The sequence below is a fragment of the Pseudomonas sp. MYb541 genome (assembly GCF_037479595.1).
Classification (GTDB): domain Bacteria; phylum Pseudomonadota; class Gammaproteobacteria; order Pseudomonadales; family Pseudomonadaceae; genus Aquipseudomonas; species Aquipseudomonas canadensis.
On sequence record NZ_JBBGYS010000023.1, the window covers coordinates 1 to 57671 of the forward strand.

The following is a 57671-nucleotide window of genomic DNA, read 5'->3' on the forward strand; positions in this document are numbered from 1 at the left end:
AAAACCCCTGTTTGCTAACGCAAACAGGGGTTTTGTTTATGTAGAAGTCCATGAATTTCATCGGCACGTCGCTAGCGCAACGGTCCGATACACAGAATTTCTTGACGACCATAGAGCATTGGAACCACCTGATCCCATCCCGAACTCAGCAGTGAAACGATGCATCGCCGATGGTAGTGTGGGGTTTCCCCATGTGAGAGTAGGTCATCGTCAAGATTGAATTCCGAAACCCCTGTTTGCTAACGCAGACAGGGGTTTTGTCGTTTAGGACTATTAAGTCACTGTGCTTCGTAATCTCCTCGCAAATGCCTACCGCCAGTCGGTTTCCTACATAAAAAAAGGAAATACCTCATAAATTCCTAAGATTTACCAAGCCTTGGCCGAAAGCCTGACGAGCCATGCGTGCACCGAAATAGAGCGGCCCGAGAGTCCGCCTATACCGCAACATGGAATGTTCCACTCGGCACGCTCACCCCCCTTTGGCAAAAGAAGTCGATGAAATGAATCTCAAGTTCAGTCATAAAATTCTGTTGGCCGCGTCAGGCGTCGTGGTTCTGGCCTTCGCGTTATTCACCCTCTACAACGACTACCTGCAACGCAGCACCATCAAGCAGAACCTGGAGTCGTCCATTCAGCAATCCGGTGAGCTCACCGCTAGCAGCGTGCAAAACTGGCTTAGTGGGCGAATACTGGTACTCGAAAGTCTGGCGCAAAACGTAGCCCAGCAGGGCAATGGCGCAGACCTTCCGGGATTGGTCGATCAGCCCGCCTTCACTACCAACTTCCAGTTCACCTATGTCGGTCAAACCAACGGCGTATTCACGCAGCGCCCCGACGCGAAGATGCCCGATGGCTACGACCCACGCCAGCGCCCCTGGTACAAGCAAGCGGTGGCTGCTGACAAAACTATGCTGACTCCGCCTTACATGGCGGCGGTAGGCGGGCAGATCGTGACTATCGCTTTGCCGGTGAAAAAGAATGGTGAGCTACTGGGTGTCGTTGGTGGTGACCTGAGCCTGCAAACCCTGGTGAAGATCATCAACTCGGTGGACTTTGGTGGCATCGGTCATGCGTTCCTGGTCAGCGGCGATGGTCAGGTCATCGTCAGTCCCGACCAGGCTCAGGTGATGAAGAACCTCAAGGACATCTACCCTGGCACTCAGGTGCGTATCGAGAAGGTCAGTCAGGAAGTGGTCCTTAATGGCCAGGAACGTATCTTGTCGTTCACGCCTGTGAGCGGCCTGCCAGGTGCGGATTGGTATATCGGTCTTTCGATCGATAAAGGCAAGGCCTACGCACCGTTGGGTAAATTTCGTACCTCAGCGCTGATCGCCATGTTGATTGCCGTGGTGGCGATTGCAGTACTCTTGAGCCTGCTGATCCAAGTTTTGCTGCGTCCTCTGACCACCATGGGCGTAGCCATGCAGGATATTGCCCAGGGCGAAGGCGACCTGACCCGTCGTTTGGATGTCACCAGTAAAGACGAGTTTGGTGAGGTAGGGAGCGCGTTCAACCAGTTCGTAGAGCGTATCCACGCCTCCATCTCCGAGGTGTCTTCTGCAACACGCCAAGTGCATGATTTGTCTCAGCGTGTCATGGCATCTTCCAACGCCTCGATCATCGGCTCCGACGAGCAGAGCGCGCGCACCAACAGTGTGGCTGCCGCGATCAACGAATTGGGTGCCGCTACTCAGGAAATCGCACGTAACGCTGCCGACGCTTCGCAGCATGCCAGCGGTGCCAGCGAACAGGCTGATGATGGACGCAAAGTGGTAGAGCAAACCATCCTGGCAATGTCGGAACTGTCGCAAAAGATCAGCCTATCTTGCACCCAGATCGAGACCCTGAACGCTAGCACCGACAACATTGGTCATATCCTTGATGTGATCAAAGGCATCTCCCAGCAGACCAACCTGCTCGCGCTCAACGCTGCGATCGAGGCTGCCCGTGCGGGAGAAGCGGGTCGTGGGTTTGCCGTGGTCGCTGATGAAGTGCGCAACCTGGCACACCGTACGCAGGAGTCCGCCGAGGAGATCCACAAGATGATCACCTCACTGCAGGTGGGGTCGCGTGAAGCGGTGACCACCATGAACGCCAGCCAGGCCTCCAGCGAAGAAAGTGTCGAGGTGGCCAACCAGGCCGGTGAACGGCTTATCAGCGTGACGCAGCGGATCGTTGAAATCGATGGCATGAACCAATCCGTCGCTGCCGCCACCGAAGAGCAGACGGCTGTGGTGGAAACACTCAATGTCGACATCAACCAGATCAACCTGCTGAACCAGCAAGGCGTGACCAATCTCAACGAAACGTTGAAGGATTGTGATGCCTTGTCTCAACAGGCCAGCCGTTTGAAACAACTGGTCGACAGCTTCAAAATCTGAGTCTGAATGAACAGGAGCGAATGTCTCGCTCCTGTTCTTCAACCAAGCATCTGGCGCACATTCCCCAGTGCGCTTTCGGCGAACTCTCGCACAAACTGCTCAAACCCCGCCTGCGCCATTTCTATCGGCTCGCCGATCAGTGTCCAGGTTGCCCTGGAGCGGCTTGAGCCAAGTGCTTCAACGTGCATCGCTGCCCACAAACGCGCCAGGCCCAACGTGTTGTAAATCGTGGTCCAGGTCATACACATGGCCTGTTCGTCCCGACTGTTGAGTTGTTCCACGACGCAATGACCATTGTGGAAGAATTTGGTGCGTAAAGCGCCCACGCCCTGGCCTGTCATTTCAATGTGGGATAGGGCGGGAATGAAGGCATCAAAGCCTGCAAAGTGACCCACCACACTCCACAGTCGGGTGGCCTCGCAGTCGACCACGACAGAGGTCAGCACAGGCGTTCCACGTGGGTTGTGAATCAATGTATCGGGTTGCAGCGGTTTCATGGGGATGTCCTGAAGCGGTTCAAAGAAAGCCTATGGTTTTGAGGTGGTCGCAGCCCTTGCGTAGCAGCGACGGGGTCTTTTCGGGGTAGTGGGTACCCATTTCTTCCACGACCTTACGCGCGTTGGCGCAATCGATCATTGAGGTGTCGCCAATGTCTTCACCTAGCTCATCCAGATAAAAGCCCAATACACCAAACAGTGCATTTTCGCGGCTGACGGTGCGTAAGGCCTGTTGCCAGTGCGCGACACTGACCCGGTCGAATACGTAGCCCGCCTGGTTGAACGCATCAAGATACTGAGCCCAACTCAAAGGCTGCGGGTTATGCAGGTTGAATACGTATCGCGCAGCTTCAAAACGGCCGCAATGGAACGCAACAAAGCCAGCAAAAAAATCCACAGGCATCAGGTCGAAATTCACCTCGAAACGAGGCACCAGACCCAATTGCAGCGAGCCCTTGAGCATCAGCATCAGACGATTTTGCTGTGGCTGGCAAACACCGCTTCGGGTGTTGAAGCTGATGTTGCCCGGACGGTGAATGTTCACCCAGGAACCTTGCGTTACCGCGTGCGCCAGCCAGCGCTCGGCGACCCATTTGGACAAGTTGTAACCATTTTTGATGTAAATGGGAGGGGTCGACGCGGCAGGCGTTTCGAGGACGTGGCCATCCGCGTCGATGTTGCTGCATGCCGACAAGGTCGACACGTAATTGAGCACTTTTTTGCAGTGGGTCTCACACAGGCGCAGACACTCCAGCACGGGGTCTACGTTGTCTTTTACCAGCGAGGCATAATCCATCACGTGATTGACCTGCGCTGCGTTGTGCACAACCACACCGTAGTTGCGTGCAAGGTGTTCATACGTATCGTCAGCTAAACCCAGGCGTGGCTGGCTGATATCCGCGGCATAGACCTGCACCCGGTTCAAGTCCAAGTGTTCAAGGCGGTGCTCGCGCAATGCCTCGGTGAATCGCGCAGCTGCCGGTTGATCTGGATGCTCTCGCACCAGACACGCAACGTGCGTGGCACCCTTTGCCAGCAGCGCTTCGACAATATGCACACCAATAAAGCTGTTGGCGCCTGTCACGATGACTCTGCCGCGATCACCGGCGCGATCCTCAGGCAATACCTGAATAACGTTTTCACGCTGCGCATCCCTTACCGCAAGACCGGAAGACGTGTCGGGCAGCGCACCATTCTCCATCAACAACGCGAGGGTACGGATCGTCGGTGTTTCAAAGAATCGGTTCAAAGGCAGGCTGCGGCAAAATTGCTTTCGAATGCGCAGCAACAGCGTCGACAGCAATATGGAGTGGCCGCCAAGATTGAAGAAGCTGTCATCAATCGACAGCGCTTCCATGGGCAACCGCAGCAGCTCACGCCACAACGCCACCAGTTGCATTTGAAGGGGCGTTTGCGCAGTCTGTCCAGCGCCCGTCAACGTCGGTTGGGCCGGTAATGCGAGTAAGGCCGCGCGATCGATTTTGCCGTTACTTGAGCAAGGCAGGCTGGGTAGTTCGGTCCACACGCCAGGCTGCAAATAGTCTGGCAGCCACTGTTGTGCATGCTGCTTCAGGTCGCTCAGCGTGGCATCAGGTTCTGGTTGGGCGACGACACTGCGAATCCTGTATTTATCATCAATCACCACCGCCAGTTGGCGATACAGTCGACTGTCGCGCAGACACTGTTCGATTTCCTGAGGCTCGACCCGAATTCCGCGAATTTTCACCTGCGAGTCCCGCCGTCCGCCCAACTCGATACCTTCGGCAGTCCATTTCGCGAGGTCGCCACTACGATAGGCGCGCACGGTCTGGCCACCCGGCAGGGCCAGCTTTATGAAGGGGGAGACTGGCAACTGCACGGCATTCAAATACCCCAGGCTTACTCCGGGGCCGACGATGTAAAGTTCGCCTATTACCTGTTCATCCACGGGTTGCAGTTCATCGTCGAGGATCAACACCTGGCTGTTGGCGATGGGGCGGCCCACGTTGCGATTGCTGTCCCCGAGTTGCAGCGTTCGATGGGTGACCAGTACCGTCGCCTCGGTGGGGCCGTAGAGATTGTGAAGGTCGCATTGACCCGCCAAACGCTCGATCACGTAGGGCTCGCAGGCGTCGCCACCGGTGAACAGGTGCATCAAACCCAGGGGTTGATCCAGCGGCAGGATGCTGAGCAGCGCCGGAGGTAGGAACGCGTGGCTGATGTGTTGTTGGCGGATCAACTCGACCAATTGCAGCGGATCGCGCCGTTGCGTTTCGCTGGGGACGATCAATTGCGCGCCGGCGATCAGGGTGGGGAAAATGTCCATCAGTGATGCATCGAAATTCACCGAGGCAAACTGCAACACGCGACTCTGTTCGCTCAGCGCCATTTGGCTGCCAAACCAGGCGGTGAAGTGAGCGAGGTTGGCCTGGCTGAGCAGCACACCCTTGGGCCGTCCCGTGGAGCCCGAAGTGAAGAGCACCATGCACGGTGATTCAAGCTCCGTGGGATGCTGCGAGGGGCTTGCTGTGTGTGGTGTACCAAAAGTGCTCACATCCAGTGAAACGAAATGCTCACGCAACGGGTGGGCGCCGCCATCCAGCAACACGCGGGCCCGTGCGCTGTCCAGCATGGCCTGCTGGCGCTGTGGCGGGTCATCCGGAGCCAATGGCAGGTACACTGCGCCGCAGCCGAGCACTGCGAGAATGCTGGCGTATAATTCGGTGGACTTCTCCAGGCAAACACCGACCACGGCTGGGCGCTCAATGCCCTCCAGTAACGGTTCCAGCTGTTGCTGGATGGTCAGGGCCTGAGCCTGCAGTTGCCGGTAAGTTGTCACGTTGCCCGCAATGTACAGTGCGGGTCGCTCGGCGAAGGCAAGAAGGCTGGCCTGCAATCGTTCGATCATGGGTACTTGAGCCGCCTGCAACAGCGCTGGGTCTGCCGTACGATTGAACCGATGCTCAAACGCCAGCACGTCCAGCCGCAGGAGGTCTTGCTCAGGCCAGGCATTGGCATGTGCCTCTGGCGGCAAATACTCAGGGTCACGTGCGAAGCTGCTGACCTGCAACGCTACCCATTCAGTCAGCACCTGCGTTGCTTGCAAACGCAATCGCTGGCCATTTCCGCTGGGCTCTGCCGCCAGCTCCAGTACAGCTAGCAGGTGTCGGTTGCGGTCATACCCGCGCAATTGCAGTGCAGGCAGCCCGTGTTCGGTCAGAGGGCCGATGCCCAGGCGCAGGCTGATATGGGCGACTTCTGCCAAGTGCTTTGGCAATGGCTGGCTCCCGTCTTCGACCACCAAGTCGACGGCTTCCTCACCGGACCTATGGCCGTATTGCTCCAGGACTTGCTTTACGCGGTCCAGGGCTTGGCTGACACCGACCCATCCAATGGTCAGGCATCTCATGCTGCTCTCCCGGCCAGTGGTAAATAGTCGCTCAGGGCGTGTGCCACGCTTGGCGTCTGCAACAAACCGCTATGGTGCAGAAAACTTGTGATGTTGCCGATCATTGGGTGTTGTCGGGTGATGGGGAAATCCAGTGCGTCTATTTCCTCCCTTAGTGCCTGGCGGAGGCTGGCGCTGACGTCCAGGTGTTCGATCAGTTGCAGGTCAAAGGATTTCTGCAGGTCGTTGGTCAGATAGTGGGCCAGAAATGTTGGCAGGACATGGGCGATGATGTCGCGATCTTCCGGGCTCGCCGCCTCCCAGTACAGGCGAACCAGGCGTGTCCAGAATTGGGCATGACGTCCTTCGTCAAAGAGATGATCGGCCATCATGCCGCGGATCGACGACTTGACGCTGTCGTCCTTGGCGAAAGCTGCCACGTCATGAGTCACGGTGTTCTCGGCGATGGCCACACCAATCAACCCGACGGCATCACGCAGGTGCGAAGGCGCCAGCGCCTGGGCTGCGGGCAGGGCACGGCTGAGTTCGATTTGCGCGGGCAGGTCGAGTGGTTGTATGCCGGTGATTGCCACGGCCTGTTGCAGAAAGTCCAGCGCGACCAGAGCGTGATAATCCTCGTCCACCACGATGGTCATTGCATCGTAGCGACAGGCGAGGGGGAAGGGCACGGCGAAGCGGTTCTTGGCGATGCGGCGGGCGACGTCATCGACGATTTCGGTTTCGAAAATCACCACGTCATTGATGAATTTGTAGAAGCTTTGTACCAGTACAAAATCGCGCCATTGCGAACAGTGATCGAGAAACGTCGCGCCTAATACCAGGGGTTGACGGCTCAGTGGATAGATCAGGTTTTCGTCGTTCTCCAATACGCGCCGAGGCCGTGTACGAATGGTTGCACGGCGCTCCCAGTCGTCTGCGATGGAGCGGTAGTCAGCGCTATTCATGAGTGCACCGCCTGCAACGAGGCCCGTACGGTGTCCCAGAACGCTATGCGGTTTTCCACGGCATCGAGAGCCGCTTCATTGGCTTGTTCCTTGTGGTTCGCGTCGTTGCCGATCAGGCGTTGGAGCAACTGTTGCGCCCCGGGCTCATGGCCCTGGGTGTCCAGTTCGATGTGACGGTTCATATAATGGGCCAGGACGGGAGCCTGTCGATTGATGACTTCGCTACCCTGCAACAAGCGTTCAAACATCGCTGGGATGACGCTTTCACGGCCATGTAGGAACGCCGCTGCTACAGAATGGGTAGGGGCGTTCAAGGCGATGAGCAAGGTGCTTTCGACAAAGCGGGACACGCCCTGTGGCACATCGATCTGCTGCAACGCTGACCGCGCCTCGAGGCCTCGACGTTGTAGCGTGATAAAGGTATCGATGGCGGCGGTGCTGGCGCCCACTTCAATCATCGCCTCTCGGTACAGCTCGAAATGGCTGCAATAACCTCCCTCGGGACGCTCATCCGACTCTTCGCCCAGCACGATCTCGTTGATAAGGCGTGTGGCATGTGGGTCAATCGGTGGAAGCCAGGGTAGTCGCGTGCAAGTCAGATCTTGTTGCAGGCGTTTGGTAAGGGTCATGAAGTCCCATACTGCAAATACGTGGCTTTCCATAAAAAGTTGTAACTTGCTAAGTGAAGTTATTTCTTCAAATAACAGGTGATTGCATAACTGTTGTTTCTTTTGTTGAAGCAAAGTTGGGTGCATGGTTGATGCCTATAAGTTGTTGCGACTGCTCGTGGAGCAGTGATGGCTCTTGCAGCCGGAAGAAGACAGCTAACGTTTAACCAGGCTCAAGACAGGGTGCGCCATAGACTTGAGCTGGCAAGGTCAATTTAAGTACTTGACTATCAATGAGCGATAATAAGCTGATTAAGTGAAGGGGTGAGATTATAAGTGTATGAGATGTTTTTTCGAAAAGTTACATGTGGTGGGCAAATTGTTTTATAGCGGTGGGAAGTTTCCGGGGTGGAAGTAGACTTAATCTAATAAGGCTTATAAGTTGGAAGTGTCAGCGCGGAGCTCACCCCGGATGGGATAAACCCCGCAATGTCTGTGGGTCAAAGCGAGTGCTGGGAAAACTATCTGTCGGGTGCGCCGAGGCCATTGAGATAAGTGGCGATGACCTCCATGCCACGCGTCAGGTGATTGCGCAGTGTCAGGATGCTTTCTTCGATCTTTTTCTGCGCCACCAGGTTCAGCAATTCGCGGTGATCTTCCTGGGAGGTCTCGCCCAGTCCCATTGCCTCAAGGTTGAAGCGTAAAAAACGTTCCTCTTCATTCAATCCGTGCTCGACCAGCTTGAGCAATCGCTGATTGGGTGCCTTGCCATACAGGACCATGTGAAACAGGCGGTTCAGGCGGCCAATCTCGGTATAGTCCTTTTCCTGTTCCAGGGCAGTTATATAGGCCTCTGCCTCGGCAATATCGGCGGCGGTCAGCAATGGGGTCGACAAGCGCAACGCTTCGGACTCCAGCAGCATGCGCAGGGCGTAGGTCTCAGCCGAATTGTCTTCGATCAATGGCGCAACCACTGCACCCTTGTGCGTCACCACGTGCAGCAATGACTGTGCTTCAAGCTGTCGCAAGGCCTCGCGCACCGGCATGCGGCTGACCCCAAACAGGCTGGCCAACTCTTGCTGGCGCATGGCAGTCCCACACGGCAATCGACCATCGAGAATGGCGTTACGCAAGGTTTCTTCAATCACGGAACGAGCAAGATGGGCGGGAATAGAACCGCTGATCTTGATGCTGTTCAAAGGGTTCGGCTTCTGCGTCACGGCTACGCTATCCTACTACTTGAATGGGCATGGCTAATTGGATCCAATGAACACTAGAGACTGCCTACCAGCTTGTCAAACGGGCAAGGTTTTCGGCTTGTAAGCGGCTAAACATGGGGCTCTTGGTGCTCACACAGTATTTTTGCAACGTCTTACAGTCATGCTATGAACTGAACGCTTCGCGTCGCAGATTTATTCCAGAGTGAGTGCCGGCAATGGGCATTCACCGGAACATTCCAGTCTATAGATATTCACTAACGGTATTTAAAGTGCTGGTCTTATATCTATAAAGTCACGCTCCTGTCTGACCGGGAGTGAATTCATGTCCGCCGCCTCTACTGCTCCAACAGCGACCCTTAACGCCCAAGCCTTCGAGATTCGCCCGCTTCCCGGCAGCGTGGGGGCCGAGATCATAGGCCTGGATCTGACCCGCCCGATCGATGACCATGACTTTGCGCGGATTCATCGTGCGCACCTCGATCATCATGTCGTGGTCTTTCGTGACCAACGTATCACTCCCGAGCAACAAATTGCCTTTAGCCGTCGCTTCGGCGTGCTGCAGATCCATGTACTCAAACAATTCCTGTTGGCTAACCATCCGGAAATCCTGATCGTCTCCAATATCATCGAAAACGGCCAATCCATCGGCCTGGGGGATGCGGGGAAATTCTGGCATTCGGACCTGTCCTATAAAGAACTACCAAGCCTGGGTTCAATGCTGCATGCCCAGGAGCTGCCCTCTGAGGGCGGCGACACCTTATTCGCCGACATGCATAAAGCCTGGGACCATTTGCCCGAACATCTGCGCAAAGCTGTTGAAGGCCGCAGCGCGGCGCACTCCTACACCGCGCGCTACAGCGAAACCAAATTCGAAGGCAACTGGCGCCCCACGTTGACCCCTGAGCAGCTCGCCCAGGTTGCGGAAGTCGTACACCCGGTCGTGCGCACCCACCCGGAAAACGGCCGCAAAGCGCTGTTCGTCAGTGAGGGTTTCACCACGCGTATCGTCGGTCTGCCGGAAGACGAAAGCCGTGATCTGCTAGCCCAGCTTTACGCACACAGCGTATTGCCGCAAAACATCTATCGTCACCAATGGCAGCCCCACGACATGGTGTTCTGGGACAACCGCTCGCTGATTCACCTGGCCGCCGGCTGCCCCAGTCATTTGCGCCGCAAGCTGTACCGCACCACCATCCAGGGCGACGCGCCTTTTTGAAAGGGCTTGCACTCCTTCCCCCAATCGCACGAGAGTTGAAATGAACGCGCGCTTGCCAGGCCACGCGGCCAGCAACTTGAACGCTGTCGAACCGCTGCTGGCGGTAGACCATGTAAGCCTTGAATACCGCACCCCCGAACGCGTGGTGCGGGCCACTCACCAAGTGAGTTTCGAGATCGACCCTGCCGACCGCTTCGTGTTGCTTGGCCCCTCGGGCTGCGGCAAATCCACCTTGCTCAAGTCCATTGCCGGGTTTATCAGGCCCTGCGAAGGCGAGATCCGCCTGTTGGGGCAAAAGGTCGAACAACCGGGCCCGGACCGCATCGTGGTGTTTCAGGAATTCGACCAGTTACCACCGTGGAAAACCGTCAAACAGAACGTGATGTTCCCATTGCTGGCTTCGAAAACCTTGAAACGCGCCGAGGCCGAAGCGCGCGCGCTGCACTACCTCGACAAAGTCGGCCTCACGGCGTTTGCCGATGCCTATCCCCACACGCTTTCCGGCGGGATGAAGGCCCGTGTCGCCATCGCCCGTGCGTTGGCCATGCAGCCGAAAATCCTATTGATGGACGAACCCTTCGCTGCCCTCGATGCCCTGACCCGGCGCAAAATGCAGGAAGAACTGTTGCTGCTTTGGGAGGAGGTGCGCTTCACCCTGTTGTTCGTCACCCACTCCATCGAAGAAGCGCTGGTGGTGGGCAATCGCATCCTGTTGCTCTCGCCTCATCCAGGGCGCGTGCGTGCCGAAATCCACAGTCATCAATACGACCTGCACAGCCTCGGCGGTGTGGAATTCCAGGCGTCGGCGCGGCGGATTCATCGCTTGCTGTTCGATGAAGCGCCCGAGGCCGAACGTGAGTTGGGTTTCGCTGATATCCGCATCGCGTATTAAGGGGAACATCCATGCGCCAGGAATATGAAATTACCCTAGAACCGCTGCTCAGCGTCCCTGTCGAGCGCGAACTGCCCCTGCGCCAACGCCTGTGGCAACAAGGCTGGCTGCGCAAAGGCCTGATCCTGATCGTGCTCGCGATCCTCTGGGAAGCCGTCGCGCGCTACCAGAACAACGACCTGTTGTTGCCGAGCTTCCTGCAAACCTTTCACGCGCTGTACGACGGCCTGCTCAGCGGCGAATTGCTGAGCAAGGTGAGCATTTCACTGGTGGTGCTGATCAAGGGTTACCTGATCGGCATCGTGCTGGCGTTTGCCCTGACCACCTTGGCGGTGTCGACCCAATTGGGCCGCGATCTGCTGAGCACCTTGACCTCGATGTTCAACCCGCTGCCGGCCATCGCGTTGTTGCCGCTGGCGCTGCTGTGGTTTGGCCTGGGGCAGAACAGCCTGATCTTTGTACTGGTGCATTCGGTGTTGTGGGCGCTGGCGCTCAACACGTATTCCGGGTTCCTCGGCGTGTCCGAAACCCTGCGCATGGCCGGGCGTAATTATGGCCTCAAGGGCATGCGTTTTGTGCTGTTCATCTTGATCCCGGCGGCACTGCCGTCGATCCTCGCAGGCCTCAAGATCGGGTGGGCATTTGCCTGGCGCACGCTGATTGCCGCCGAGTTGGTGTTCGGTGCCACCAGTGGCAAGGGCGGCCTGGGTTGGTACATCTTCCAGAACCGTAACGAGCTGTACACAGACAAGGTGTTTGCCGGACTGGCGGTGGTGATCCTGATCGGACTGCTCGTGGAAAACCTGGTATTTGACACCTTTGAGCGCCTGACCGTGAAGCGTTGGGGTATGCAGCGCTAAACAGGAATGATTGCTCTTTGTCCACCGTGAAGCCGATAATGCTGACGGAATCTGACGCCCCCTTGGCGTCAGGCGTATCCGGTAAAAGGATTTACGACGATGCGGTTTTTTGTTTTGGCAGCGGCCTTGTTACTGTCGACCTCGGTCTTCGCGGAGTTTGTGCCCGAGGTGGTCAGCATGCCCAAGCCGCTTTATCCCAGTCACCTGACCTTCACCCAAGGGCATGCGCGCATCAGCTTGAATATTCACAACGACGGTACGGTCAGTGATGTCAAAGCGCTCAGCGCCACCAAGCCGGCGTTTGGTGAGGCTGCCGTGGCTGCGGCTACACTCTGGCGCTTCAAGCCGTGGACGGTCAGTGCCGATCGGCCGGCGGTGCTCGACGCGCAGAACGATATGATTTTCACGCCCGAACCGCCTAAGAAGGAAGCGACTCAGCTTACCTTCACCCAAACCACTTACCAATCCTGCAGTGCACTGACGGAAGAAGTCAGCCAGTTCCGTCGTGAGCATCCCACCCGGCCGTTGATTGCGATGAAGAGTTTTGCCATTACCCGGGTGGCGGTGATGTTCCCGGCGTTGAGCGGCAAAAGCGATTACAACGAAGGCCTGACGCGCGCCGACGAACTGGAAAACTCCCTGCCGGACATCGTGCGCAAATGCCAGGCTCATCCCAAGGCCGCCTACGCGGATTACCTGCCGCGCAATTTGAAGCGTTACCTGTAAAGCCTGCTACGATTGCGCCCAGTTCACTCTCGATGGGTCACGAGTGCTTGGCATGCAACTACCGGATATGAACCTGCTGGTCGCCCTCGACGCCTTGCTCGACGAGGGGAGTGTAGTGGGCGCCGCACGCCGCATGAATCTCAGCCCGGCGGCCATGAGCCGCACCCTCACGCGTATCCGCGAAGCCGTCGGCGACCCGATCCTGGTGCGCGCCGGTCGCGGCCTAGTGCCAACGCCTAAAGCCCTGCAGTTGCAAGGCCAGGTGCGCAACGTGGTGGAGCAGGCGGCGCTGCTGTTCCGGTCGGCGGACCAAGTGGATTTGAGTACATTGCGCCGTCGCTTCAGCGTGCGCGCCAATGACTTTTTCATCGGCGTGTATGGCGGTCGCCTGTTCGACACCATGGAGCGCATGGCACCGCTGTGCGAGTTGTGCTTCGTGCCCGAAGGTGACACCGATGACGAAGCCCTGCGCGAAGGCCGGTTGGATTTACGCGTGAGCAACACCCTGCCGGTCACCCCCGAAGTGAAGGTGCAGAACCTGTTCTCCACCACTTTTGTCGGCTTGGCGCGGGAAGACCATCCGTTGTTCGACGAAGAAATCACCGCTGCACGTTTTGCCAGCTATTCCCACATCAGCATCTCGCGGCGCGGCATTGCCCGTGGGCCGATCGACACCGCGTTGAACGCCCAGGGCCTGGAGCGCCGTGTCGCGATGATCGCCCCCGGTTTCCACGGCGCGATGTTCATGCTGCCCGATTCCGACCTGCTGCTGCCGGTGCCCAAGGAAGCGCTGTTGAGCGCCAACCGCCTGAAGCTGCCCCTGCGGTCGTTCGCCCTGCCAATCTCGTTGCCAACACTGGTACTCGCCCAATCCTGGCACCCGCGCTTCGATAAAGACCCCGCTCACAAATGGCTGCGCGAAACCATGCGCGAGAGTTGCCACGCCACCTGGCTCGAAGCCCAGCCCACCTGACACCCCAAGACCTCTGTAGGAGCCGGCAAGCCGGCTCCTACACACGTCAAGGATTGCGTCTGGCGCAGTTATATCCTGCCAATAAGTAACTTTTTGTCATGTGTGTGCCTGATTAAACTGCTCGGGTATTTAACATTCCGAGTTACCTGTTCATGACCTCCCTCGCTGCCCCCACCCTTGCGGCCGCAGCCAAACCCACTGCTATGACCCCACCCGTATTCGGCCCGCGCATCATCATCGGGCTGGTCGGCGTGTTGCTGGCGGTGCTGGTCTCCGGCCTCAACGAGATGGTCACCAAAGTGGCCCTCGCGGATATCCGTGGTGCGCTGTACATCGGCTTTGACGAAGGCACCTGGCTGGTCGCGGCTTACACCGCGACTTCCGTGGCGGCCATGGCGTTTGCGCCCTGGTGTTCGGTGACCTTTTCGCTACGTCGCTTCACGCTGTGCGCCATCGGCCTGTTCACTGTGCTGGGCATCCTGTGTCCGTTTGCGCCGAACTACGAAAGCCTGCTGGTGCTGCGCACCGTGCAAGGCCTGGCCGGCGGCGCGCTGCCGCCGATGCTGATGACCGTGGCCCTGCGTTTCCTGCCGGCCAACGTCAAGCTGTACGGCTTGGCCGGCTACGCGCTCACGGCCACCTTCGGCCCGAGCCTCGGCACGCCCCTGGCGGCGTTGTGGACCGAGTATGTCGGCTGGCAGTGGGCGTTCTGGCAGATCGTCGCGCCGTGCCTGCTGGCCATGGTCGCCGTGGCCTACGGGCTGCCGCAGGACCCGACGCGCCTGGAGCGCTTCAAGCAGTTCAACTGGCGCGGCCTGCTGCTGGGCTTTCCGGCGATCTGCATGCTGGTTATCGGCATCCTGCAAGGCAACCGGCTGGACTGGTTCGAGTCGGGCCTGATCACCTTCCTGCTGTGTGGCGGCAGCCTATTGCTGGTGCTGTTCATGGTGAATGAATGGTCGCAGCCGATACCGTTCTTCAAATTGCAGATGCTTGGCCTGCGCAACCTGTCGTTCGCGTTGATTGTGCTGGCGGGCGTGCTGATGGTGCTGACCTCGGTGATCATCATCCCGTCGAGCTTTCTCGCCCAGGTCCAGGGTTACCGCCCGCTGCAAACCGCGCCGGTGATGCTGCTGATGGCGATCCCTCAGTTGATCGCGCTGCCGCTGGTGGCGGCGCTGTGCAACCTGCGCTGGGTCGATTGCCGCTGGGTGTTGGGGATCGGCCTGGGCATGCTGGTGCTGTGTTGCGTGGGCAGTGCGCACCTGACATCGGAGTGGATTCGCGACGATTTCTACGGCCTGTACCTGCTGCAGATCTTCGGGCAACCGATGGCCGTGTTGCCGCTGCTGATGCTTTCCACCGGCAGCATCCAGCCCATGGATGGGCCGTTCGCGTCCGCCTGGTTCAACACCATCAAAGGCCTGGCCGCCGTGATTGCTACCGGCGTACTCGATACCTTGACCACCCAACGCCTGCACTTCCACTCGACCATGTTGGTCGATCGCTTGGGCAATTCGCCCCTGGCCGACGGTGACGCGCCGGGCCTGGCGCACCGCCTGCACGAGCAGGCCGTGGTGCTGACTTCTTCGGATCTGTACTACGTCATGGCTGCGGTCGCGGTGGCGTTGATCCTGCTGATTTTCTGGATGCCCACGCGGATCTTTCCGCCTCGCGCACCGACTTGATAGAAAGGACTGTTCATGAAACGCAAAGACAAAATCGCCGTCTCCGTCATCGCCGTATTTGCCGTCGGCGTGTTGGTGTACCTGGTCGCGCCGGGCGTGCTGGGCAGCAAGCGCCAGACCACCAACGACGCCTTCGTCGCTGCTGACTTCACCCTGGTGGCGCCGCGCGTGGCCGGCTTTATCAAAGAGGTGCTGGTGGAAGACAACCAGCGCGTCAAGGCCGGGCAACTGCTGGCACTGATCGACGACCGCGACTTCCGCGCTGCCGCGCAGGCGGCCGACGCCGATACCTTGGTGGCCCAGGCCCAACTGAAAAACGCCACGGCGACTCTGGAGCGGCAAAGTTCGGTCATCGCCCAGGCCCAGGCCACCGTCGCGGCAGATCGCGCCGAAATGGCCTTCGCCGAGCATGAGTTGAACCGCTACAACCACCTCGCCGGAGTCGGCGCCGGCACCGTGCAGAACGCTCAGCAAGCCAAGACCCGTATTGACCAGGCCACCGCGCGCCTGGCGAATGCCACAGCCGTGCTGGCGGCGGAACGCAAGCAAGTGGAAATCCTCACCGCCCAGCGCGATGCCGCCGAGGGTGGGCTCAAGCGCGCCCAAGCCGCGTTGGAACTGGCCAGTTTTCAACTGTCGTACACGCGCATCGTCGCGCCGGTGGATGGCATGGTCGGTGAGCGTGCAGTGCGGGTGGGTGCCTATGTGACGCCGGGCAGCAAGATCCTCGCGGTCGTGCCGTTGGAGGAGGCCTACGTGGTGGCCAACTTCCAGGAAACCCAGCTCTCCCATATGCACGCCGGCCAAGCCGTGCAGGTGCGCGTCGACAGCCTCGACGGTGAGTTGCTCAACGGTCATCTGGAGAGCCTCGCGCCCGCGACGGGCGTAACGTTTGCCTCGGTCAAACCCGACAACGCCACTGGCAACTTCACCAAGGTGGTGCAGCGCATTCCGGTGAAAATCGTCCTCGAACCCAACCAGGCGCACACCGAGCGCCTGCGGGTCGGCATGTCGGTGGAAGCCAGCGTCGACACCTCGCCGGCCGCGCAGCAGCGTGAGGTGGCCCAGCAATGAAGCGAGTTGCCTGGCTCACCTTGAGTCTCATCAGCCTGAGCGCCTGCACGGTCGGCCCGGACTTCCACACGCCCCAGAGCCCGCAAGTGACCCAATGGAGCGAACCCCAGGGCCGCCTGGCCGCCAGCCGTGCGGTCAGCGACCCATTGCAGGAACGCTGGTGGGATGTGTTCCACGATGAACAACTCTCGGCGCTTACACGCCGTGCGCTCACCGATAACCTCGACCTGAAACTCGCCAGCAGCCGCCTGCAACAAAGCCGCGCCGTGCGCCAGGTGACCACCGCCGAGCGTTATCCGAACGTCAATGCCAACGGTGATTACCTGCGCCAACGCAACAGCGGCAAAGGCTTGAGCGACCCGTCCGGCAACAATGGCCGTTCGGCGTTCAACCAGTGGGACATGGGCTTCTCGGCCTCCTGGGAGCTGGACTTCTGGGGCCGCGTCAAACGCGAAACCGAAGCCGCCGACGCCACCCTGCAAGTCGCCGAAAACGACCGCCGTGCCGTGCTGTTATCGGTACTCGCCGAGACCGCCCAGGACTATATCCAACTGCGCGGCGTACAGAACACCCGCGCCGTCACCGAGCAGAACCTCGATGTCGCCCGCCACAGCCTCAAGCTGTCACAGTTGCGCCTGGCTGACGGTGTGGCCACGGACCTGGACGTAGCGGAAGCCGCCGCTCAAGTCGCGGCCATCGAGGCACGGTTGCCAGATTTGCAACAGCGCCAAGACCAACTCATCAACGCCCTCAGCCTGTTGATGGGCGAGCCGCCGCAAGCCTTGCACGCGCAGTTGTCCAAAGACGCCGCCGTGCCGCAAACCCAACGCCAAGTTGCGATTGGCCTGCCTTCGGAGCTGGCTGAGCGCCGTCCGGATATCCGCCAGGCCGAGGCGCGCTTGCACGCCGCCACCGCGAGCATCGGTGTCGCCAAGGGCGACTTCTACCCGCGCATTACCTTGTCCGGCAGCCTCGGCTCCCAGGCTATGCAGCTCTCGGATTTCGGTTCCTGGGGATCCCGCGCCTTTGCTTTCGGCCCGCAATTCAGCTTGCCGCTGTTCAACGGCGGACGGTTGCAAGGTATGTTGAATCTGCGTGAAGCCCAGCAACAGGAAGCAGCGCTGGCGTACCAGCAAACCGTGCTGCGTGCCTGGCATGAGATCGATGACCAACTGACCCGCTATAACGCCAGCCAACTGCGCCGCGACAGCCTTGCCGAAGCCGTGCGCCAGAACCAGATTGCCCTGCGCACCGCGCAACAGCAGTACGTTGAAGGCGTGGTGGATTTCGTCAACGTGCTCACCGTGCAAAGCGCGCTGCTGGCCACGCAGGAGCAGTGGGTGGAAAGCTCGACGGGCGTGTCGCTGGCGATGGTTGGGTTGTACAAGGCGTTGGGCGGAGGCTGGGAATCGGTGTACCCGCTGCAAACCGCCGGGCGCTAAGTACAAAGAGTTTTTGTCAGTCGCTAAATAAACTGTAATGATAATTGCTCTCAATAGTGTATCTGAGCTTTTTCATGGACAGCGCGACTGACGGCCAGCAACAGCTTCACCTCCTGTACCGCGACCATCACGGCTGGCTGCAAGGCTGGCTGCGCAAGCGCCTGGGCGATCGCGAGCACGCGGCTGACGTGGCGCAGGACACCTTCCTGCGTCTGTTGGTGTCCGGGCGTTTCCCCGGCGACAAGGAAAGCCGCAGCTACCTGGCGCAGATTGCCCGCAACCTGGTGATCGACCAGTGGCGGCGCCTGCGCATCGAGCGCGCCTACCTGGAAAGCATCGCGCACCTGCCCGAGCCGGAGTCGCCTTCCCTGGAAACCCGCGCGCTGATCCTTGAAACCCTGATGCAGATCGACGCCATGCTCGACCGCATGCCCGATAACGTGCGCCAGGCGTTTTTGCTGTCGCAGTTCGAAGGCCTGAGTTATGCACAGGTCGCGGAGCGCTTGGGCGTCTCCGTCAGCTCGGTGCAGAAGTACATGACCCGCGCCATCGTCGCCTGCTACCAAGTGGCCTACGCCGAATGAGACACGACGCACCTATCGCCCCGGCGATTGTCGAGCAGGCCAGCGAATGGCTGATGCTGCAATGGGGCGGCGACCTGCAAGGCGAACAACGCCTGGCCTTTGCCCGTTGGCAGGCCGCCGACCCGGAGCATCGCCGTGCCTGGCAGCGCTTGCAGCAGCTGCAGCAAACCCTCGGCAGCGTGCCCGCCGACAGCGCCCGCACTGTGTTGCGCGACACACCGGACACGCAGCGCCGCGCTGCGCTCAAGCTGCTCGGCGTGCTGTTGGTGGCCGGTGGCAGCGGCTACCTGGTGCAACGCAGCGAACCTTGGCACGCCGCCTTCGCCGAATACCGCACCCGCACCGGCGAGATTCGCCACGTTACCCTCAGCGATGGCACGCGCCTGGACCTCAACAGCGACAGCGCGGTCGACCTGCGTTTCAGCGCCAACGAGCGACGTATCCGCCTCATCCGAGGCGAAATCCTATTGACCAGCGGCCACGACCCCGTCCGCCCATTGATCGTTGAAACCCCAGCTGGCGACGTGCAGGCGCTGGGCACCCGTTTTGCGGTGCGCGAACTGCCCGATGGCAGCCGTGTCGACCTGTACGAAGGCCGCGTTCGCGTGACGCCGTTACATGGCGCAGCCGTGCAGATGAACGCCGGTGACAGCCTGTGGTTCAACCAACGCCAAAGCTCGGCGTTGGCAGCGGTGAGCGCCAATGCCAGCAGTTGGACCGAGCACCGTCTGATTGCCGAGCGCCAGCCGTTGGGCGAATTCGTGGCACAGCTGAGTCGTTACCGTCCGGGGCTGCTGCGGTGTGATCAAGCGGTGGCGGGGCTGCTGTTGACTGGCGTGTTTCCGCTCAACGATACCGACGCCATCCTCGCCGCGCTGGAGCGCTCGTTGCCGGTACAGGTGCAAGCGGTCACGCGCTACTGGGTGACGATCAAGGCACGGGCCTGAAAATTTTTTCACCTGCGCTTGTCGGTTTTTGCGTCCCGTTCGGGATACCTCTTGAAAGCCATTCAAGAAGCGATCTCACGGGGAGTCCTGCAATGCCGCACCACCCAATCCAACCCTTGGCCCGCGCCCTGCGCCGTGGCTTGTTTGTCAGCCTGTTGGCGACGGTGCCGATGGTGCCGACGCTGGTCCATGCCGAAGAAAGTACCGAGGCGCTGCGCAGCTACAACATCCCGGCCGGTAGCCTCGACCAGGCACTGAACCGCTTTGCCAGCGCGTCGGGCATTTTGCTGTCGGTTGACGCGACGCTGACCGAAGGCAAGCGCAGTGCGGGCCTGCAAGGGCGCTATGGGGTCGGATCGGGTCTGGAGCGGCTGCTGGCGGGCAGCGGCCTAATGGCGATGCAATCCCAGGGCGGTTGGTCGTTGCAGGCGGCTTCCAACGGCGGGCCTTTGCAACTGGGCGCCACCCAGATCAGCGGCCAGCAAACCCAGGAAAATGCCTGGGGGCCGGTGGACGGTATTGTCGCCACGCGCAGTGCATCGGGCAGCAAGACCGATTCGGCACTGGTGGAAATTCCCCAGACCATCAACGTGATCACCGCCGCCGAGATCAAGGCGCGCGGCGCGCAAAGCGTGACCCAGGCGTTGCTCTACACCCCGGGCATGAGCGCGGGTGGTTTCGCCGATCGGGTGAAGCTGTTCGATGAGCCGACCTCTCGCGGCTTCTCGCCTACGCCCCTGTACCTCGACGGTCTGCACTTGCCTTATGGCGGCGGCAGTACCGGCGGCGCGTTGCAGATCGAGCCGTATTCCCTGGAACGCATCGAAGTGCTCAAGGGCCCGGCCTCCGTGCTGTACGGGCAGAACCAGCCCGGCGGCATCGTCAACATGGTCAGCAAGCGCCCCAGCGAAACGCCGATCCACCAAGTGGTACTGGAAGCGGGCACCTACGAGCACAAAAGCGCGGCCATCGACCTGAGCGGTCCACTGGATGAGCAAGGGCAATTTCTGTATCGCCTGACCGGCCTGGCCAATGACGGCCAGGACGAAATCAACTACGTCGAAAACAAACGCCAGTTCATCGCGCCGAGCCTCACCTGGCGGCCGAACGATGACACCAGCGTGACGGTGTTCGCGCAGTACCAGAAAGACAAAGGCGTGCCCGAAGCCCAGGGTTTACCGGCGTCCGGCACGCTGTGGGCAAACCCCAATGGCAAGATCAAGCGCGACCTGTTCATCGGCGAGCCTGGCGTCAACCAGTACAACCGCGAGCAATACGCACTGGGTTACGAGATTTCCCATCGCCTGAATGACACATGGACCCTCAAGCAAAACGCACGTTATGCCGAGGTCGACGACCGCTACACCGCGCCGTTGCACGGCTACCGTTTCGTCGCCAACCCGGCCACTGGCGTACAGGATCAACGCTACCTGCAACGCTTCGGTGTGGACTGGGCGCAGAACAACAAAGTGTTTGGCGTGGACAGCATTGCCCAGGCGGAATTTGATACCGGTGCCTTCTCTCATACGATGATCTTCGGCCTGGACTACTACCATTCCAATTCGCTGTTCCACGGCTTGTACGACCGCAACCCGCCGATCATCGACCTGTTCAAGCCGGTCTACGGCCAGCGCCTGAATTTCGGCCAACCGTACCGCTGGGACCGCACCATCACCCAGACCGGCCTGTACGTGCAGGACCAGATCAAGTGGGACAAATGGGCGCTGGTACTGGGCGGGCGCTACGACTGGGCTAACGTCGTCAATAAAGAGCCCCTGACCGACACCCGCTTCGCCAGCAAAGACCAGGCCTTCACGGGCCGTGCGGGCCTGGTGTACCTGTTTGATAACGGCCTGGCGCCGTTTGTCAGCTACACGGAGTCCTTCCTGCCACTGGCCGGCACTGACGCCAACCAGAAGCCATTCGAGCCGTCTACCGGCAACCAATACGAAGTCGGTGTGAAGTACCAACCGCCTGGGCAGAAGAGTTTCGTGCAGGTCTCGGTCTACCAACTGGACCAGGAAAATGTGCTCACCACCAACCCGGTCGACACCACCTTCAGCACCCAAAGCGGTGCCATGCGTTCACGCGGCGTGGAAGTGGAAGCCAAGGCCGTCCTCAGCGATGCCTGGGATATCGTCGCGTCGGCTTCGCGCAACGACATCAAATACACCAAGGACAACGATGGCCGCGAGGGTCGCCACCCGGCCGGCATCTCGCCGCTCACCGCGTCGATGTGGGTCAACTACAGCGTGCTCGGCGACACACCGCTGGCCGGTCTCGGCGCGGGCCTCGGCGTGCGTTACGCTCGCCAGAGCCTGGGTGACTACTACGAAGGCGCCTTTTCCGTGCCTTCCTACAGCGTCTACGACGCCAGCGTGAGCTATGACCTGAGTCGATCGCCGTTGAAACGCAAGGGCGTGAAACTGGCGATGAACGTGCAGAACCTCACCAACAAGACCTACGTGTCGCAGTGCACCAGTAACCTGGATTGCTATTACGGCGAAGGGCGCACGGTGGTGTCGAGCCTGACCTACGACTGGTAACAACCATAACCTGTAGGAGCCGGGGGGGACGCCTAGTCCTTGCCGGTTCCTACAGATTGCGTGCTTCAAGGGTTTTGCAAAAACACCACATAGCCTCGAAACCACTCGCTGTCCTTCAGATACCCCGGCTCTTCCCACTCCCCGGCCTGAATCAAGCCAATCTTGAACGGCAACCCCAACCGGTTCATCCGCGGCAAATACGCCGCGTAATCCGGGATGCTGTGCCGCCCCTGATACGTTTGTACTACCACTTCATCCACCACCCCTTTGAGTTGAGCGATGGCAGCCGGATCAGCGTTGCTGCTCCAGTCCATCAAGCCGGTGATGCTCAGGCGCAGGTCGGCGGGCAGGCGCTGGCGCAGGTCGCGCAGGAAGTCGGCGTATTCATGCAGGTACTGAGTGCGGGCGTCGAAGTCGATCTGGATGCCCACCACCGGATTGCCTGCGTCGCGCCAGCGTTGCACCTGGCCGAACAGTTGGCGGTAGACCTGCTCGGGCCAGTGCAGGGTGTGGGCGCGGTAGACGATCCAGATGTCGCCTTCGGTAAGGCGCGGCACGCTTATGCCTTGGGCAATCATCTGCACGCCGCGCTGGGGCGCGCGGCGCGTGGAGTTGATCTGGCCCTGGAGGATGTACAGGGTTTTCGCCTGCTTGAGCACCGGCTGTGGTGTAACCCCGCTCCACAGCCAGAAGGCGTCATAGTCACGGGCGTCGACGGCGCCGAAGGCCGGGCTTGCCAGCAACAGCAAGCCGAGCCACAGGTGCTTCACCAGTAGTACTGCAGCGATTTGCCCCACTGGGTGTCGGCGTAGCTGGTTTTCAGCTGGCGGAACCAGGCCTTGCGCACGGCCGGTTCCACATCGACGCCGCCGCAACTGTTGTAGCCCGAGGGCCCGTAGCAGTTGATGGCGCGGAACAGGGCGTAGGCCTTGTCATTCTTGGGTGCCTTGGCGTTGCCGATCACCTGTTTGTAGCCGTCCAGGCGCGAGAAGGTTTCACCCTTGAAGTCCGATGCACTGCTGCCCAGGCTGCCGGCGGCGCGCGCCTGTTCCAGTGGCATGCCGTCCAGGCCGTTACGCAGGATGAACTCACCCAGGCAGTTCAGGCCCTGTGGGTGTTTGGCATCGCTCTGCAAGGTCGCGGCGATTTGCGTGATGCTCGGACAGGCGTAGCCGGACTCGGCTTTGTCGCCGCTCCACTGGAACAGCTTCAAGGTCTGGCTGGCGCTGTAGACGTAGCCCAGGCTGGTGCCCAGTTTGTCTTCCGGGGCGGAGGCTGGCAGCTGCTTGAGGTCGTCGGCGAAGGTGGCGTACTGACCGCGCAGCAGGTCTTTGTAGAGCAGCACGAATTGCGCAGTCTGGCGTTCCAGCGGATCGCTGGCCTGGGCGATCTGCTGGCGCAGCAACTCGGGACCGGCGACGTTGCGCAGTAGGATGTAACGCACCTGCTTGGCGCTGATCGGCGAGTCGGCGGCAAACACCTTGGCCAACTGGCCGCTGCGTTCGTAGTTCATGGCCAACGCCAGCTCAAGCTGATCGCGTTGCAACGGCAACTTCGCCAGCGGCAGCAGTTGCAGCCAGAGCGCTTCGGCGCCTTTCCAATCTTGCTTGGCTTCCAGGGCCAGGGCACGCAGGGTTTGTTGGCTGAAGGCAAAGTAATTCAGGCTCGACGGCACGCTCTGGGGCAATTGTTTCAGCGCGGCGTCCGGCTGATGCTCGGTATACAGCGCAGACACCGCGAGCAAGTAGTCATACAGCTCCGGCGCGCTGGAAAACGCAGCTTTCTGCTTCTCCAGGTCGGTGCGGGAGAGGGCGGGCTGGTTGCCACCGCGCATCACCATCAGGTCGCTGACAAACTGGATCATCGGCGTGCTGACGGTTTCGCTGTTGACCATCAACAGCTTGAGGTCGGCTTCCTCCACCAGATCATCCACCGATACATTGCGCTGCGCGTCCGTTGCCTCGGTCATTGCCCAGCCGAAGGCCTCGGCGAGCTTGGTGTTGTCACCTGCCAACCAATAAACACGGCGCAACAGGCCACGGGCGGAGGCCAGGTAGTCGCCCTGTGGGTAAGTTTTCAGGTAACCGAGAAAGCCTTCCTCGGCATGGCTCAGGGCGGACTTATCCACATGCTCGAGCTGCGGCATGCCGTATTCGTCAAAGGCTTCGGCCTGGGCCTGGTTCAAAGACGTGCGCGCAGTCATATACAGCGCGGTTTCCTTCAGCCAAGGCACGTGGCTGGCGCTGGCGGCGGCAAAACCGCGCTCAGCGTCACCGAAGCGACCGCTGTAGAAGTCGGCGGCGGCTTGCAGGTAGGTACGGAACAGTTGGCCGTCGTTGGACTGGATCTGCTGGGCGTCCACCACCTGGCCTTCCCACGAACAGGCTGTGAGCAGTTGCAGGCGCGCTTTTATCAGCAGCTCACGCTCAGCAGCCGGCATGTCGGCCTTGATCACCTGGCTGATGAACGCCGTGGCGCTGTCATCATCGTTGCTGCGGCAACGGCTGCCCTCGCCAGTCAGGAACGCTTCGCCTGCGGTCTTGTACTCGTCGCGCTGGATGCCCAGGGGCTTGAGCAGGGTGTCGAGTTCGGCGGTGCGTGAATTGTCCGGCTTGTTGTCGGGCTCATCGTTTGTCGCGGGGATAGGCGCCAGGCGATAGACCGGGAACGGCACCGGGCCGAAGCCCTGGGACAGATCATCTTCGCTCAGAGCATTGGGCGTGAGCGGTTCGGCCTTTTTGTCCGCCAGCAGCAGGCGCAGGTTGACGCGACTGTCGTTGCCGGGGCTGAGGAAGGGCAGGTTACTGCAGGAATCGAGGCTGTCACGTGAGACGCGCCAATCGGGGTAACACGAGTCGTCAGAGCTGGCCTGGGCCTGTTGGGTGATGCCGGCAAGCAGTGCCAGTGCCAGGGGTGACAGAAAACCGATGCGCATGACGTGTCCTTGATCCTGAGTCCTTGGAGGGGGGCAATAATAGCGTGTTCCTACGGTTGCTTCGGAGAAGCCCTGCACAAATTACTGATTTGTCCGATTCCAGCAGCCAGCCTGGATCTTTTGTCCTAGAGTGGCGGTGTTTGCGCTTGGGTAATCGGGGGAATCGAGGTGCGTCGGTCTGTGGTAGAGCAAAACGAAAAGGTCGGGACGTTACCCGCGCTCAATCGCCTCAGTTGGGAAGGTGCTGGCTGGATCAGCCGTCTCTGGTGGGTGCCGATCCTGACGCTGGCCATGGCCCTGCGTTTTTACAACCTGACATCGGCGGCGATTTGGGGCGACGAGGGCTCTAGCCTGCTGCTCAGCGAATACGCCCTGGGCGACCTGTGGTTCCACGCGGCACACGACGTGCACCCGCCGTTGTATTTTTTCCTGCTGCGCGGCTGGATCGAACTGTTCGGCGACAGCATCTGGTCGATTCGCGGCATGAGTGCCATTCCCGGCGTGGTCGTCGTGGGCTTGGGCATCTGGCTGACGCGGCAACTGTCCACCCGCCGTGCGGCGGTGCTGGCGGGGATACTGCTGGCGCTGTTGCCGACGGCGGTGCGCTACAGCCAGGAAGTGCGCATGTATTCGCTGCTGGGTGTGTGGCTGCTGGGCGCCACGCTGGCGCTGGTTTACTGGGTACGCCAACCTGAGCGCACGCGGTATCTGGCGGTGTATGTCGTATTGATGACGGCCAGTTTCTACACCCATTACTTCACTGCGCTATGCGTGTTGGTGCATTGGGCTTACCTGGGCATGCTGAGTGTCACGATGCCGCGCGACCAACGCCTGATCACGCGCCCGGCCTGGTGGGTGGCCAACGCCACGATTGTGCTGTTGTACCTGCCTTGGCTGCCGAATCTGCTGGACTTGGTGCAGCATGTCGAACAGCTCAAGGTGGGCGGTGATATTGGCTGGGAAGAGCCGGTCAGCCTGTTCTCCCTGCCGTCGATGATCTGGCAATTCGTACTGCAGGATGAAGGTGTCGGTTTCTGGGCGCCGCTGTTCTGGCTGTTCCCGTTGCTGCTGGTGGCTGTCGCCGTTGCCACCGCTTGGCGCAACCACGACCGCTATCGGCCGGCCGGCCTGTTGGCGCTGTTTTTCCTGTTGCCACTGCTGTTGGTCTACGGGGTGTCGTTTATTTCCCCAGTGTTTATCGAGCGTTACCTGACGGTGTACGCCCTGGGCTTGCCGATCCTGCTGGCGATGGCCATCGATCGCCTGCCATCACGGTTTTCATTGCTGGGGGCAGCACTGTTCGTGCTGTTTGTCGGCGTGGAACTGGTGGGCTTGAAGAACAACTTCACCGTGGACGAACACGACCAATTCAACGTGCCGGTGGAGTTCGTCAACCGCAACTATCAGGAAGACGACCGCATCGTCCTCAGCGACATGATGTGGTATCTCAGCTACGTGTATTACGACCAGACCGACGCCCAGTTGCAGCTCTACACCCCGCCCAAACCCGACGGCACGCCCACCCGGCCGAATGCCTATGGCTTCGGCACCCTGGTAGACCAGGATGGCGGGCGCATCTACCTCGACCACCTGTCGGCACTGCCCGCCGAGACCCGCCGCGTGTGGCTGATCAGTAGCAACGAAGCCCCCGACGATTTCGCCCCGCTCCCCGAAGGCTGGCGCGAACTCAGTCGCCAGGATGGCGGCGGCGCGCGGGCGCGGTTGTTCGTGCTGTGCAACGTACCGTCGGCACAACCCGAGGGCTGCCGCTAGACTGGGTTGACACTTTTCTATCAGGAGCCCGCCATGGAATCGCCTGTGCATAGCTTGCCGTCACTGTTCAAACAGCTGGGTTTGCCGGATGACCCGGTGAGTATCGAGAAATTTGTGGCGGTGCATTCGCCGCTCAAGCCGGAGTTGAAACTGGCGGATGCGTTTTTCTGGACGGACAGCCAGAAGGCGTTTTTGCGCGAGGAGAATCTGGAGGATGCGGATTGGGCTGAGGTGGTGGATGAGCTGAATTTGATGTTGCGGGGTGGGCGAGGGGTGTAAAAAAAACTTTGCTGAAACACGATAATGTAAAAAAAAATGGTGAGAGGTAAAAAAAACTGGGCTTTAATCGCTCAAGTGAATTTTTTCTGGGGAAGCTCACCTTGGCGACAGTCGGATATGCCCATCTCTGCGAATCGCTGGATTTAAAGGTCATCCCGCCTCACCGCGTCGCGATGATTAAACCCGTGACCAGAATCACCTTGATCGGCAACTGCCTGGCGGTTCCGCATGCCGTCGCACCTGCGCAACATGCCCTGTTTGAGCACGTGCTGTTCGCACTCAAGCATGAGGGTGTGAATCTCGCCATACTTGCCCAGGTTTTTGAACGTCTTGGTCCGGAGCCATTTTTGGCGGGTTTGGCGGAGTCTCCCCATGGCGCCTTTATCCGTAAAGCCTGTTATTTGTGGGAAGGATTTACCGGGCGCGCGCTTGATTACGCACTACCTGTTCGGGGGCGTGTTGTTGCCTTGTTTGATCCCGAGCGCTATGTGACTGGCCCAAACATCCGCAACAGTCGTTGGCGAATTGATTTTAATGGCCTGGGCTCTCTGCATTACTGCGCGACTGTGGAGAGAACGCCTGAGTTAGAGACGTTGTTGGCGCTTGATGTGTTGGGTCGCGCCAGATCTTTCATGGCAACCCTGCCTCCAGAAATGATGGACCGCGCGATCCAGGGGGCCTATCTCCACGAAACCCGCGATTCATTTGCTATCGAAAAAGAACAGCCCAGTGAAGAAAAATCCCGACGCTTTGTCCAGCTTTTACGCCAGGCTCACGAAGGGCGGCTGCTGACAGAGGACTACTTGGTCGAGCTGCAAAACAGCACCGTCTCCAACCCGTTCGACAAAGCCGTCGCATTCCGTCATGAACAAAACCACCTGCACAACGGCCTGCGTGGTGCAGCGGGTGTCAGCTATGTACCACCTGCTGCGGCGCTCTGTCAGGACCTGATGGAAGAATTGATGGCGTTCGCCAACCAGCCTGTGAGAGAGGTTGATCCATTGGTGGCGGCTGCCGTCACTGCTTTCGGCTTTGTGTTCCTGCATCCATTCATGGACGGTAATGGGCGCCTGTCTCGCTTCCTGATCCACCAAACACTCTGCCACTACGGCGCGCTGGAGAACGGACTGCTGCTGCCTGTTTCCGTTGCGATGAAGCACGAAGAGGCGGCTTATCTGGAGGCGCTCAAGGCGTTCTCCCAACCCACGCGGGAATTCTGGAGCGTGACTTGGCTGGATGGCGATGAAATGGCCTTCGAGTTCATCGGCCACCCGTCGATTTACCGCTACTGGGACGCCACCCGCTGTGTCGAATTCACCCTGCAAATGGCTCGACGCGCATTGGAAGTGGAACTGCGTGAAGAAACCGAATTTCTCGACCGCTACGACCGCGTGATCAAGGCCGTGAACCAGCGTTATGACGTGCGCGGCAGTGATCTGTCGAAGCTGGTGATGATGTGCCTGGATAACGAGGGCAAGGTTTCGAAGCATCGGCGCAAGCAGTTTCAGTACAGCGTGGCGGAGGAGGTGTTTGAGTTTATCGAGGAGGAGACCCAGAGGTTAATCGGGGAGTAATAGGGCGCTTGGAAATGTTGGGCGAAATCCAACACCGCCTGGACGCCCAGGCGAACAGCAGTCCTGAAACCTAAATTGATCGAACTGTGGGAGCTGGCTGCTTGCGATTGCGAAGTGCCAGTCGGCCTCTATCTCGACTGGACGACAACCTCGCAGGCATTTTGCAGCGCCAGAAAATGCTGCATTCGCCCCCAAACCCGCTTTACTTACCCCTACCACCACCCATCCGCTAAATTGTTTCAAAACTTGACGCATTTGGATCCATCCACCATATTGATAGTTAGCAAACTAACTGTATGCGAACTATCCAGTGCCTCAATCCCTCGAACAACTCCAGATGAACCTCAGCAGCAGCATGGTGGTGGGCGCCCGTAACTGGCGCAAAATCTGCCAGACCACGCTGGTGAGCTATGGCATTTCCGAAGCCTGCGCCGTGCCGCTGTTGATGATCGGCCGCTTGGGCGATGGTGTGCATCAGGTCAAAGTCGCCCAGGCGTCGGGGATGGAAAGCCCGTCGCTGGTGCGCTTGCTCGATCGCCTGTGCACCGACGGTTATGTGTGCCGCACCGAAGACGTGCATGACCGTCGCGCCAAGGCCTTGAGTCTGACCGAGCGCGGCCGCGAGCTGGTGCAAGCGGTTGAAGTGCAGTTGGTGCGCCTGCGCAAGGAAGTGCTGGCAGACATGACCCCAGGTGATATGGAAGCCGCGCTGCGTGTACTGCGCGCCTTCGAGGCGGCGTCGCTTTGAACGGATTTTTTACCGGTTTCCCGCCTGCCCGTGATTGGTTCTACGGGGTGCGTACCTTTGCGGCCTCGATGATTGCTTTATATATCGCCATGCTCATGCAAATGCCGCGTCCGTACTGGGCGATGGCCACGGTGTACATCGTTTCCAGCCCGTTTGTCGGCCCTACCAGTTCCAAAGCGCTGTACCGCGCGATCGGCACTTTCATGGGCGCGGCGGCGGCGGTGATTTTTGTGCCGATGTTCGTGCAGTCGCCCTACATGCTGGTGGTGGTGATTGCCTTGTGGACGGGCACGTTGTTGTTTCTGTCCATGCACCTGCGCACTGCCAACAATTACGCGTTGATGCTGGCCGGCTATACCTTACCGTTGATCGCCTTGCCCGTTGTCGATAACCCGCTGGCGGTGTGGGATGTGGCCGAAGCGCGCACCGAAGAAATCTTCCTCGGCATCGCCGTCGCAGCGGTGGTGGGCGCGATGTTCTGGCCGCGCCGCCTGATGCCGGTGTTCGATGGCTCGGTGGCCAAGTGGTTTGCCGATGCCCAGGTCTACAGCCAACGCTTTCTGACGCGCCAGGTTGAGCCTGAAGAAATCAGCACCTTGCGCGGCGGCATGGTCGCCACCTTCAACACCCTGGAATTGATGATTGGCCAGTTGCCTCACGAAGGCGCGCGGCCGCAGACGGTGCGCAATACCAAGGAACTGCGCGGGCGCATGATTCACCTGTTGCCGGTCGTCGATGCACTGGATGATGCCGTGTACGCCATCGAGCATCGCGCACCGGAGTTTCTTGATCAGCTCAAGCCTTTGTTGGACGAAGCCAACGCCTGGCTGGAAGGCACCACCGAGCAAGCGCCCCTGGAACGCTGGCGCGTGCTGCGCGACAAAGTCGACGCCGCTCAACCCCAAGGCGAAGCGCTGGACGACCGGCACACGCTGCTGTTCTCCAACGCGCTCTACCGCCTCGCAGAGTGGATCGACCTGTGGCAAGACTGCCGCAGCCTGCAAGCCGCCATCCAGTGCGAAAGCCAGGACACCTGGCGTGCCGTCTATCGTCACTGGCGCCTGGGCCGCCTCACGCCGTTCCTCGACCGTGGCCTGATGTTCTACTCGGCGTTCTCCACCGTCACCGCAATCATCGTTGCCTCGGTGCTGTGGATCCTGCTCGGTTGGACCGACGGCGGCAGCGCGGTGATCCTGGCCGCCGTCGCCTGCAGCTTCTTTGCCTCGATGGACGACCCGGCGCCGCAGATCTACCGGTTCTTTTTCTGGACCGCCATGTCGGTGCTGTTCGCCAGTCTTTACCTGTTTTTGGTGCTGCCCAACCTGCACGACTTCCCGATGCTGGTGCTGGCGTTTGCCGTGCCGTTTATCTGCATCGGTACCCTCACCGTGCAGCCGCGTTTTTACCTGGGCATGCTGCTGACGTTGGTGAACACCTCGTCGTTCATCAGCATCCAGGGCGCCTATGACGCCGACTTCCTCAACTTCGCCAACGTCAACCTGGCGGGGCCGGTGGGGTTGCTGTTCGCCTTTGTGTGGACGCTGATCGCGCGGCCCTTCGGCGCCGAACTGGCGGCCAAGCGCCTGACCCGTTTCAGCTGGCGCGACATCGTCAGCCTCACCGAGCCCGCGACCCTGGCCGAACACCGGCACATGGCCGCGCAAATGCTCGACCGCCTGATGCAGCACCTGCCGCGCCTGGCCCTGATCAACCAGGACACCGGCACCGCCCTGCGCGATTTGCGCGTGGCGCTGAGCCTGCTCGATTTGCTGGCCTACTCGCCGCGCATCCTCGGTGTGCCACGGGTGCTGCTCAACCAAGTCGTCGAGGGCGTGGGCGGTTACTTCAAGGCGTGCCTCAAGGCCGGTGAACGCTTGCCTGCGCCGAGCGGTCTGCTGATGACCCTGGACCGCACGCGCCGCGCCCTCAACGGCCAAGGCCTGCAAGACGAAGACGACACCCGCCTGCATCTTTTGCATGCGCTGGCGGGCTTGCGCCTGTCACTGCTGCCGGGCGTGGAATTTATTGGCGGCACCGAGATGGAAGCGCCGCTGCCTGATGGAGCGCCTTTATGATCGGTGATCTGGATATCAGCGGGGTGTTCCTGCCCACGCTGCTGGTGCTGATGGGCATTACGTACGTGTTGTTCCTGGTGGTGCACGGGTTGTTGACCCGGCTCCACTTCTATCGCCTGGTCTGGCACCGGGCATTGTTCAATGTGGGGCTCTACGCGCTGTTGCTGGGCGCGGTGGACTCACTCAGTCGATACCTGATGACATGAAAAAACCTTTTTTGACCATCGGCCGTGTAGTCCTCACGTTGTTGATCGTGACGTTTGCGGTCGTCGTGGTGTGGCGCATGGTCATGTACTACATGTTTGCCCCCTGGACCCGTGACGGCCACATCCGTGCCGACATCGTGCAGATTGCTCCGGACGTGTCCGGTTTGATCCAGCGTGTGGACGTGCACGACAACCAACTGGTGACCAAGGGCCAAGTGCTCTTCGCCGTCGACCAGGACCGCTTCAAGCTGGCCCTGCGCCAAGCCCAGGCCGCCGTGGCCGACCGCCAGGAAACCCTCGCCCAGGCTCAGCGCGAGTACAAGCGTAACCGTGGTCTCGGCAACCTGGTGCCCAGCGAGCAGCTGGAAGAAAGCCAGTCCCGCGTCGCCCGTGCCCAGTCGGCCCTGGCCGAAGCCCAGGTAGCGGTGGATTCCGCCCAGCTCAACCTCGACCGCTCGGTGATCCGCAGCCCCGTGGACGGTTACGTCAACGACCGTGCGCCGCGCACCCAGGAATTCGTCACCGCCGGGCGTCCGGTGTTGTCGGTGGTGGACAGCAATTCTTTCCATATCGATGGTTATTTCGAAGAGACCAAGCTCGATGGCATCCACGTCGGCATGGCGGTGGACATCCGTGTGATCGGTGACAACGCCCGCCTGCGCGGCCATGTGCAAAGCATCGTTGCCGGTATCGAAGACCGCGACCGCAGCAGTGGCTCCAACCTGTTGCCCAACGTCAACCCGGCGTTCAGCTGGGTGCGCCTGGCCCAGCGGATTCCGGTGCGCATCGCCTTTGATGATGTGCCGGCGGACTTCCGCATGATCGCCGGGCGTACGGCCACCGTCTCGATCATCGGCGATAAGGTTAAAGACGGAGGCCAGCCATGAAGCAGCTGTTGGCCACCGCCGCGCTGGGTGTGTTGCTGTCGGCCTGCCAGGCGGTGGGCCCGGATTACTCGCTGCCGGATAAAGCCGCGGTCAATCGTGGCGACCTGCAAGGGCAAATCGCCGGTGAGGGCAACAACGTGGTGTCGACGCCGGTACCGGCCGACTGGTGGAAGTTGTACAAAGACCCCCGCCTGGATGAGCTGGTGCGCCAGGCCATGGCGTCGAACACTGACTTGCGCGTGGCGGCTGCGAACTTGCAGCGTGCGCGCTATCAGACCCAACAAGCTGAATCCGCAGGCGGCTGGAGCCTCGGCGCCAAGGCGGAGGCCCAGCGCCTGCAAGAGTCCGGCGAAGCGTTTTTGCTGGCCGACAAAGTCCCGGTGGGTAACATCGGCAGCGTGGGTATTACCACCTCGTATCAGTTCGATCTGTTCGGCACTTTGCAACGTGGCATCGAAAGCGCCCAGGCCAGTGCCGACGCAGCCCAGGCCGCTGCCGATATCGCGCGCATCACCCTGGTCGCCGATGTCGTGCGCTCCTACACCCAAGTGTGTGCAGCGAACGAAGAATTGGCGATTGCCAACGAGTCCCTAGACCTGCAAGCCCAAAGCACCCAGTTGACCCAGCGCTTGCGTGACGCCGGGCGCGGTGATGAAACCCAGGTGACGCGCTCGCAAACCCAATACAAATCCTTGCGCGCCGACATGCCGCGCTACGAAGCGGCGCGCCAGGCCGGTTTGTTCCGCCTGTCGATGTTGCTGGCCAAGCCAGTGGACCAACTGCCCGGGGGCACCGGTACCTGCGCCGAATTGCCCCATATCACCCAGCTGTTGCCGGTAGGCGACGGCGCCACGCTGCTCAAGCGCCGTCCCGATGTGCGCCAGGCCGAACGTCAACTGGCCGCTGCCACCGCGCGTATCGGCGTGGCCACTGGCGCGCTTTACCCGGATATCAGCATCGGCGCCACGGTGGGCACCGTTGGCCTGCTCGAAAACCTTGGTCAGCCTGCGACCAACCGTTGGGGCTTTGGCCCGATGATCAGTTGGACTGTCCCGACCAACGGCGCCCGCGCGCGCGTCCACGAGGCCGAGGCCGCCACCCAGGGCGCCCTGGCGCACTTTGACGGGGTGGTGCTCAACGCCATCCGTGAAACCCAGACCGGTCTTGCGCAGTACACCGCGCAACTGCAACGCCGCGACGCGTTGGCCGAAGCCGGCGAGTCGGCCAAGGAAGCGGCAGGGCAGACCCATCGCTTCTTCCAGGCCGGCCGCGCATCGTTCCTTGCCGACCTGCAAGCCACCCGCACCTATACCGATGTGCGAGCGCAACTGGCAGCGGCCAACACCCAAGTTGCCATGAGCCAGATCGATCTGTTCCTGGCCTTGGGCGGCGGCTGGGAAAGCGGACGAACGCAACCCGCGCCGGCCAGCAAACCCTGAGCAAATAGCTATGCTTTGACTGGCGGGCTCCCGTGATGGCCCGCCGGTCAACGTTCGCGTTTGCTCATGGGGATTCCAATAATGAAAAACCCTTATGCTCCCGCTTTCTGGTGCGTGTGTTTTGCACTGGTGTTGTTGTCGGCTACCTATTTCTACGGCGTCATGCTGGCTCACCAACTCGACAAGGCGATGGTGTTTCTCGACAGCGCCTGCCTGGTGATCGGCACCCTGTCCATCGGCGTCGTGGCGTGGGCCTCCTACCAGAATCAACGGGTGAAGAAAAAACTCCTCGAACAAGGCAAGACCCGCGTGGCGATCTGGGACACCAAGGTCGCGTTGCGCCGGGTCGAGACCGTGTTCGACCGCTACTTCTGGGGCAGCTACTGGCAACCGGGGCGCACCTTCCAGGAAGTCATGGGCGACCTGACTGGCACGCCCCTGGAAAAAAGCCTCGAAGTCCTGAAGAAACAGTGCGTGGCCCTCGATCAACAGGTCGCGGACGGTAGGCACTGGCTGAATAACGCGCGGGAATTGTCCGACGTGGCCACGCAAATGGCGCGTGAGCGCTACCAACTGGACTTCTGCGACCCCAAGGCCGACACGCCCGGCAATGCCGTGATACACCGTGAGTTTGAGGTGCTGGTGTACACCTGGACGGCGCGCTTGAAGAGTTTCGACCACCAGTTGGATGAAATTGAACTGGAGTATTCGTGAACTAGTACCGAACTGATCCCTCTGAAAAGCTGGGCCGTTCGCGGCCGCCAGTGCTAATCTTCCCCCGTTTTCGGCGGGCTTGAGCCAATCCCCTCGGGGTTCAAGGAAGACAGCCCACTTCTCACAGGATTTGATCAGGTCACTTCATGAATAAGCCAGCCGTTGTTCTTTTGGGTTTCGTTGTCGCCGTCGGCGTCGTCAGTGCAGGCGGTGCCTGGTACACCGGTAAGCAACTGGAGCCCGTGCTGCAAACGGCGGTGCAGGACGCCAACAAGGAACTGCAACGTTCCATGGCCGGTGTCGACGGTACCGTTAACCTGGAGCTGGTGTCCCTGGACCGTGGCCTGTTCAGCAGCACCGCGCACTACCGCCTCAAGGGGCAAGGCTCGTTCTTCGGCGAGCAGAACCCGAACCCTGAGCTGCTGTTTGTCGATCATATCGAACACGGTCCGCTGCCCTTCTCGCGTCTGGTGTCGCTGAAGTGGCTGCCGGTCATGGCCACCAGTCATTTCGAACTGGAAAAGAACGCCACCACCGAAAAATGGTTCGCCGCTGCCAAAGACGTGTCGCCGCTCAAAGGCGTGGCCAATATCGGCTACAGCCGTTCGGTCACCGGCAACCTCGAATTGCTGCCGTTGGAGTTCAAGGACGAGACCTCCTCGGTGAACTTCTCGGGCCTGAACCTGGACTTTGACAGCACCGCCGAGGGCAAGAAGGTCAAGGTGGATGGCTACATGAACAGCCTCAAGCTGGACGTAGTCGATGCCAATGGCGCGCCGTTCAACGCCGAGTTCGCTGGCCTGACCGTGGCCAGCAACCTGGAAAAATCCACCTTCGGCTTCTACACCGGGCAGAACACCGTTGAGCTGACCGATACCAAGCTCACGTTCGGCCCGCAGAAAGCGGTGATGACCCTCAAGGGCTTTGAGCAGAAAGACACCAGCGAAGTCAAAGACAACAACATGTCCGGCCGCGTCGACTACAAGATCGACGAGATCGGCTATCAGGGCAAACCGGTCGGCTCTGCCGCCATGGCCGTGAGCTTGAAAAACATCGACGTGCCGTCGGGCCTGGTGCTGACCAAGCTGTATCAGGACAAGATGCAGCCGGTGCAAGCCGCTGCCGCCGCCGGTCAACCGGTGCCTGAGCTGCAACTGACCGAAGCCGAGCAAGCCCTGGCCGAAGCCAATGTCAACCAGTTGCTCGCCGCCAAGCCGCATCTGGCATTGGAAAACCTGTCCCTGAAAACCACCCACGGTGAAAGCAAGTTCAACCTGGTGGTAGACCTGGCCAAGCCTACGTCCATGGAACTGCCGCCGGTTGAACTGGGCAAGCAGATGGTTGCGCTGCTGGACGCCAACCTGACCCTGTCCAAGCCGATGATCGCCGACGTTGCCGCTCTGCAAGCGCAGGTCGGTGGCGTGACCGACCCTAAAGCCATCGAGCAGCAATCCCAGATGGCCAGCGAAATGGTCAGCGGTATGGCGGTAGGCACACAGCTGGCAACCCTGGTCGGCAGCGACGTGGTGTCCAAGCTGCATTACGCCAACAATGAAGTGACCTTCAACGGCCAGAAAATGACCGTCGAGCAATTCATCGGTTTCGTGATGTCCAAAGTCGGTGCGGTTGGCGGCGCGCAGTAAAGATTTCGCCATCGCCCAGAAATAATTAATGGGGGAGCGGGGTTGTCCGTGATAAGGGTCAAAAGGTCGGCGTTCATGTCGATTAGCCACCCTTCATTGCAGGCAACTCCGCTCCCCCATTGGTTTTTCAGATTCGTAGGGCAATTCTGAACAATTGTTATGAATTGTCCTTTTTCATACAGGTGTCGGGGATAGTTCATACAGGAAAGCTAGGTCGGGTCACGAGACGCCGACACCCTGATGCAAACCGCTCAGGACCACCTATCGTTACAGCTTTCCGTGTGTAAGGAAGCTCACGATATGCTGCGAACACTCCCACTCAGTGCCTCAGGCCGGTTACGGCTGCTCATCGGGGTAACCTTGTGCAGCCAGTTGCTGATGCCCACCTTCGCCATGGCCGACCCGGCCTATGACGCCCTGATCATCCAGGCGCGCAATGGCAACTTCACACCCGCCCTGACTCAGTTGCGCCAATTGCCTGCCGAGCGCCAGACGCCAGGCCAGATCAGCGATCACCTGGTGATCGCCGGTTGGGCCGGCCAGGACGCCGAAGTGCTCAAGGTGTACGAGGCACAGGGACAGAATCGCAACTTGACCGCCCAGGCGCTGGCTACAGTCGCGCGGACTTATCGCAATCAGAAGCAGTGGGCACAGGCCGAGGCGGTTTACCGCAAGGCGCTGCTGCGTGAGCCGAACAATGTCGACCTGCAACTGGGCCTGGCCCTTACCCAGGCTGACGGCGGCAAAGCCAGCGAAGCGGTGCAACGCGCTCGCGCGCTGGTGGCCGCCAAACCGGATGATCCGAATCGTCGTATGGCACTGGGTTATGCGCTGACCCGCGCGGGCTTGCAGTACGACGCGCTGTTTGAATTCGACCAGGCGTTTACCCGCGCCGGTGACAAGCCGGAAGTGGCTCGCGAATACGTTGTTGCCTTGCAAAAAGCACGTCTGCCCGAGCCTGCGTTGCGCCTGTCGGCTCAGCGCCCTGGTCTTGTCGATCCGGTGACCCAGCGTCGCCTCGAAGGTGACCTGGCCGCTGAGCGCGTGCGCATGGCCGAGTTCGCCACGCGTACCGAGAAAGAGCGTTATGTCATCGCTGATCGCGCCTTGCAGGGGTACGACCAGCTCCTTGCCCGTTGGACCCCGGACCCCACGGCCAAAGACGACGTGGTGCGTTGGCGCATCGACCGCCTGGGTGCGCTCAAGGCACGGGCGCGCACTGCCGACGTGATCCGCGAGTACCAAACCCTCCAGGCCGAAGGTGTGCAGTTGCCCACCTATGCGGTGCGTTGGGTAGCCGCGTCCTACCTCGACCAGCGCCTGCCGGAAAAGGCTGCGCCGTTGTATCGCCAAGCGCTGAGCGCTCCCGATGCGGACGCGGGCGACCGCGTTGAAGACAGCACCGCCTTGTTCTACGCCTTGCTCGAAAACGACCAGGTGGATGAAGCGCGGGCGGTCGCCAAGAACTTGGCCGACAGCCAGAAACCGCGGGTTGAACTCAAGGGATTGCCCATCGGCAACCCCAACGACGAGTGGATGGACGCCCAGCAATTGGCCGCTCAGGCCGGCACCTATGGTTCCGACCTGCCGTCCAGCGAAAAGGCCCTGGAAGAACTGGTCGGCAAGGCGCCTGGCAGCATCGGCCTGCGCCTGGCGCAAGCCGAGATGTACCGCGCCCGCGACTGGCCACGGCGCGCCGAGCAATCGCTCAAGGAAACCGAAGCGCAAAGCCCGCGTGACATCGGCCTGGAGATGTCCCAAGGCTTCACGGCCCTGGACCTGCAGGAGTGGCGTCAACTCGACATCCTCACCGACGACGTGGTCGCCCGTAACCCCGACAACCGGCAGGTGCAGCGCCTCAAACGCCTGCGCGATGTACATGATATGGCCGAGCTGCGAGTCGAGGCCTACACCGGCAAAAGCTTCGGCGGCGGCAACAACGGCGACGCCGGTGCCGTCTCGGGTAGCCGTGACTGGGGCATTGAAAGCCGTATCTACACGCCGCCTATCGACGAAGACTGGCGCCTGTTCGCCGGTGCCGGTTATGCCACCGCCGACTTTGAGGAAGGTACCGGCCATCACCGTTGGCAAGTGGTCGGCGTAGAGCGTCGGACCCGCGACATGACTATTGAAGCCGAGGTTTCCAACCACTCCTACGGCGATGGCTCCAAACAAGGCGCTGCTGTGTCGATTGCCCGCGACATCAACGACAACTGGCAATACGGCGGTAGCCTCGGCTACCTCCTGTCCACCACGCCATTGCGGGCATTGAATGACGGAATTACGGCCAACGGTGGCAGCGGTTTCATCCGCTGGCGCGCCAATGAAAGCCGCGAGTGGAAGCTGACCCTCAGCCCCTCCCATTTCAGTGACGGCAACGATCGTTTCGAGGCCTTGCTCAGCGGCCGCGAAGGCCTTTACAGCTCGCCGAAAGTGCAAGTGGACCTGGGCCTGGAAGTCGGCGCCAGCCGCAACAGCAAGGAAGACACGGTCTACTTCAACCCGAAGTCAGACTTCACCGTGTTGCCTGTCCTCAACATCAACCATGTGCTCTATCACCGCTACGAGACCCAGTGGAGTCAGCAGTTCCAGGTCGGTGCGGGTACGTATAGCCAGCAGGATTATTCCACGGGTGGCATCGGGCTGGTGGGCTACGGCCAACGCTATCGCTGGAACGATGTCCTGGAAGCCGGCGCCAACCTGAGCCTGATCAGCCGACCTTACGACGGCGATCGCGAACGCGATCTGCGTCTGCTCGTCGACCTCACTTACCGTTTCTAGAAGAGCCTGACCATGACCGTCCTCAGCCGTTGCTTGTTGATTCTGGGCGTAATGCTGGCCAGTGCCTGTGCCCAGCAACCCGCGCCTTTCACTCCACCCGCCGAGCGGCCGACACCGGCCAACGAAGCGCCGTGGCCGAAAAACCATTTCCTGGGCATTGCCTACCACGACGTCGAGGATCGCGACCCCGATCAGGCGGTGGTGGCGGTGCGCACCGAGCGTTTGATCGAACAGTTGGCCTGGCTGCGCGAGAACGGCTACAAGGCGGTCAGCGTCGATCAGATCCTGGCGGCTCGCAACGGTGGGCCTGAGTTGCCGCCCAAAGCGATCATGCTCAGTTTCGACGATGGCTATTCCAGCTTCTATACCCGCGTAATGCCGATCCTGCGTGCCTACCGTTGGCCAGCATTGCTGGCGCCGGTGGGCTATTGGATCGACACGCCGATGAACCAGCCAGTGGACTTCGCAGGCCAGCCACGGCCGCGTGGCGAGTTCCTCACCTGGCAGCAGATCCGCGAAGTGTCTCAATCGGGCCTGGTGGAAATCGCTGCGCACACCGACAACAACCACAAAGGCATCCTGGCCAACCCCCAGGGCAACCTGGAGCCGGCGGCGACCTCGCTGCGTTTTGATCCGGCCACTGGGCGTTATGAAAGCCAGGCGCAGTTCGATGCGCGGATGCGTGCTGACGTTGCCGCGATCTCCAACAAGATCCAAAAGGTCACCGGCAAGAAACCGCGGGTGTGGGTATGGCCTTACGGTGCCGCCAAAGGCACCTCGCTGGCGATCATTGGCGAGCAGGGCTACCAGATGGCCCTGACCCTGGAAGATGGCCTCGACAGCTCCAGTGACCTGATGAACAGCCCACGCTTCCTGGTGGCCTCCGACCCGGACGGCGAGCATTTCGCCAACAGCATGGTCGCGGTACAAACCAAGGCGCCGATGCGCGTGTTACATGTGGACCTGGATAACGTCTACGACCCGGACCCGGCTCAACAGGCACGCAACCTCGACCAGTTGGTACAGCGCGTGGTGGACATGGGCGCCGGCACCGTGTTCCTGCAGGCCTTCGCCGATCCCAAGGGTGATGGCCTGGTGCATTCGGTGTACTTCCCCAACCGCCACTTGCCGGTACGCGCCGACCTGTTCAACCGCGTCTCCTGGCAGTTGCACACCCGTGCCCATGCTGCGGTGTACGCCTGGATGCCGGTGCTCAGTTTTGCCCTCGACCCCAAGCTGCCACGCGTAACGCGCTGGGACCCGGAAACTGGCAAGGTCGGCCTCGATCCAGACCAGTACAAACGCCTGTCGCCGTTTGACCCGCAGGTGCGCAAGATCATCGGGGAGATCTACGAGGACCTGGCGCGCAACAACGCGATCGACGGTGTGCTGTACCACGACGATGCGGTGTTCAACGATTTCGAAGATGCCAGCCCCGCCGCGCTCAAGGCCTACGCCGCTGCTGGCCTGCCGAACACCATTGAGGCGCTGCGTGCCGATCCGGCCGTGATGCAACGCTGGACCCGTTTCAAGAGCCGCTACCTGATCGACTTCACCAAGGAGCTGACCGCCAAGGTCCGCGCCATCGGTGGGCCGCAGATACAGACCGCGCGCAATATCTTCGCCGAGCCGATGCTCAACCCCGGCAGCGAAGCCTGGTTTGCGCAGAACCTGGATGATTTCCTGCAGACCTACGACTGGACCGCGCCCATGGCCATGCCGCTGATGGAAGGCCAGGAGTACAGCAACTCCAACGCCTGGCTGGAGAAGCTGGTCGCCACGATCAAGGCGCGCCCCGGCGCCATGGAACGCACGGTGTTCGAACTGCAAGCCAAAGACTGGCGCACCAAGGCCGCCCCGGACATCGACGCCAAACAGATGGCTGAATGGATGGGTGTACTCAAGCGCCAGGGTGTCACGAGTTTTGGCTACTACCCGGACAACTTCCTGGAAAACTCCCCGGACCTGAAGACGGTGCGTCCGGCCATTTCCAACCAATGGAACCCTTGACCATGTTCGACAGACTCTTGGCTTTATTCGTGCTGGCATTGGTATTGGGTGTGCCCCTGGGCCTGATCTTCCTGGTCACCGGGCAGTTCCTGATGGACTTCGTGTTTTTCTACCCGCTGTTCATGTCGGCGTTGTGGATCGCAGGCGGCCTGTATTTCTGGCTGCACTGGGAGCGCCATTGGCCGTGGGAAGAGGACACACCGGCACCTACCTTGGCCGGTAACCCGCTGATCTCGATCATCATCCCTTGCTACAACGAAGGGGATAACGCCGCCGATACCATCCATGCGGCACTGGGTCAGTTGTACCCGAACATCGAAGTGATCGCGGTGAATGACGGCTCCAAGGACAACACCGCCGCGGTACTCGACGCCCTGGCGCTGGAGAACCCGCGCCTGCGTGTGTTGCACTTGGCGCAGAACCAGGGCAAGGCAGTGGCCTTGCGCATGGGCGCCGTGGCGGCGCGTAGCGAGTACCTGGTGTGCATCGACGGCGACGCGTTGCTGGATAAAAACGCGGCAGCCTATATGGTAGCGCCGATGCTGGATAACCCGCGCCTTGGCGCAGTGACCGGCAACCCGCGCATCCGTACGCGCTCGACCTTGATCGGCCGCGTGCAAGTCGGCGAATTCTCTTCGATCATCGGTTTGATCAAGCGCACGCAACGGGTGTTCGGGCGGATCTTCACGGTATCGGGTGTGGTGGTCGCGTTCCGTAAAAAGGCGCTGGACCGCATCGACTACTGGAGCACCGACATGATCACCGAGGACATCGATGTCAGTTGGAAGCTGCAGCTCGATCACTGGAGCATCTTCTACGAGCCCCGCGCCCTGTGCTGGATCCTGATGCCCGAAACCGTCGGCGGCCTGTGGAAACAACGCCTGCGCTGGGCCCAGGGTGGTGCTGAGGTGCTGTTCAAGAATATCCGTGGCATCTGGCAATGGCGTCATCGCTACCTGTGGCCGCTGTTGTTCGAATACTGCCTGTCCACCGGTTGGGCGTTCACCTTTCTGTTGTCGGTGATCTTCTGGGGCGTGGGTAAATTCATCCCGCTGCCGCAAGCGATCGCGGTCGACTCCCTGATGCCGCCGGCGTTTACCGGCTTGGTATTGGCCATGGTGTGCCTGTTGCAGTTCGCCGTGAGCATCATCATCGACCGCCGCTACGAGAAGGACCTGTGGAAAACCCTGTTCTGGACCGTGTGGTACCCGATGGTGTTCTGGCTGGTCAGTTTGTTCACCACCCTGGTCAGTTTTCCCAAGGTGCTGTTCAACCAGCATCAGAAGCGTGCGCGCTGGGTCAGTCCCGATCGCGGCATCAAACCTACTGAAGAGGAGGCGTGATCATGAAATTGGTCAGAACTCGCCAACGTACGGTGATGTGGATCATCGACGTGTTGTTGACCCTGATGGCCTGGGCCGGCCTGATTTGGTTGCTGGCACGTGGGATCAGTTCGATGCTGGAGACCCATGATGGTCCGCGTATCGATGCGCCGATTTTTGCCGCGCTCAACACCCTGCAGATCTACCTGTGGATTGCGCTGTTCAACGCTGTGATCCTGATCAGCTGGGCGCGCTACCAGCAACGCCGGGGCCGCAAGTTCGCCCAGCGTCGCGCCGAGGCCAAGGCGTTGACCGACCAGAACCTGAGCGAGAGTTTCAGCCTGGCTGAAGGGGATCTGGAGCAGTTGCGTAAGCCTGGGGTGCTGGTGATCCATAACGACGAGGAGGGTGGTGTGGCGGAAGTGAAGTCCCATGTCTCCCGCGATGTCGAGAAGCCGGGGCTGACCCTGGTGCCGGCCAAGGATCAGAGCAAAGACGCCAGTTAAGGCGAACGCTGGAGGATCGTTCCCATGCAAGGTGGGAACGATTTGGTTTAATCCCGACAAATGGGATCCAATTCACAAAAATGCCGCGAACTTTTCTGCTTTTTCCGATACTAACCTAACTCGGCAAGAAGTTGATGGCTAAGTAATGGCAATCTTCAAGTTCTCCGATGAATCGCTATCAAGAGTGCTGCCGCCTGTCGGAATAAAAATCCCATGGCCAGTCAGCTTTTCTCTTTGGTAATTTTTAGTTGTTATAAATCAACATGTTGCATGACTGATTAGTACTAATGTCCAACTAGCTCAGCTTTTTGAGTTGTTGGAAGTTAGGTGTTAGTTTGCCGCCCCTTGATTTTCGATGGATCGAATATGTCTTTGTTATTGCCACGGACTCGGTTACTGCTATGCACTTTCATGCTCGCTTATTTGGGCCTGAACAGTGCCATGGCCGCCCCCACGCCCGGGGATCAGGACCTGATCCGCGATCGGCAGAACCGCCTGCTTGAAGAGCAGCGCCGGCGTCTCGAAGAACTCAAGGACCTGCCCGGTAAAGAATCCAGGCCCCAGGCCCCGGCGACGCCTGCCGACACACGTTGCTTCCCGATCAAAGACATCGAACTCAAGGGCGCTGACAGCCTGTCTGCCGACGACCGCGCACGCCTGCTCAAACCCTACACGGGCCAATGCCTGGGCGTGTCGCAGCTCAATGAACTGCTCAGGGTCATTACCGACTACTACATCGAAAAAGGCCGCGTTACCAGCCGTGCCTATCTGCCGCAGCAAGACCTTTCCAGCGGTCACCTGCAAGTGTTGGTGGTGGAAGGCAAGCTCGAAGGCTTGAAAGGCGCACAAGGCAGTACCGTTACCGACCGTGAGCTGGCGATGGCCTTTCCCGGCAAGGTTGGCGAGGCGCTCAACCTGCGTGAAGTCGAGCAACTGGTGGACCAGCTCAACCGGTTGCCCTCCAAGCAGGCTCAGATGGAGCTGACCCCCGGCACGCAGATCGGCGGCAGTGAAGTGGTGGTCAAGAACACCCCGCAAAAGCCCTGGCGCGCCAGCCTGTCACGCAATAACGATGGGCAGAAAAGTACCGGCGAGCAGCAGTGGGGAGCCGGCCTTGAGTGGGACAGCCCGCTGGGCCTGGCCGATCAACTGGTACTGCGCGGCGGCCACGACGCCGTGAGTGACCACCAGAAAACCTCAAAAAACAGCATGCTCTACTACAACGTGCCGTGGGGCTGGTGGAACTTCAGCTACACCTACAGCGAGAGCGACTACCGCACCTATGGCAGGGTCGACGACTTCAAATTCAAACAGAACGGTGACAACCAGAACCACCAACTGCGCGCTGAGCGGGTGATCCACCGTGACGACGTGAGCAAGACATCGGTAAACGTGGGCCTTGCGCACCTGCGCACCAACAACTACATCCTCGACATCCGTACAAAGCCGAGCAGCAACCGCCTCAGCGAATTGCAACTGGGCATCAACCACGGGCGGCGTATCGGCAATGCGTTCGTCAACGTCGACCTGGGCATGCAGAACGGCATCGGCTTGTTCGACGCGCAATCTCAAGATGAGCGCGACCCGTTCGGTAATCGCCAACCCAATGCGCGCTACCGCAAATACACCGCCACCGTCAGCTACCTGCAACCGTTCGCCTTGTGGGGCGAGTCGTTCAGTTTTTCCAGCCTGGCCACCGGCCAACGCAGTGAAGACATTCTGTTCAGCCCGCAGCGCATGAGCCTGGGTGGTTCGGCCTCGGTGCGTGGTTTCAAGGATCAGCAGTTGATTGGCGATAGCGGCGGCTACTGGCGCAACGAAGTGCGCTGGGCCCGTGCGGTGACCGTCGACTGGTTGCGCCCGGCTTTTGCTGAATACGGCGCCAGCGTCGGCTACGACCAAGGGGTGATCAGTAATGATCGCTATAACGGCGGTGTACACGGCCGGGTGTCGAGTAACTCCCTGGAGCTGTTCGCCCGCGGCAAGAACCTGAGCACCAGCGTGACCTTTGCGCATTCTTTGGAACGCCCGGCAGTGATGAGCGAGCGCGAAGCGCCGATCTACTTCCGTATGGATTTCTTCCTGTAATTAAACGCCCCGCAGCAACGAGAATCTGAAAATGGATGTTCGCCAATTTGCCTTCCTGGCCCGCCAACCTTCCGCTGCATTGATGCCGCGCAACTCGTTCTTCGGCCTGCCCAAGCGCGGGCTGGTGCTGGTCCTTGCCAACGCGCTGTTCTGGCAGCCGCTGCTGGCCCAGGCTGAGGGGATCGTAGTCAGTGCGCCGGGGACCACCGTTGGCGCGGCGGGCAATGGCGTGCCGGTGGTGAACATCGCAACGCCTAACGGCAGTGGGTTGTCCCACAACCAGTTCAAGGACTACAACGTCGGCCCCAACGGGGTGATTCTCAACAATGCCACGGGTGCCGTGACCAATACCCAGTTGGGCGGCTATATCGTCGGCAACCCCAACCTCAAGGGCGGTGCAGCCAGCGTCATCCTTAACGAAGTCAACGGCGGCAACCCCAGCCAGTTGCGCGGCTTTACCGAAGTGGCGGGGCAATCGGCCAAGGTCATCGTGGCCAACCCCCACGGCATCACCTGCAGCGGTTGTGGTTTCATCAACACGCCAAATGTCACCCTGACCACCGGTAAGCCGGTACTCGACGCGAACGGCCAGTTGCAGCGCTACCAGGTGGATGGCGGCGCCGTGACCATCGATGGCCAGGGTTTGAACGCGAGCAACGTCGATCGCTTCGAAATCATCACCCGCTCGGCCAAGATCAATGCGCAGATCAACGCACGCGAACTGACCGTGATCGCCGGTCGCAATGACGTGGACGCACGAACACTGAACGCGACTCCGCGCGCCGATGACGGCAGCACCAAGCCAGAGCTGGCGATTGATTCCTCGGCCTTGGGCGGCATGTATGCCGGTGCGATCAAGCTGGTGGGCACCGAAGCCGGTGTGGGGGTGAAGCTTGACGGCACGCTCGCGGCCAGCGGCGGCGATATCCAGATCGATGCCAATGGGCGTCTGAGCATGGCGCAAACGCAGGCCACCGGTAACGTCAAGGTCGCCGCGAAGAACGTCGACCTCACCGACAAGGTGTACGCCACCGGCACTGTGCAGGTGACCAGCGCCCAAGCCCTGGTCAACCAGAAGAGTGTGGCTGCCGGCCAACGTATCGAGATCAACGCGGCCACGGTCACCAACCCAGGCATCATCGAAGCGGGTGTCGCGCCCGACAACAGTCGAAACACCACCGGCGACCTGGTGATCAATGCGCAAACCGTCAACACCACTGGCAACTTGCTGGCCAGTCGCGCCCTGGCGATCACCGCCGCGCAAGCGCTGACCAACCAGGGTGCAATCATCCAAGCCAAGAGCGTCAACGTCAGTAGCGCCAAACTGACCAACCAGGGTGCCAACGCGCGCCTGTTCGGCGAACAAAACCTGGCGATCAACTCCCCGGCCATCGTCAACCTCGGCGGCCTGATCCGCTTCGGTGATGGCCAGGCAGCCACGCTCGACAGCGCGTCCCTGGACAACCGCCAGGGCCGTATCGAAATGGCTGGTGGCAGCTTGGTGCTGAGCAGTGCGGACCTGAACAACAGTGGCGGCCAAGTCATCGCCAACGACCTGACGGTCAACGCCGGCAAGCTGAACAACCAGAATGGCGTGCTGGTGGCCAAGACCGCCACAGTCAATGCCATCGATCTCGACAACAGCCTTAAGGGCCTGATCCAGGCCGACGGTGGCGCGCTCAACCTCACCGTCTCCAACGGCTTCAACAACAACCAGGGTTTTGCCCAGGCCAACACCGACCTCACCGTCAAAACCGGCAACCTCAGCAGCAACGCAGGCGGCGTACTGAGCGCCAACACTGGCAAGCTGACGCTGACCGCTGCGCAACAGCTCAACAACGCCCAGGGCCGCTTGCAAGCCGGGCAGGGCGATGTCGAGCTGCACGCCGCGAATCTGGACAACCAGAGCGGCGTGATCGTCGGTAAGCAACTGCTGCTTGACGTCAAAGCAGGGGACATCGACAACCGCGCCGGCCGCGTACTGGGCGACAAGCTGGACGTGCGCGCCTCCGGCCTGGATAACCGCAACGCCGGCCTGCTGGCCGGTGGCACCGAAGGCGTTAGCTTGCTGCTCAAAGGCCCGGGCCAGTTGCTCAACGCCCAAGGTCGCATTCAAAGCGAAGGCCTCTTGCACCTGCAAGGCGAGCGCCTCGACAACAGCGCCGGCACCCTGCTCGGTAAAACGGTCGAGGTGACCGCGCAAAGCCTTAACAACAGCAGCAAAGGCGCGTTGGTCAGCGATGGCGGTGACATCACCTTCAATGTCAGCGACCTGCTGACCAACGTCGACGGTGTGATCGACGCCGGCGAGCGCAGTATTCTGGTCAAGGCCCTCACCACGCTCAACAACGACAGCGGCACCCTGCGCGGCAAGCGGCTGGACATCGCGGCCCAGCATTTGAACAACGACAACGGCCAACTGCTGGCCGGCAACCTGGGCCTGGGCTACAGCGGCCAAAGTGTGACCAACCGTAAAGGCCTGATCCTCAGCGGCGGGGCGCACACCGAACTGAACACCGCAAGCCTGGATAACCAGGGCGGCACCGTGCAAGGCGATACCTTGACTGTCACCGCCGGCAAGGCCGACAACGGCAGCGGTGGCCTGATGGCGAGCTTGCTGGGCGACCTGCAACTGACAGTCGAGGCCCTGACCAACCGTGGCGGCAAATTGTTCGGCAAAGAACAGGTCACCGTCAGTGGTGCGACCCTCGACAACAGCGCCAGCGGTCAGATCAGCGGCAACCTGCTCAACCTGACCTCACGCGACACCCTCTCCAACCAGGGGGGCCTGATCGAAGCCAACCAAGGCCTGACCCTCGTCGGCGGTAATCTCGACAACAGCGCCGGCGGCCAGGTGCGCGCATTGGGTAGTACCAACAGCAGCCTCGACTTCAGCGGCCAGGTAAACAACCAGAACGGTACGTTGGAGTTCGCCAGCCAGGCTTTCAGCCTCGACGCCGCGAACCTCAATAACCAGGGCGGCATGTTGCAGCACGCCGGCAGTGGCCTGTTCCATATCAACACGGCCGGACTCACTGGCAGCCAAGGCAACATCCAGGGCATGGGCACCGCTGACTGGGCATTCGGTAAAGTCGAAAGCCTCGGTCGGGTACAACTCAACGAAGTTCTTACCTACAAAAGCGCCCAGGGCCTGACCCTCAAGGCTGGCGACCGCATGGCCAGCGGCAAGGGTTTGATCCTCGACGTCGCCAGCCTCGACAACGGCGGCGAACTGCTCAGCGATGGTGATTTGAGCATCACCACTGCTGGCGACATCACCAACAGTGGTCGTGTGTCGGCGTTGAAAAATCTCAGCGTGACGGCGAATAACCTCAGCCAGAACGGCGGGCGCCTGGCGGGCAGCCACACTCAACTGAACCTGGGCGGTACGCTGGATAACCTCGGCTTCCTGACCGCACGTCAGCAACTGGATATTGCGGCGACGCAGATCAATAACCGCGGAACCCTGGGCGCTCAGGGTGCGGTGAACCTGCTGGCGTCGAACGGCATCACCAATGCTGCCGATTCACTGTTGTTCAGTGGCGGCGAAATGATCTTGCGTGGCAACAGCTTCGGCAATACCTACGGTGACGTTTATAGCCAGGGCAACCTCAGCTTTGCCGCCATTAATGGCGGACCTGCTGCCGGTTTCAGCAACCTGTCCGGCACCGTAGAAAGTGCCGGCAATATCCGCATCAATGCGGCGTTTGTGGAAAACGCCAAGGCCGAATTCGAACTCGGGCAAACCCTGCAGGGTGGGCGTGTGGAGTGGCTATGTGGCCAGCATTGCGACGGGCATGATTCGTTCAAGCGCGGCCAAATCAACATCTACCAGACCTACCTCGAATCAGCGATCAAGGATTCGGCACCCGCTCGTCTTGTGGCGGGCAAGGATCTGCTGATCCAGGCAGACATGGTGCAAAACCGCTACAGCCTGCTGGCCGCCAATGGCAACCTGGGCATCGTCGCCAATGACCTGCTCAACCAGGGCGCGGGTACGCGCACGGGTCAAAACACCATCGTCATCGGTACGCCGGGCAGGATCAACCTTGGCTATTGGGACCAGACGGAGTACGTCGAAATTCCGGCGTTCAACGCCGCTGTCGCTGCGGGTAACTTTGACCTGGCACGTTTCGAAGCACTCAAGGCGCGGTCTTCGGATGCGCGTTTCGCTGAGGTGAGCAACGTTACCACCTGGACCGACAATGCTGGCCCGGGCTATGGCGCAACCCTGCAAGCCGGCGGCACCGTCAACCTCAACGTCGCCCGTACCCTGCAAAACGGCACACTGCACGAAAACACCCTGGCGCAACTCACCGGCACCCTGGGCGATGACCAGACTGGCATCCCTGTCGGGGGCATCAACATCAACCTGAGCAAGCACGCCAACGACGCCAGCGCCCAGGCGCCCGGCACCGTGCTGCCAGTGGCCGGTGTCGCGCCCGGCGGTGGATTCGTACCCGTGGACTACACGGGCACACCGTTCGCACCGGTCGACCCCACCACTGCGCCCAACTTCCAGCTGCCCAAGGGCGAATACGGTCTGTTCGTTAAAAACGCCGACCCCACCAGCCATTACTTGATCGAAACCAACCCCGAGTTCACCTCGTTAACGGGCTTCTTCAGCTCCGACTACATGCTCGGCAAGCTCGGTTTCAGCGCCGACAACGCCTGGCGTCGCCTCGGTGACGGCCAATACGAAACCCGCCTGATCCGCGACGCGGTGCTCGCCCAGACCGGCCAGCGCTTCCTCGCTGGCGGCCTGTACAGCGACGCCGACCAATTCCGCTACTTGATGGACAACGCCCTCGCGAGCAAAGACGCCCTGCGTCTGAGCCTCGGTGTGACGCTTACCAGCCAGCAGGTCGGCGCCCTGACCCACGACATTGTGTGGATGGAAAACCGCGTGGTCGACGGCCAGACAGTCCTCGTCCCAGTGCTGTACCTGGCCCAGGCCGAATCGCGCAATGTACGCGGCAACAGCCTGATCCAGGGGCGCGACCTCAACCTGGTCACCGGTGGCGACCTGGTCAACGTCGGCACCCTGCGCGCCAGCAACAACCTCTCTGCAGCCAGCACTGGCGGCAGCATCTACACCGGCGGACTGGTCGAAGCTGGCAACAACCTGAGCCTGCTGGCCGACGACAGTATCCGCAACGCCATGGCCGGCGAAATTCGCGGCAAGCAAGTCAGCCTCGCCACGCTCAAAGGCGATATCACCAACGACACCACCGCCATCCAGGTGCGTGACGGCGCCGGCATGCGCACCCTCACGGACACCAGCGCCGGCACCATCGTCGCCCGCGAAAACCTGGCCATGGACGCCCACCGCGATCTCACCAACCGCGGCGCCCTGGTCGCTGGCAACGACGCCAACCTCGTCGCCGGCCGCGACCTCAGCCTCATTGCCGCCAGCGATACCAGCGTGAAACATGAGTTCAGCGACGGCGGGCACAAGTCCACGATCACCACCGACGTCAAAAACCTTGCCGCCACCGTCACGGCGGGGGGCAACCTGAACATGAAGGCGGGTCAGGATGTAAACATCATCGGCAGCACCGCCACCGCTGGCAAAGATATCAATGTCGACGCCGGGCGCGATTTCAACGTGGCGTCGGTCAGCGATGTGCACAACGTCGAGGGCAAGGAGAAGGACGGCAAGAAACGCATCAAGACGGCGGACGAGCAGACCACGCAAGTGGCGAGCGTACTGACGGCGGGTGGGAACTTTGTCAGCCGGGCGGAGCGTGACACCACGATCGTGGCGAGCAAGATCAGTGCGGGGAATGAGGCTTATCTGTATAGCGGGGATAAGTTGAGTGTGTTGGCGGCGCAGAACAGCACCCATACGTTGTATGACATGAAGGAGAACGGTGGCTGGGGCGCCAAAAAAGCCAAGCGTGATGAAGTCACCCAGGTCACCAACGTAGGCACCGAAATCAGGACCGCGGGTAACCTGACTATGGTCAGCAAAGGCGACCAGCTTTATCAAGTCGCCAAGCTCAACAGCGGCAACGACCTGATTCTGAAAAGCGGCGGCGCCATCACTTTTGAAGGCGTGAAGGACTATCACGACGAGAGCCATACCAAGAGCAAGAGCAACATGGCTTGGTTCTCGATGAAGGGCAAAGGCAATACCGACGAAACCCTGCGTCAAAGCGAACTGGTTTCTCAGGGGCAGACCGTCATACAGGCCGTGAACGGTCTGAAAATCGACATCAAGCAAGTTGACCAGCAAACCGTGAGCCAGACCATCGACACGATGGTCAAGGCCGACCCGCAATTGGCTTGGCTTAAGGAGGCCGAGAAGCGCGGGGATGTCGATTGGCGGCAAGTGAAGGAGATTCACGAGTCGTTCAAGTACAGCAACTCGGGCATGGGCCAGGCGGCCATGTTGGCGATCATCATCATCGTCACTGTGTTGACGGCAGGGGGGGCGAGTGCTCTGGCGGGAGGTGCCGCAGGAGCGACAGCAGGCTCAGGGACCGCCATGGCCGCCGGCACCGCAGCGACTGCTGCTACAGCGACGACTGCGGGAACAGCAGCCACTGCAGCAGGTTTTGGAAACATGATGGCGACCGCTGCATTGACCTCAATGGCCAGCACCGGTGCTGTCAGCGTCATCAACAATAAGGGCAACCTGGGTACGGCACTCAAGGACACCTTTAGCAGCGACAGCTTGAAAAACGCTGCCATCGGTGCGATGACAACGGGTGTGTTGAATTACGCAGACAGCAATTGGTTCCAGGGCGCGAGTCCGGCTAACGGTGCCGGTCCGCAAGTCACCACCGCAGGCTCTGTGCAAAATCCGGGTTACAGCAGTGAATGGCTCAACTGGTCGAAAGCGCAAGATACGGTCCTGCGCAGCGGCACGCACGCAGTCATCAAAAGTGGCATTTCTACGGCCGTTAACGGTGGTAGCTTTAAAGACAACCTGGGTAATAGCCTGGTATCAGAAGGCTTTGACCTCGCCGCCGCTGTCGGCAACAAGAACCTTGGGGACTTCGCGGATTACATGAAACTGAGCAATGGCTCGGCAGAGAAAGTGTTTCTACACGCTATTTTGGGTGGCGCGCTGTCTGCCGCCAGGGGCGGCGACTTCAAAACTGGAGCGCTAGCCGGTGCCGCAGCGGAGGGCCTGACGGCTGGAGCAACTGAAAATTTGAGCAAGTATCTGGATTCCCAGTTTGCAACCAATGATCAGTTCAAGGTGGGTACGGCCCAGATCATAGGGATTTTGGCGGGTGCGGCAGTCGATGGTGATCCTGAGACTGCCAGCTGGGTCGCAGGTAATGCTCAGCGTTATAACGACATGATGCACATTGATGGAGGCTGGGGGGCAGCGTCGGCAAGTTTGGGCGAAAAAATGGTTCAAGATGGCGCCGATGCAAATCAGGTATCTACAGCAATAAGATCGCAAAATCACGGTGATGGATATGATGGGTGGATGCCCGCCAACGCACTTGTTCAAGCGTGGACAATGATGGTTGGCCTGCCACTAGCCGCCATCGAGGCTCCTGCGATAGGTGCCGGGAGTCTAGCAATGGGTGGTTTGATTTCTGGCGGTGCTAACTTTAGTTATCAATTGTCTACGGGGAAACCCATTAACTATACCGATGTATCCATTGCCAGCGGTGTAGGTGCCCTGACCCAAGGGAAAGGCTTTCTCTTAACGCAAGGATACGGCCTGAGCGGAGCTTATCTGGGTAGTCTGATTAAAGGGGAGGATCCGACATATTCTCTTTTGGGCGCGGCAGTGGGTGGATCTGCCGGTTTTGCAGGTGGGAAAGTCATAACGGGGCAATTGAAACCCTATATAGGTGGCTCGTCAGAAGTTCTTGGAAGCAGTCTGGGTGCCTACGGTTCTGAAGTTATTAACGGCGTTATAACCACTGCTGGAGAGAAGAAGTGATCAAGCCGAGATCAAGGGTGCAGGCATTTATATTGTTATTGATTTATGTGTTTTTGTTGTTTTTGTTGATGGGGGTTATTGCAAAATTTTTGGGGGCGTTGATTAATTATTCAAAGAGTGATGTATGGCGCTTTGGTTGGGCTGATATTGTTGATCTCTTTCCGGGTGTTTTCGCTTACGCACTTCCTGTTGGCGCAGGCATTTTGGTGCAGTCATGGTTGAAAGATCGTAAGAGAAGTAAGTCTGACAGTGGGGAGGGGTAAACGACTGAATGGGGTAATCGTTGTTCTGGTGTTCCTGGCCGGCTGTGCGCTGGGTCTCCAGCAACGATGGAACGACCGTTGAGTCGCCTGTTTACAGTCTTTGCTCGCGCGTGCCCCGTACCTCCAGTTGCTACCTGTTTTAGAAAAAAGTCGGACCACGGGTGTGATGTGATGGCGACGCGGGTAGATCTTGATTTCTGTGCTCAACTACGCATCTTGCCGATACAGCCCCGAACCTTTTCGTAGATCCCAATGTCTTTACCCCGCCCAACCACATCCGGTTGGGCTGCATGGACTGCAACGTTTTCAACAGCATTAAGGATTAATGTGAGCCTTTCCCCCTTATTCCCTGCCTCGTCACTGCCTTTCGCGGTGCGAAGGGTTGCACCTGCGCATCCGGCACGCGCGACAAGGGTATGCACTCGGATCCTTTGATCCTTCGCTTAGTACCTCTACGGCCGCCGGGCCTATTGGCGGCTTTGATCTGTAGTTCATGGAGTTAGAAATGAAGCGCAAGCAGTTCCAGAAAAGCCTGTTGGCAGTCATGGTCGGCGCAATCAGCACCCAAGTGCTGGCGGTGGATGTTGACCTTGGAGCGGGCAAAACGATGTTCATCAACGAAAACTACACTGAGTCGTTGGTGCTCACCGGGCAAACCACCCAGGTGGTCGATCAGAACAGCACGGCCGCTGCAGGGCTGGGGGTCGCCAATACCCACATCCAGGGTTCGCTGATCAACCGCGCGGACATTACGCTGAATGCCGATGGCCGTACCATCCGTGGCATTGCGCTGGACCCGATGTACTGGACCGGTCCTCAGAACCTGAGCCCCGGTTCTGTCACGGGTAACGTAGAGCAGGCCGGTATCATTTCGATGAACAATGGCGGCGACGAAGGCATGGAGATCGGCAAGACGGTCATTGGCGGCAGTGTGATCAACTCCGGCACGATCCGTTCGACACCACCTTCGACACCGGCACCGTTTCCCTCCTTCATCGGTGGGGGCGAGGGTATTTACCTGCATGGCACCACCATCGCCGGGGATGTTTCCAACACTGGCCTGATCGACATGGCGGGTGAAGGCGCGATCGGCATCATACTGGACCGTGACAACAACACCCCGACCACCATCGGCGGCAAGATCCTCAACTCCGGCACCATCAAGGCGACAGGCGAAGGCGCCTGGGGCATCGAAGTTGAAACCGATACCAGCCCGCTGCGAATCGAAAACAGTGGCTTGATCTCGGCCAATGGCTTGGGCGCTCGTGGCATGTTGGTGTACCAGGGCACCTTCGATTACATCCTCAATACCGGCACCATCGAAGGCCTGGGCACCGATGCTGGGGCTTTCGAATTCTCCGGCGCCGACTTCGCGCAAAACAGCGCGGCGGGCTCACGCGGTATCGTCAACCGCGGGATCATCCGCGCGGATGGCACCGCCATCAGCGTCAACCCGGCCGATCAGGTCTCGACCTTTGAAATCAACCAGCAGGCCGGTGAAATCCGCAGTAATTCCGGCACCGCGATTGATGCAGCCAACCTTGCGACGCTGAATTGGACGGGTGGCAACATCATCGGTGATGTGCTGAACCTGAACGCGGTGAACATTGACGGCCAGGCAGGCTTCACTGGCAGCCGCATCATCGCGCCGGTGTCGATCAACTCAGGTTCCCTGAACCTCTCCGCGCCAGGCACTGCCATTACCGGCAACCTCAACGTAGCCAGTGGCGCCGGTATTGATATGCACCTTTCCGACAGCGTAGTGCCGACCACGCCGTACCTGACCGTCAACGGCGCAGCCAACTTTGCCCAAGCCTCGAAGCTGACGGTAAGCGCCAACCCAGGTGATTTCGCCAGCACCAACAGCGGCACCCAATACACCCTGCTGCAAGCCACCAGCGTGCAAGATGGCGGGCTGTCCGTGGCCAGTTCTTCGTCGCTGCTGGACGTGCTCAGCTATTCGGCCGACGCACAGACGGTCAAGGCCGTGGTGGCGGTCAAAGACAACCAGCAAGTGCAGCAGGAACTGGCTGGCGTAGGCGCGAGCGCGGCTTCGGCCACGGCGGTCAACACCTTCAAGAACGACGTATTGAGCCGACTCGGCCAAAACGATCAGGTGTTCCAGGCCCTGGCCAACGCCGGTACGGCGCAGCAACTGGCGCAGATCGGCGACCAGCTCAAGCCTGACGTCAACCGTGGCGCCCTGGATGTGGCGTTGTCCGGGCAAACCGTCATCAACGGCGCGATCTTCAATCGCCTCACTGACCAACGCGAAAGCCGCCAGGCCGGTGGCGTGTGGGTGCAGGGTCTGAGCAGCAACATGGACCAGGACGGCCGTGGGGGTGACAACGGCTACTCGGCCAACAGCAGCGGCATGGCAGTGGGTGTGGACAGCCGTGTGAACGACACCACCACGTTGGGTGTGGCGTACAGCTACCTCAATTCCAACATCCATTCCGACCTTGGCAACAAAACCGATGTCGAGGGCCACGCGCTGTCGCTGTACGGCAACTGGGCGCTGCAGAACTGGTTTGTCGACGGCAGCCTCAGCTACGGTCATAACGACAACGACAGCAAGCGCCACATTGCTGGCACCACGGCCAAGGGCAGTTACGACAGCAACGTGTTGTCGGCCAGCGTGATCGGCGGCTACAGCTTCAAGCCGTCCGAGACGGTCGTGATCGAGCCTCGTGTGGCTGCGCGTTACGCCAACGTACGCATGGATGGCTACGACGAGAAAGGGTCCTCGGCCGCCCTGAGCACACGTTCGCAGCGTTATGAAGTGGGCGAGTTGGGCGCCGGTGTGCGTCTGGCTGGCAACCTGCCGATGGGCGCAGGCAGCCTGCAGCCGGAAGCGACGTTGATGGCGTATCACGACTTGATGGGCGATCGCGTGGCGCAAACCTCGAGCTACATGCTCGGTGGTTCGGCATTTACCGTGACCGGCGCGTCAGTGGCACGTGATAGCTATGAGGCCAGTGTGGGTGTGAACTACCAGGTTTCAGACTTCACCGTAGGCGCCAGCTACACCCGTCAGGCGCGCAGTGGGTTTGATGCCGATGGTGTGATGCTCAAGGCGCGGTATGCGTTTTAAGCTCGGTTAAGGCATTACGCTGTACCGGTGGCGAGGGAGCCCGCTCCGTCGCCACCGGTTTCATCAGAACAACTTACGCTGCACCGCCTCATCCAGCGTACTGCGCGTCAACGCTTCGACCACTTCCCGCGTGTCGGTCTGGAACGGCAGGCCCACGATCAACACCAGGTGCACCCAGGTGCGTACCGACTCACTCTTTTTGACCCGGCCCAATTCCTTGCCGTCCTTGTCCTTGAACACCGTTTCAAGGGTGAAGATGTTCTTTGCGGTGGTGGGGATGATGCAGAACGTGAAGCCGGTGATGAACGCCGACACCGGGCTGTACTCTTCATTGTTGTGCAGCGTGGCATCCACATAGAGGTCCGAGTCGACCTTGTCGGTGCTGACCCGCGAAAAGCGATTGGACTGTTGGAAAGTGTCGGACACCGCCTTTTCCCACAGTACGACCGGGGCCCCGACCGCCGCATTGCCTGGGCCGCCGTTGACGTGGTTTTGCGCCGTGGTGCGCACATACACCGTCGGTTTTTGCGCCGGCGCGTTAGCCGTCGGAGGCCAGGTCTGGACCGCTGGCAGTTCGTGTTGTGAATAGGACACACAGCCGGTCAGCAAGACGGCCGCGAGTACCAGGCAGTGTTTGATCAATCCTTTCATGTGTTGCTCCTGAAACTAAGGTTTCGCCAGGTTGGCGGTAGCGGTGTCGAGCAGTTGCGTGACCAGTTTGGTCAGTTGCTGGCCGCCCATCGACGGCGCCCAATACTGGCCGCTGTACAACCCGACGTTGTGTTCGAACTTGATCGACTCCTTCGCCGACGCCAGTTCCTTGCCATCGCGATCGACGATGACCAGGTCGCCGGCGACGTCAAAGCTGTCGACGTAGATCGGTCCGTTGACCCAGATCCAAATGGTCAGCGTCAGCAGCGCGCCAGGTACATAGGCCGGGTGCGGGGCGCGATGCCCCTTGAGGGAAGTCATATTGAATTTGAGGGTGACGTCGTGTTCGCCAAGGCGTACCGGATACTCGGTCACCTGCTTGAAATAGCCCGCCGAGCGTACGTACTGATTGATCTGGGCCGTCAGGGAGCGGCTGATGGCCGTTTTGTTGGCCTCGTTGACGTCGCTGGCATTCACCGTCACATCGGCGACTTGGGCATTGCGCGCGCTGCTGACGGATGCTGGGTGGAGTGGGGCGCCGATAGGGCCGGTGACGGTGTAGGAGACACAGCCGGTCATCGACAACGCCGTAAGCAGGGCCGCAGCCCGAAGCAGTACTTTAAACACGCAATATCCCTATAAGTGAGCAGGCCAAGTCAGTGTCTCGACTGGGCGGCGGATAACTTGAGGCGTATTCGTCACTGCACGAAACCTGTCGAAACACCTTGAGAACCGCTCTCAACCCCGTAAAATGCCGCGATTGTTTAAAGCACGATACTTTTCAG

The 57671-nt window shown here is 60.2% G+C and carries 39 protein-coding genes and 1 rRNA gene; 31 read left to right on the forward strand and 9 right to left on the reverse strand.

What is annotated here, in order from left to right; translation table 11 throughout:
• Positions 1-100 precede the first annotated feature (100 nt).
• Positions 101-216, forward strand: a 5S ribosomal RNA gene (rrf, locus tag WH299_RS15725).
• Between the two features lie 284 nt (positions 217-500).
• Entirely contained in the window at positions 501-2381 is a 1881-nt protein-coding gene (locus WH299_RS15730) for a methyl-accepting chemotaxis protein (protein ID WP_339550738.1), read from the forward strand.
• A 38-nt stretch (positions 2382-2419) separates the two neighbouring features.
• On the opposite strand, the gene WH299_RS15735 is transcribed toward WH299_RS15730, so the two are convergent.
• The 5 genes from WH299_RS15735 to WH299_RS15755 all read right to left on the reverse strand — a co-directional run bounded on the left by WH299_RS15735 (position 2420) and on the right by WH299_RS15755 (position 9038).
• A complete protein-coding gene (locus WH299_RS15735) occupies positions 2420-2878 on the reverse strand; it encodes an SRPBCC family protein (protein ID WP_339550739.1) in 459 nt (152 codons plus the stop codon).
• Between the two features lie 19 nt (positions 2879-2897).
• Entirely contained in the window at positions 2898-6266 is a 3369-nt protein-coding gene (locus WH299_RS15740; protein WP_339550740.1) for an amino acid adenylation domain-containing protein, read from the reverse strand.
• On the reverse strand, positions 6263-7210 hold the full coding sequence (locus tag WH299_RS15745; protein WP_339550741.1) for a diiron oxygenase: 948 nt from the start codon (positions 7208-7210) through the stop codon (positions 6263-6265). The genes WH299_RS15740 and WH299_RS15745 overlap by 4 nt, the downstream gene beginning before the upstream one ends.
• Positions 7207-7965 carry a DUF3050 domain-containing protein gene (locus tag WH299_RS15750; protein WP_339550742.1) on the reverse strand — a complete coding sequence of 253 codons (759 nt, stop codon included), beginning with the start codon at positions 7963-7965 and terminating at the stop codon, positions 7207-7209. The genes WH299_RS15745 and WH299_RS15750 overlap by 4 nt, the downstream gene beginning before the upstream one ends.
• A gap of 374 nt (positions 7966-8339) precedes the next feature.
• Positions 8340-9038 (reverse strand): GntR family transcriptional regulator, encoded by a 699-nt coding sequence (locus tag WH299_RS15755; RefSeq protein WP_122730181.1) that lies wholly within the window; start codon positions 9036-9038, stop codon positions 8340-8342.
• Positions 9039-9360: 322 nt separating this feature from the next.
• Here WH299_RS15755 and WH299_RS15760 point away from each other — a divergent pair, with 322 nt between their 5' ends.
• From WH299_RS15760 to WH299_RS15810, 11 genes are all read left to right on the forward strand, one after another.
• A complete protein-coding gene (locus WH299_RS15760; protein WP_339550743.1) occupies positions 9361-10254 on the forward strand; it encodes a TauD/TfdA dioxygenase family protein in 894 nt (297 codons plus the stop codon).
• A 40-nt stretch (positions 10255-10294) separates the two neighbouring features.
• Entirely contained in the window at positions 10295-11146 is an 852-nt protein-coding gene (locus WH299_RS15765) for an ABC transporter ATP-binding protein (RefSeq protein ID WP_126569829.1), read from the forward strand.
• A gap of 11 nt (positions 11147-11157) precedes the next feature.
• Complete coding sequence (locus tag WH299_RS15770) at positions 11158-12006, forward strand: ABC transporter permease (RefSeq protein ID WP_012721565.1); 849 nt, start codon at positions 11158-11160, stop codon at positions 12004-12006.
• 99 nt (positions 12007-12105) lie between these two features.
• A complete protein-coding gene (locus WH299_RS15775; protein ID WP_122685610.1) occupies positions 12106-12732 on the forward strand; it encodes a TonB family protein in 627 nt (208 codons plus the stop codon).
• Between the two features lie 52 nt (positions 12733-12784).
• Entirely contained in the window at positions 12785-13705 is a 921-nt protein-coding gene (locus tag WH299_RS15780) for a LysR family transcriptional regulator (protein WP_028615213.1), read from the forward strand.
• A 152-nt stretch (positions 13706-13857) separates the two neighbouring features.
• Positions 13858-15393 (forward strand): MFS transporter, encoded by a 1536-nt coding sequence (locus WH299_RS15785; RefSeq protein WP_122730189.1) that lies wholly within the window; start codon positions 13858-13860, stop codon positions 15391-15393.
• 15 nt (positions 15394-15408) lie between these two features.
• Positions 15409-16467: an HlyD family secretion protein gene (locus WH299_RS15790; RefSeq protein WP_122730191.1), complete on the forward strand. Its 1059-nt coding sequence runs from the start codon at positions 15409-15411 to the stop codon at positions 16465-16467.
• Complete coding sequence (locus WH299_RS15795; RefSeq protein ID WP_122730192.1) at positions 16464-17909, forward strand: efflux transporter outer membrane subunit; 1446 nt, start codon at positions 16464-16466, stop codon at positions 17907-17909. The genes WH299_RS15790 and WH299_RS15795 overlap by 4 nt, the downstream gene beginning before the upstream one ends.
• Before the next feature lie 74 nt (positions 17910-17983).
• Positions 17984-18493: a sigma-70 family RNA polymerase sigma factor gene (locus WH299_RS15800; RefSeq protein ID WP_095014173.1), complete on the forward strand. Its 510-nt coding sequence runs from the start codon at positions 17984-17986 to the stop codon at positions 18491-18493.
• Entirely contained in the window at positions 18490-19440 is a 951-nt protein-coding gene (locus tag WH299_RS15805; RefSeq protein ID WP_339550745.1) for a FecR domain-containing protein, read from the forward strand. Before WH299_RS15800 ends, WH299_RS15805 begins: the two co-directional genes overlap by 4 nt.
• 92 nt (positions 19441-19532) lie before the next feature.
• On the forward strand, positions 19533-21986 hold the full coding sequence (locus WH299_RS15810) for a TonB-dependent siderophore receptor (RefSeq protein WP_339550746.1): 2454 nt from the start codon (positions 19533-19535) through the stop codon (positions 21984-21986).
• A 65-nt stretch (positions 21987-22051) separates the two neighbouring features.
• Here WH299_RS15810 and WH299_RS15815 read toward each other — a convergent pair whose 3' ends face one another.
• Entirely contained in the window at positions 22052-22756 is a 705-nt protein-coding gene (locus WH299_RS15815) for a DUF3142 domain-containing protein (protein WP_123475445.1), read from the reverse strand.
• The gene (locus WH299_RS15820; protein WP_339550748.1) at positions 22753-24921 is read right to left on the reverse strand and encodes an outer membrane assembly lipoprotein YfiO; all 2169 of its coding nucleotides are present in this window, start codon (positions 24919-24921) and stop codon (positions 22753-22755) included. The genes WH299_RS15815 and WH299_RS15820 overlap by 4 nt, the downstream gene beginning before the upstream one ends.
• A 168-nt stretch (positions 24922-25089) precedes the next feature.
• Here WH299_RS15820 and WH299_RS15825 point away from each other — a divergent pair, with 168 nt between their 5' ends.
• The 18 genes from WH299_RS15825 to WH299_RS15910 all read left to right on the forward strand — a co-directional run bounded on the left by WH299_RS15825 (position 25090) and on the right by WH299_RS15910 (position 56235).
• A complete protein-coding gene (locus WH299_RS15825) occupies positions 25090-26694 on the forward strand; it encodes a glycosyltransferase family 39 protein (protein ID WP_323623313.1) in 1605 nt (534 codons plus the stop codon).
• Positions 26695-26727: 33 nt separating this feature from the next.
• Entirely contained in the window at positions 26728-26973 is a 246-nt protein-coding gene (locus WH299_RS15830; RefSeq protein ID WP_122730205.1) for a DUF2789 domain-containing protein, read from the forward strand.
• A 101-nt stretch (positions 26974-27074) separates the two neighbouring features.
• A complete protein-coding gene (locus WH299_RS15835) occupies positions 27075-28547 on the forward strand; it encodes a Fic family protein (protein ID WP_339550750.1) in 1473 nt (490 codons plus the stop codon).
• 337 nt (positions 28548-28884) lie between these two features.
• The gene (locus WH299_RS15840) at positions 28885-29295 is read left to right on the forward strand and encodes a MarR family winged helix-turn-helix transcriptional regulator (protein ID WP_028615224.1); all 411 of its coding nucleotides are present in this window, start codon (positions 28885-28887) and stop codon (positions 29293-29295) included.
• Positions 29292-31370 (forward strand): FUSC family protein, encoded by a 2079-nt coding sequence (locus tag WH299_RS15845; RefSeq protein WP_339550751.1) that lies wholly within the window; start codon positions 29292-29294, stop codon positions 31368-31370. The genes WH299_RS15840 and WH299_RS15845 overlap by 4 nt, the downstream gene beginning before the upstream one ends.
• Positions 31367-31576, forward strand: a complete 210-nt coding sequence (locus tag WH299_RS15850; protein ID WP_010214247.1) for a DUF1656 domain-containing protein — start codon at positions 31367-31369, stop codon at positions 31574-31576. Before WH299_RS15845 ends, WH299_RS15850 begins: the two co-directional genes overlap by 4 nt.
• Positions 31573-32463, forward strand: coding sequence for an efflux RND transporter periplasmic adaptor subunit (locus tag WH299_RS15855; protein WP_122730210.1), 891 nt, complete (start codon positions 31573-31575; stop codon positions 32461-32463). Before WH299_RS15850 ends, WH299_RS15855 begins: the two co-directional genes overlap by 4 nt.
• Positions 32460-33902, forward strand: a complete 1443-nt coding sequence (locus tag WH299_RS15860; RefSeq protein WP_339550753.1) for an efflux transporter outer membrane subunit — start codon at positions 32460-32462, stop codon at positions 33900-33902. The genes WH299_RS15855 and WH299_RS15860 overlap by 4 nt, the downstream gene beginning before the upstream one ends.
• Before the next feature lie 81 nt (positions 33903-33983).
• Positions 33984-34616, forward strand: a complete 633-nt coding sequence (locus WH299_RS15865) for a hypothetical protein (protein WP_028615228.1) — start codon at positions 33984-33986, stop codon at positions 34614-34616.
• A gap of 146 nt (positions 34617-34762) precedes the next feature.
• On the forward strand, positions 34763-36259 hold the full coding sequence (locus tag WH299_RS15870; protein WP_123475427.1) for a YdgA family protein: 1497 nt from the start codon (positions 34763-34765) through the stop codon (positions 36257-36259).
• A 300-nt stretch (positions 36260-36559) separates the two neighbouring features.
• Positions 36560-39040 (forward strand): poly-beta-1,6 N-acetyl-D-glucosamine export porin PgaA, encoded by a 2481-nt coding sequence (gene pgaA / locus WH299_RS15875; protein ID WP_123475425.1) that lies wholly within the window; start codon positions 36560-36562, stop codon positions 39038-39040.
• A gap of 12 nt (positions 39041-39052) precedes the next feature.
• Positions 39053-41050 (forward strand): poly-beta-1,6-N-acetyl-D-glucosamine N-deacetylase PgaB, encoded by a 1998-nt coding sequence (gene pgaB, locus WH299_RS15880; RefSeq protein WP_126569809.1) that lies wholly within the window; start codon positions 39053-39055, stop codon positions 41048-41050.
• A gap of 2 nt (positions 41051-41052) precedes the next feature.
• The gene (gene pgaC / locus WH299_RS15885) at positions 41053-42393 is read left to right on the forward strand and encodes a poly-beta-1,6-N-acetyl-D-glucosamine synthase (protein ID WP_028615232.1); all 1341 of its coding nucleotides are present in this window, start codon (positions 41053-41055) and stop codon (positions 42391-42393) included.
• A gap of 2 nt (positions 42394-42395) precedes the next feature.
• Positions 42396-42878, forward strand: a complete 483-nt coding sequence (gene pgaD, locus WH299_RS15890) for a poly-beta-1,6-N-acetyl-D-glucosamine biosynthesis protein PgaD (protein WP_068937701.1) — start codon at positions 42396-42398, stop codon at positions 42876-42878.
• A 366-nt stretch (positions 42879-43244) separates the two neighbouring features.
• Complete coding sequence (locus tag WH299_RS15895) at positions 43245-44966, forward strand: ShlB/FhaC/HecB family hemolysin secretion/activation protein (RefSeq protein ID WP_339550754.1); 1722 nt, start codon at positions 43245-43247, stop codon at positions 44964-44966.
• Between the two features lie 31 nt (positions 44967-44997).
• Positions 44998-52878, forward strand: coding sequence for a two-partner secretion domain-containing protein (locus WH299_RS15900; RefSeq protein ID WP_339550756.1), 7881 nt, complete (start codon positions 44998-45000; stop codon positions 52876-52878).
• Positions 52875-53141: a hypothetical protein gene (locus WH299_RS15905; RefSeq protein WP_028615236.1), complete on the forward strand. Its 267-nt coding sequence runs from the start codon at positions 52875-52877 to the stop codon at positions 53139-53141. The genes WH299_RS15900 and WH299_RS15905 overlap by 4 nt, the downstream gene beginning before the upstream one ends.
• Positions 53142-53646: 505 nt before the next feature.
• Complete coding sequence (locus tag WH299_RS15910; protein WP_339550757.1) at positions 53647-56235, forward strand: autotransporter family protein; 2589 nt, start codon at positions 53647-53649, stop codon at positions 56233-56235.
• A gap of 63 nt (positions 56236-56298) precedes the next feature.
• Here the strand turns inward: WH299_RS15910 and WH299_RS15915 are convergent, their stop codons facing one another.
• A complete protein-coding gene (locus WH299_RS15915) occupies positions 56299-56886 on the reverse strand; it encodes a hypothetical protein (protein WP_068937705.1) in 588 nt (195 codons plus the stop codon).
• A gap of 15 nt (positions 56887-56901) precedes the next feature.
• Positions 56902-57513, reverse strand: a complete 612-nt coding sequence (locus tag WH299_RS15920) for a hypothetical protein (protein ID WP_339550759.1) — start codon at positions 57511-57513, stop codon at positions 56902-56904.
• Between the last annotated feature and the right edge of the window lie 158 nt (positions 57514-57671).

Coding starts and splice junctions, on each gene's coding strand:
- WH299_RS15840 (WP_028615224.1), top strand. CDS start 28,885: ATGAACCTCAGCAGCAGCATGGTGGTGGGCGCCCGTAACTGGCGCAAA.
- WH299_RS15910 (WP_339550757.1), top strand. CDS start 53,647: ATGAAGCGCAAGCAGTTCCAGAAAAGCCTGTTGGCAGTCATGGTCGGC.
- WH299_RS15805 (WP_339550745.1), top strand. CDS start 18,490: ATGAGACACGACGCACCTATCGCCCCGGCGATTGTCGAGCAGGCCAGC.
- WH299_RS15775 (WP_122685610.1), top strand. CDS start 12,106: ATGCGGTTTTTTGTTTTGGCAGCGGCCTTGTTACTGTCGACCTCGGTC.
- WH299_RS15850 (WP_010214247.1), top strand. CDS start 31,367: ATGATCGGTGATCTGGATATCAGCGGGGTGTTCCTGCCCACGCTGCTG.
- WH299_RS15745 (WP_339550741.1), bottom strand. CDS start 7,210: ATGAATAGCGCTGACTACCGCTCCATCGCAGACGACTGGGAGCGCCGT.
- WH299_RS15855 (WP_122730210.1), top strand. CDS start 31,573: ATGAAAAAACCTTTTTTGACCATCGGCCGTGTAGTCCTCACGTTGTTG.
- WH299_RS15895 (WP_339550754.1), top strand. CDS start 43,245: ATGTCTTTGTTATTGCCACGGACTCGGTTACTGCTATGCACTTTCATG.
- WH299_RS15765 (WP_126569829.1), top strand. CDS start 10,295: ATGAACGCGCGCTTGCCAGGCCACGCGGCCAGCAACTTGAACGCTGTC.
- WH299_RS15820 (WP_339550748.1), bottom strand. CDS start 24,921: ATGCGCATCGGTTTTCTGTCACCCCTGGCACTGGCACTGCTTGCCGGC.
- WH299_RS15870 (WP_123475427.1), top strand. CDS start 34,763: ATGAATAAGCCAGCCGTTGTTCTTTTGGGTTTCGTTGTCGCCGTCGGC.
- WH299_RS15865 (WP_028615228.1), top strand. CDS start 33,984: ATGAAAAACCCTTATGCTCCCGCTTTCTGGTGCGTGTGTTTTGCACTG.
- pgaD (WP_068937701.1), top strand. CDS start 42,396: ATGAAATTGGTCAGAACTCGCCAACGTACGGTGATGTGGATCATCGAC.
- WH299_RS15735 (WP_339550739.1), bottom strand. CDS start 2,878: ATGAAACCGCTGCAACCCGATACATTGATTCACAACCCACGTGGAACG.
- WH299_RS15795 (WP_122730192.1), top strand. CDS start 16,464: ATGAAGCGAGTTGCCTGGCTCACCTTGAGTCTCATCAGCCTGAGCGCC.
- WH299_RS15785 (WP_122730189.1), top strand. CDS start 13,858: ATGACCTCCCTCGCTGCCCCCACCCTTGCGGCCGCAGCCAAACCCACT.
- pgaC (WP_028615232.1), top strand. CDS start 41,053: ATGTTCGACAGACTCTTGGCTTTATTCGTGCTGGCATTGGTATTGGGT.
- WH299_RS15740 (WP_339550740.1), bottom strand. CDS start 6,266: ATGAGATGCCTGACCATTGGATGGGTCGGTGTCAGCCAAGCCCTGGAC.
- WH299_RS15800 (WP_095014173.1), top strand. CDS start 17,984: ATGGACAGCGCGACTGACGGCCAGCAACAGCTTCACCTCCTGTACCGC.
- WH299_RS15900 (WP_339550756.1), top strand. CDS start 44,998: ATGGATGTTCGCCAATTTGCCTTCCTGGCCCGCCAACCTTCCGCTGCA.
- WH299_RS15860 (WP_339550753.1), top strand. CDS start 32,460: ATGAAGCAGCTGTTGGCCACCGCCGCGCTGGGTGTGTTGCTGTCGGCC.
- WH299_RS15915 (WP_068937705.1), bottom strand. CDS start 56,886: ATGAAAGGATTGATCAAACACTGCCTGGTACTCGCGGCCGTCTTGCTG.
- WH299_RS15750 (WP_339550742.1), bottom strand. CDS start 7,965: ATGCACCCAACTTTGCTTCAACAAAAGAAACAACAGTTATGCAATCAC.
- WH299_RS15790 (WP_122730191.1), top strand. CDS start 15,409: ATGAAACGCAAAGACAAAATCGCCGTCTCCGTCATCGCCGTATTTGCC.
- WH299_RS15830 (WP_122730205.1), top strand. CDS start 26,728: ATGGAATCGCCTGTGCATAGCTTGCCGTCACTGTTCAAACAGCTGGGT.
- pgaA (WP_123475425.1), top strand. CDS start 36,560: ATGCTGCGAACACTCCCACTCAGTGCCTCAGGCCGGTTACGGCTGCTC.
- WH299_RS15760 (WP_339550743.1), top strand. CDS start 9,361: ATGTCCGCCGCCTCTACTGCTCCAACAGCGACCCTTAACGCCCAAGCC.
- pgaB (WP_126569809.1), top strand. CDS start 39,053: ATGACCGTCCTCAGCCGTTGCTTGTTGATTCTGGGCGTAATGCTGGCC.
- WH299_RS15730 (WP_339550738.1), top strand. CDS start 501: ATGAATCTCAAGTTCAGTCATAAAATTCTGTTGGCCGCGTCAGGCGTC.
- WH299_RS15810 (WP_339550746.1), top strand. CDS start 19,533: ATGCCGCACCACCCAATCCAACCCTTGGCCCGCGCCCTGCGCCGTGGC.
- WH299_RS15780 (WP_028615213.1), top strand. CDS start 12,785: ATGCAACTACCGGATATGAACCTGCTGGTCGCCCTCGACGCCTTGCTC.
- WH299_RS15770 (WP_012721565.1), top strand. CDS start 11,158: ATGCGCCAGGAATATGAAATTACCCTAGAACCGCTGCTCAGCGTCCCT.